At 33.4% G+C, this 57,403-nt stretch carries 57 protein-coding genes and 3 tRNA genes (2 of these 60 cut by a window edge); 35 read left to right on the top strand and 25 right to left on the bottom strand.

All coding sequences use genetic code 11. The features are described from left to right. Window positions 1–927: the 5' portion of a SusD/RagB family nutrient-binding outer membrane lipoprotein gene (locus BUE10_RS12520; protein ID WP_073486119.1), read on the bottom strand. It extends 600 nt beyond the left edge of the window; only the first 927 of its 1,527 coding nucleotides appear in the window; its start codon is at window positions 925–927; its stop codon lies off the left edge, out of view. 34 nt (window positions 928–961) lie between these two features. Then, window positions 962–4,117 (bottom strand): SusC/RagA family TonB-linked outer membrane protein, encoded by a 3,156-nt coding sequence (locus tag BUE10_RS12515; protein WP_073485545.1) that lies wholly within the window; start codon window positions 4,115–4,117, stop codon window positions 962–964. Window positions 4,118–4,354: 237 nt separating this feature from the next. Here BUE10_RS12515 and BUE10_RS12505 point away from each other — a divergent pair, with 237 nt between their 5' ends. Then, the gene (locus tag BUE10_RS12505) at window positions 4,355–5,122 is read left to right on the top strand and encodes an amidohydrolase (protein ID WP_073485542.1); all 768 of its coding nucleotides are present in this window, start codon (window positions 4,355–4,357) and stop codon (window positions 5,120–5,122) included. Here BUE10_RS12505 and BUE10_RS12500 read toward each other — a convergent pair. Continuing rightward, window positions 5,119–6,807: an Ig-like domain-containing domain gene (locus BUE10_RS12500; RefSeq protein WP_073485540.1), complete on the bottom strand. Its 1,689-nt coding sequence runs from the start codon at window positions 6,805–6,807 to the stop codon at window positions 5,119–5,121. The genes BUE10_RS12505 and BUE10_RS12500 overlap by 4 nt on opposite strands. Window positions 6,808–6,978: 171 nt before the next feature. On the opposite strand from BUE10_RS12500, the gene BUE10_RS12495 reads away from it, so the two are divergent. The 6 genes from BUE10_RS12495 to BUE10_RS12465 all read left to right on the top strand — a co-directional run bounded on the left by BUE10_RS12495 (window position 6,979) and on the right by BUE10_RS12465 (window position 12,777). Next, a complete protein-coding gene (locus tag BUE10_RS12495) occupies window positions 6,979–7,983 on the top strand; it encodes a hypothetical protein (RefSeq protein ID WP_083598072.1) in 1,005 nt (334 codons plus the stop codon). After that, window positions 7,943–10,300 carry a hypothetical protein gene (locus BUE10_RS12490; protein ID WP_073485539.1) on the top strand — a complete coding sequence of 786 codons (2,358 nt, stop codon included), beginning with the start codon at window positions 7,943–7,945 and terminating at the stop codon, window positions 10,298–10,300. The genes BUE10_RS12495 and BUE10_RS12490 overlap by 41 nt, the downstream gene beginning before the upstream one ends. 9 nt (window positions 10,301–10,309) lie before the next feature. Continuing rightward, window positions 10,310–10,714, top strand: coding sequence for a methylmalonyl-CoA epimerase (gene mce, locus BUE10_RS12485; protein ID WP_073485537.1), 405 nt, complete (start codon window positions 10,310–10,312; stop codon window positions 10,712–10,714). Between the two features lie 146 nt (window positions 10,715–10,860). Next, window positions 10,861–10,934, top strand: a tRNA-Ile gene (locus BUE10_RS12480). Between the two features lie 447 nt (window positions 10,935–11,381). Beyond that, a complete protein-coding gene (locus BUE10_RS12470) occupies window positions 11,382–12,131 on the top strand; it encodes a hypothetical protein (protein ID WP_073485533.1) in 750 nt (249 codons plus the stop codon). A gap of 205 nt (window positions 12,132–12,336) precedes the next feature. Beyond that, window positions 12,337–12,777: a very short patch repair endonuclease gene (locus BUE10_RS12465; RefSeq protein ID WP_073485531.1), complete on the top strand. Its 441-nt coding sequence runs from the start codon at window positions 12,337–12,339 to the stop codon at window positions 12,775–12,777. Window positions 12,778–12,781: 4 nt separating this feature from the next. Here the strand turns inward: BUE10_RS12465 and dcm are convergent, their stop codons facing one another. Continuing rightward, entirely contained in the window at window positions 12,782–13,771 is a 990-nt protein-coding gene (dcm, locus tag BUE10_RS12460; RefSeq protein WP_073485530.1) for a DNA (cytosine-5-)-methyltransferase, read from the bottom strand. A gap of 559 nt (window positions 13,772–14,330) precedes the next feature. On the opposite strand from dcm, the gene BUE10_RS12455 reads away from it, so the two are divergent. Next, window positions 14,331–14,579, top strand: a complete 249-nt coding sequence (locus BUE10_RS12455) for a hypothetical protein (protein ID WP_073485528.1) — start codon at window positions 14,331–14,333, stop codon at window positions 14,577–14,579. 33 nt (window positions 14,580–14,612) lie between these two features. Here BUE10_RS12455 and BUE10_RS12450 read toward each other — a convergent pair whose 3' ends face one another. Next, a complete protein-coding gene (locus tag BUE10_RS12450; protein ID WP_073485526.1) occupies window positions 14,613–15,203 on the bottom strand; it encodes a riboflavin synthase in 591 nt (196 codons plus the stop codon). Window positions 15,204–15,260: 57 nt separating this feature from the next. On the opposite strand from BUE10_RS12450, the gene pdxA reads away from it, so the two are divergent. The 12 genes from pdxA to BUE10_RS12390 all read left to right on the top strand — a co-directional run bounded on the left by pdxA (window position 15,261) and on the right by BUE10_RS12390 (window position 23,949). After that, the gene (gene pdxA / locus BUE10_RS12445; protein WP_073485524.1) at window positions 15,261–16,310 is read left to right on the top strand and encodes a 4-hydroxythreonine-4-phosphate dehydrogenase PdxA; all 1,050 of its coding nucleotides are present in this window, start codon (window positions 15,261–15,263) and stop codon (window positions 16,308–16,310) included. A 105-nt stretch (window positions 16,311–16,415) separates the two neighbouring features. Next, entirely contained in the window at window positions 16,416–16,958 is a 543-nt protein-coding gene (locus BUE10_RS12440) for a YceD family protein (protein WP_073485522.1), read from the top strand. Between the two features lie 9 nt (window positions 16,959–16,967). After that, on the top strand, window positions 16,968–17,162 hold the full coding sequence (gene rpmF / locus BUE10_RS12435; RefSeq protein WP_008465217.1) for a 50S ribosomal protein L32: 195 nt from the start codon (window positions 16,968–16,970) through the stop codon (window positions 17,160–17,162). 172 nt (window positions 17,163–17,334) lie between these two features. Further along, complete coding sequence (locus BUE10_RS12430) at window positions 17,335–18,333, top strand: beta-ketoacyl-ACP synthase III (RefSeq protein WP_073485520.1); 999 nt, start codon at window positions 17,335–17,337, stop codon at window positions 18,331–18,333. 23 nt (window positions 18,334–18,356) lie between these two features. Continuing rightward, on the top strand, window positions 18,357–18,845 hold the full coding sequence (gene accB / locus BUE10_RS12425) for an acetyl-CoA carboxylase biotin carboxyl carrier protein (RefSeq protein ID WP_056208577.1): 489 nt from the start codon (window positions 18,357–18,359) through the stop codon (window positions 18,843–18,845). Between the two features lie 109 nt (window positions 18,846–18,954). After that, window positions 18,955–20,304: an acetyl-CoA carboxylase biotin carboxylase subunit gene (gene accC, locus BUE10_RS12420; RefSeq protein ID WP_073485519.1), complete on the top strand. Its 1,350-nt coding sequence runs from the start codon at window positions 18,955–18,957 to the stop codon at window positions 20,302–20,304. A gap of 561 nt (window positions 20,305–20,865) precedes the next feature. Next, the gene (locus BUE10_RS12415; protein ID WP_073485517.1) at window positions 20,866–21,162 is read left to right on the top strand and encodes a hypothetical protein; all 297 of its coding nucleotides are present in this window, start codon (window positions 20,866–20,868) and stop codon (window positions 21,160–21,162) included. Window positions 21,163–21,231: 69 nt separating this feature from the next. Beyond that, entirely contained in the window at window positions 21,232–21,528 is a 297-nt protein-coding gene (locus BUE10_RS12410) for a hypothetical protein (protein WP_073485515.1), read from the top strand. A gap of 24 nt (window positions 21,529–21,552) precedes the next feature. Next, the gene (locus tag BUE10_RS12405) at window positions 21,553–21,843 is read left to right on the top strand and encodes a hypothetical protein (RefSeq protein WP_073485513.1); all 291 of its coding nucleotides are present in this window, start codon (window positions 21,553–21,555) and stop codon (window positions 21,841–21,843) included. A 19-nt stretch (window positions 21,844–21,862) separates the two neighbouring features. Next, a complete protein-coding gene (locus tag BUE10_RS12400) occupies window positions 21,863–22,159 on the top strand; it encodes a hypothetical protein (protein ID WP_073486115.1) in 297 nt (98 codons plus the stop codon). A gap of 14 nt (window positions 22,160–22,173) precedes the next feature. Further along, window positions 22,174–22,470: a PepSY-like domain-containing protein gene (locus tag BUE10_RS12395; RefSeq protein WP_073485511.1), complete on the top strand. Its 297-nt coding sequence runs from the start codon at window positions 22,174–22,176 to the stop codon at window positions 22,468–22,470. 129 nt (window positions 22,471–22,599) lie between these two features. Next, on the top strand, window positions 22,600–23,949 hold the full coding sequence (locus BUE10_RS12390) for a sigma-54-dependent transcriptional regulator (protein ID WP_073485510.1): 1,350 nt from the start codon (window positions 22,600–22,602) through the stop codon (window positions 23,947–23,949). Here the strand turns inward: BUE10_RS12390 and BUE10_RS12385 are convergent. Beyond that, window positions 23,946–26,387: a sensor histidine kinase gene (locus BUE10_RS12385; RefSeq protein ID WP_073485508.1), complete on the bottom strand. Its 2,442-nt coding sequence runs from the start codon at window positions 26,385–26,387 to the stop codon at window positions 23,946–23,948. The genes BUE10_RS12390 and BUE10_RS12385 overlap by 4 nt on opposite strands. Window positions 26,388–26,566: 179 nt before the next feature. Further along, window positions 26,567–28,468: a S9 family peptidase gene (locus tag BUE10_RS12380; RefSeq protein WP_073485506.1), complete on the bottom strand. Its 1,902-nt coding sequence runs from the start codon at window positions 28,466–28,468 to the stop codon at window positions 26,567–26,569. A gap of 295 nt (window positions 28,469–28,763) precedes the next feature. Here BUE10_RS12380 and BUE10_RS12375 point away from each other — a divergent pair, with 295 nt between their 5' ends. The 4 genes from BUE10_RS12375 (at window position 28,764) to BUE10_RS12360 (ending at window position 32,912) form a co-directional block, all read left to right on the top strand. Continuing rightward, window positions 28,764–29,876 carry an NAD(P)/FAD-dependent oxidoreductase gene (locus BUE10_RS12375; RefSeq protein WP_073486113.1) on the top strand — a complete coding sequence of 371 codons (1,113 nt, stop codon included), beginning with the start codon at window positions 28,764–28,766 and terminating at the stop codon, window positions 29,874–29,876. Next, on the top strand, window positions 29,876–30,661 hold the full coding sequence (gene mtgA / locus BUE10_RS12370; protein ID WP_073485504.1) for a monofunctional biosynthetic peptidoglycan transglycosylase: 786 nt from the start codon (window positions 29,876–29,878) through the stop codon (window positions 30,659–30,661). Before BUE10_RS12375 ends, mtgA begins: the two co-directional genes overlap by 1 nt. After that, window positions 30,651–31,607, top strand: a complete 957-nt coding sequence (locus tag BUE10_RS12365) for a lipid A deacylase LpxR family protein (protein WP_073485502.1) — start codon at window positions 30,651–30,653, stop codon at window positions 31,605–31,607. Before mtgA ends, BUE10_RS12365 begins: the two co-directional genes overlap by 11 nt. Window positions 31,608–31,895: 288 nt before the next feature. After that, window positions 31,896–32,912 carry a type I restriction enzyme HsdR N-terminal domain-containing protein gene (locus BUE10_RS12360; RefSeq protein WP_073485500.1) on the top strand — a complete coding sequence of 339 codons (1,017 nt, stop codon included), beginning with the start codon at window positions 31,896–31,898 and terminating at the stop codon, window positions 32,910–32,912. Between the two features lie 254 nt (window positions 32,913–33,166). Here BUE10_RS12360 and BUE10_RS12355 read toward each other — a convergent pair whose 3' ends face one another. Both BUE10_RS12355 and BUE10_RS12350 read right to left on the bottom strand, forming a co-directional pair. Continuing rightward, a complete protein-coding gene (locus BUE10_RS12355) occupies window positions 33,167–33,736 on the bottom strand; it encodes a hypothetical protein (protein WP_073485498.1) in 570 nt (189 codons plus the stop codon). Window positions 33,737–33,775: 39 nt separating this feature from the next. Then, window positions 33,776–34,804 (bottom strand): oxidoreductase, encoded by a 1,029-nt coding sequence (locus tag BUE10_RS12350; RefSeq protein ID WP_073485496.1) that lies wholly within the window; start codon window positions 34,802–34,804, stop codon window positions 33,776–33,778. Window positions 34,805–35,031: 227 nt separating this feature from the next. Here BUE10_RS12350 and BUE10_RS24125 point away from each other — a divergent pair, with 227 nt between their 5' ends. Then, window positions 35,032–35,208 carry a hypothetical protein gene (locus tag BUE10_RS24125; RefSeq protein WP_177178060.1) on the top strand — a complete coding sequence of 59 codons (177 nt, stop codon included), beginning with the start codon at window positions 35,032–35,034 and terminating at the stop codon, window positions 35,206–35,208. Between the two features lie 205 nt (window positions 35,209–35,413). On the opposite strand, the gene BUE10_RS24020 is transcribed toward BUE10_RS24125, so the two are convergent. The 3 genes from BUE10_RS24020 to BUE10_RS12340 all read right to left on the bottom strand — a co-directional run bounded on the left by BUE10_RS24020 (window position 35,414) and on the right by BUE10_RS12340 (window position 35,858). Then, window positions 35,414–35,490, bottom strand: a tRNA-OTHER gene (locus BUE10_RS24020). After that, on the bottom strand, window positions 35,464–35,712 hold the full coding sequence (locus tag BUE10_RS12345; RefSeq protein ID WP_073485495.1) for a GIY-YIG nuclease family protein: 249 nt from the start codon (window positions 35,710–35,712) through the stop codon (window positions 35,464–35,466). The genes BUE10_RS24020 and BUE10_RS12345 overlap by 27 nt, the downstream gene beginning before the upstream one ends. Before the next feature lie 72 nt (window positions 35,713–35,784). Beyond that, a tRNA-Ala gene (locus BUE10_RS12340) sits at window positions 35,785–35,858 on the bottom strand. A 188-nt stretch (window positions 35,859–36,046) separates the two neighbouring features. Between BUE10_RS12340 and BUE10_RS12330 the strand changes: the two genes are divergently transcribed. The 4 genes from BUE10_RS12330 to BUE10_RS12320 all read left to right on the top strand — a co-directional run bounded on the left by BUE10_RS12330 (window position 36,047) and on the right by BUE10_RS12320 (window position 38,405). Continuing rightward, complete coding sequence (locus BUE10_RS12330; protein WP_073485493.1) at window positions 36,047–36,811, top strand: enoyl-CoA hydratase/isomerase family protein; 765 nt, start codon at window positions 36,047–36,049, stop codon at window positions 36,809–36,811. A 90-nt stretch (window positions 36,812–36,901) separates the two neighbouring features. Next, entirely contained in the window at window positions 36,902–37,078 is a 177-nt protein-coding gene (locus BUE10_RS24120) for a hypothetical protein (RefSeq protein WP_165590700.1), read from the top strand. A gap of 32 nt (window positions 37,079–37,110) precedes the next feature. After that, complete coding sequence (locus BUE10_RS12325) at window positions 37,111–37,563, top strand: 6-pyruvoyl trahydropterin synthase family protein (RefSeq protein ID WP_053473283.1); 453 nt, start codon at window positions 37,111–37,113, stop codon at window positions 37,561–37,563. A gap of 98 nt (window positions 37,564–37,661) precedes the next feature. Further along, complete coding sequence (locus tag BUE10_RS12320; protein WP_073485491.1) at window positions 37,662–38,405, top strand: UDP-2,3-diacylglucosamine diphosphatase; 744 nt, start codon at window positions 37,662–37,664, stop codon at window positions 38,403–38,405. On the opposite strand, the gene BUE10_RS12315 is transcribed toward BUE10_RS12320, so the two are convergent. From BUE10_RS12315 to BUE10_RS12275, 9 genes are all read right to left on the bottom strand, one after another. Further along, window positions 38,406–39,617, bottom strand: a complete 1,212-nt coding sequence (locus tag BUE10_RS12315; protein ID WP_073485489.1) for a cytochrome c3 family protein — start codon at window positions 39,615–39,617, stop codon at window positions 38,406–38,408. Window positions 39,618–39,699: 82 nt separating this feature from the next. Continuing rightward, window positions 39,700–40,056 carry a hypothetical protein gene (locus tag BUE10_RS12310; protein ID WP_073485488.1) on the bottom strand — a complete coding sequence of 119 codons (357 nt, stop codon included), beginning with the start codon at window positions 40,054–40,056 and terminating at the stop codon, window positions 39,700–39,702. 166 nt (window positions 40,057–40,222) lie between these two features. Continuing rightward, window positions 40,223–41,137, bottom strand: coding sequence for an alpha/beta fold hydrolase (locus BUE10_RS12305; protein ID WP_083598070.1), 915 nt, complete (start codon window positions 41,135–41,137; stop codon window positions 40,223–40,225). Then, window positions 41,137–42,417, bottom strand: a complete 1,281-nt coding sequence (locus BUE10_RS12300; RefSeq protein WP_073485485.1) for an MFS transporter — start codon at window positions 42,415–42,417, stop codon at window positions 41,137–41,139. The genes BUE10_RS12305 and BUE10_RS12300 overlap by 1 nt, the downstream gene beginning before the upstream one ends. After that, entirely contained in the window at window positions 42,407–44,107 is a 1,701-nt protein-coding gene (recJ, locus tag BUE10_RS12295; RefSeq protein WP_073485483.1) for a single-stranded-DNA-specific exonuclease RecJ, read from the bottom strand. The genes BUE10_RS12300 and recJ overlap by 11 nt, the downstream gene beginning before the upstream one ends. Window positions 44,108–44,124: 17 nt before the next feature. After that, window positions 44,125–44,619, bottom strand: a complete 495-nt coding sequence (locus tag BUE10_RS12290) for a hypothetical protein (protein ID WP_073485481.1) — start codon at window positions 44,617–44,619, stop codon at window positions 44,125–44,127. A gap of 19 nt (window positions 44,620–44,638) precedes the next feature. Next, window positions 44,639–44,983, bottom strand: coding sequence for a HopJ type III effector protein (locus tag BUE10_RS12285; protein WP_073485480.1), 345 nt, complete (start codon window positions 44,981–44,983; stop codon window positions 44,639–44,641). A 165-nt stretch (window positions 44,984–45,148) separates the two neighbouring features. Next, complete coding sequence (gene rsmI, locus BUE10_RS12280; protein ID WP_073485478.1) at window positions 45,149–45,868, bottom strand: 16S rRNA (cytidine(1402)-2'-O)-methyltransferase; 720 nt, start codon at window positions 45,866–45,868, stop codon at window positions 45,149–45,151. 110 nt (window positions 45,869–45,978) lie between these two features. Beyond that, window positions 45,979–47,022 (bottom strand): hypothetical protein, encoded by a 1,044-nt coding sequence (locus BUE10_RS12275; RefSeq protein WP_073485476.1) that lies wholly within the window; start codon window positions 47,020–47,022, stop codon window positions 45,979–45,981. Window positions 47,023–47,257: 235 nt separating this feature from the next. On the opposite strand from BUE10_RS12275, the gene BUE10_RS12270 reads away from it, so the two are divergent. Together BUE10_RS12270 and BUE10_RS12265 are read left to right on the top strand one after the other, a co-directional pair. Beyond that, window positions 47,258–47,848 (top strand): thymidine kinase, encoded by a 591-nt coding sequence (locus tag BUE10_RS12270; protein WP_056208967.1) that lies wholly within the window; start codon window positions 47,258–47,260, stop codon window positions 47,846–47,848. A 46-nt stretch (window positions 47,849–47,894) separates the two neighbouring features. Then, window positions 47,895–48,314 (top strand): hypothetical protein, encoded by a 420-nt coding sequence (locus BUE10_RS12265; protein ID WP_073485474.1) that lies wholly within the window; start codon window positions 47,895–47,897, stop codon window positions 48,312–48,314. 477 nt (window positions 48,315–48,791) lie between these two features. Here BUE10_RS12265 and rpoN read toward each other — a convergent pair whose 3' ends face one another. From rpoN to BUE10_RS12245, 4 genes are all read right to left on the bottom strand, one after another. Then, entirely contained in the window at window positions 48,792–50,252 is a 1,461-nt protein-coding gene (gene rpoN, locus BUE10_RS12260; RefSeq protein ID WP_073485473.1) for an RNA polymerase factor sigma-54, read from the bottom strand. Between the two features lie 120 nt (window positions 50,253–50,372). Then, entirely contained in the window at window positions 50,373–50,768 is a 396-nt protein-coding gene (locus BUE10_RS12255) for a GxxExxY protein (RefSeq protein WP_073485471.1), read from the bottom strand. A gap of 194 nt (window positions 50,769–50,962) precedes the next feature. Beyond that, on the bottom strand, window positions 50,963–52,408 hold the full coding sequence (gene asnS / locus BUE10_RS12250) for an asparagine--tRNA ligase (RefSeq protein ID WP_073485470.1): 1,446 nt from the start codon (window positions 52,406–52,408) through the stop codon (window positions 50,963–50,965). A gap of 364 nt (window positions 52,409–52,772) precedes the next feature. Next, window positions 52,773–55,139 carry an efflux RND transporter permease subunit gene (locus BUE10_RS12245; RefSeq protein ID WP_073485468.1) on the bottom strand — a complete coding sequence of 789 codons (2,367 nt, stop codon included), beginning with the start codon at window positions 55,137–55,139 and terminating at the stop codon, window positions 52,773–52,775. A gap of 181 nt (window positions 55,140–55,320) precedes the next feature. Between BUE10_RS12245 and BUE10_RS12240 the strand changes: the two genes are divergently transcribed. The 4 genes from BUE10_RS12240 to BUE10_RS12225 all read left to right on the top strand — a co-directional run. Beyond that, complete coding sequence (locus tag BUE10_RS12240) at window positions 55,321–55,650, top strand: DMT family transporter (protein ID WP_073485466.1); 330 nt, start codon at window positions 55,321–55,323, stop codon at window positions 55,648–55,650. A gap of 92 nt (window positions 55,651–55,742) precedes the next feature. Then, window positions 55,743–56,189: a hypothetical protein gene (locus BUE10_RS12235; RefSeq protein ID WP_073485464.1), complete on the top strand. Its 447-nt coding sequence runs from the start codon at window positions 55,743–55,745 to the stop codon at window positions 56,187–56,189. Between the two features lie 5 nt (window positions 56,190–56,194). After that, the gene (locus BUE10_RS12230) at window positions 56,195–56,956 is read left to right on the top strand and encodes a sensor histidine kinase (protein ID WP_073485462.1); all 762 of its coding nucleotides are present in this window, start codon (window positions 56,195–56,197) and stop codon (window positions 56,954–56,956) included. Continuing rightward, window positions 56,919–57,403: the 5' portion of a LytR/AlgR family response regulator transcription factor gene (locus BUE10_RS12225; RefSeq protein ID WP_073485460.1), read on the top strand. It continues 235 nt past the right edge of the window; 485 of the gene's 720 nt are visible here — the first part of the coding sequence; it begins with the start codon at window positions 56,919–56,921; its stop codon lies off the right edge, out of view. Before BUE10_RS12230 ends, BUE10_RS12225 begins: the two co-directional genes overlap by 38 nt.

The raw sequence follows: 57,403 nt of genomic DNA, 5'->3' as shown, positions 1-57,403 counted from the left end.
CCAAACACCGGCATAAACACTAATTCTAGGATCGGCAGTTGATTGTAATAAATCGATAAATGTTTTAGCTAATTTTCCGCCCTCCACATTTTTTGTACCGTAAGAACCCGCTGTAAAATCTTGTTTTCTCGAATCGAAACCAACCGGATTTCTATTAAAATCATTTGGTCCGTCTGTATATTTCATGATGGCGTTATCTGTTCCGTTTAAAATTACACCGCCGGCAATTGCTTTTGTTACCCAGGTTTGTGCCAATGCAGCATCAACTTTTGTTAATCGTAATCCTAAACGAAGCATTAACGAGTAAGAGAACTTTTTCCATTTGGCAACATCTCCGTCATAAATAAAATCAGATTTTCCAAAACTTGGTTTTGCAGGATCTAACGCAGCAGCAGCTTCATCCAATTCTTTTAATAAATCTTTATAGATAAATTCCTGAGTATCGTATTTTGGAAGGAAAATCTGTGTCGTATTTGCTTTTGCAGCTTCAGAGTACGGAATATCTCCATATAAATCGGTCAATTTATGATATAAATACACTTTCCAAATTCTCGCAATATTCAATTTGTTGCTATCGTTTGGATTGTTTTTTACCTCATTTATTACAATTTCAGTTTCGTTTAAAGCCAATGGATAGGCCTGATTGAAATAAGCAGAAAAATAAACTTCGTTGCTTAAATATTTATCTCCCACACCAGAAGCTTCTTTGTATGTTGCGTAATGCTGCAGTAATCCGCCGCATTCCAGAATATTGGTGAAGAAATAATTATTGTTTAATCCGTCAAGCTGTGCTTTACTGAAAACAAAATTCGGATTTGGTTTATCAACTGAATTTGGGTTGGTATTGATTTCATCAAAATCATCGTTACAAGCTGTCATGCTTCCTAAAAGCAAGCCTGCGATATATAATAGGGTTATCTTTTTCATGTCTTTTAATTTAATTATTAGAAATAAAGCAAGCTTAAAATTTGACATTTAAGTTTAAACCGAAACTTCTTGTTTTTGGTACTCCAAATTGTTCTACACCCTGAGCATTTCCGGCACTAAATACAGATTCAGGATCTACGTTTGGCGTTTTCTTGTAAAGGATAAATAAGTTTCTCGCCACAAATGAGACAGAAGCGCCCTGAAGTTTTGATAATCCTTTTATTTTTTCAATAGGTAAATCGTAACCCAGAATTACTTGTCTTAATTTGATGAAACTGGCATCATAAACAAATTCAGAAGAAATATTTCTTAAACCGTCATAATACGTTCTTAGGTTTTCCGGAGCAATTACCATATCAACCGGATTCCCGTTAACATCAACGCCTTTAATTGGCAACCCGCTTTCACGACCTTCAAGCGTCAGTTTTGTCAATCCCATACGAGTTCCGTATAAGTTTGTTCCAGAATATAAACTTCCGCCAAACTTCCCGTCGATTAAAAAGCTCAATGAAATGTTTTTGTATTTGAATTCGTTGGTAAGTCCCGCAGCCCAAGGATGAACTCCCTGACCTAATTCTTCAAGTGGGCCTTGTGCAATAGTTGCAGATCCGCCGCTTACATTATAAACCGTATTTCCGTTAGCATCTTTACGAGGTCTGTACCCTTTTATAATACTGTACGGACGCCCAACGTCACTTGTAATCGTTACATATCCGTTTACAGAAGTTGCCATTGTAATTGAGTTTAACTGATCTGTAAGTGCTTCAACTTTGTTTTCATTGTAAGATCCGTTGAAACTTGCGTCCCAGGAGAACTTATCAGAATTGATAATTTTACCGCTTACTAAAAACTCAACCCCTCTGTTTCTCATTTTTCCTAAATTCAATAAAGCTGTATTAGCTCCGGAAGCTGTAGAAATTGTAGTTTCGACAATATCATTTGTAGTAGCACGGTTGTACCAAGCAAAATCAAGATTTAAACGATTGTTGAAAAATCCTAAATCTGTTCCAATTTCAAATGTTGTAGAAGTCAACGGACTTAAAGTCGCGTTTGGAACTCTTGAACTTGTTGGCCCCTGAACCTGCTGACCGTTGTGTCCGCCCTGAATCATTGAGTACGATTGGTTCAATGCATAAGGATCTGGCGTTGCGCCTCCCACTTCTGCCCATGAACTTCTTAGTTTAGCAAACGAAACAAATTCCGGCAGTGTTATAATATCCGAAACAATTATACTTGTTCCAACAGAAGAATAAAATACGGTATTGTTTTCTTTTGAAAGGGTAGAAAACCAATCTTGACGGCCTGTTACATTTAAAAACACAATGTTTTTATAATCAAAATCGGCAGCGCCGTAAACCGAGTTGGTTTTAGTTTTTCCGTAAGGATAGCTATAAGCCAAAGTTGATAAATTACTTAAAGCGTAAAAATCATCTAATACAAAATTTGAACCTTCAACTCTGGTTTCGTCTCTCAATGTAGTACGAGAGTTAACTCCAACTAAAGCATTTAAAGAGAAATCATTATAAAAATTCTTTTTGGTGTAATTAAGAATTGCTTCAGAATTTATATTAGATAATTTCATTTTAGAACCTTGCGCATATCCAACCGGATTGTTTAAAGTTGTTTTTGGAATGTATCCGAAGAAATCATAATCGGTATAATCTTGTCCAATTCTACCTTGAAGGAATAATTCAGGAGTAAAATTTACTTTTACATTCAACATCCCAATGAAACGATTTTTAGTGTCTTTGTTTTTAATTTTATTGACAACAAAATAAGGGTTTGTTGCAACAGCAACAGGATTCCATGCTTCTTCAACTCCATTTTCATCATAACCTGGGGCAAGATTTCGAATGTCAACAGTATTACCAATCATGTAAGTCCCCCAGTTTGGATTTGCCTCCGCATCAGAAACCGTTACTCTGTTGTTGGATTTTTCTAAATTATATTGTGCTACAACATCAAATTTTAGCCAGTTTGTTAAGTTTACATTACTCGCAATGTTGATGCTTTTTCGGTTAAAATCAGAATTTGGAACCACACTTTGGTTATCCATATTCGAGAACGAAAGACGGCCTGTAGCTTTTTCATTTCCTCCAGATAAAGCAAGGGAGTTAATGAATGTCGTTCCTGTTTCGTAGAAATTTTTAATGTTATTTTTTTGTGCAACATAAGGTCTTGAAACACCATCAAACTGAATTACGTTGCTTCCGTCAATTTTAGCTCCCCAAGACCAGCGTCCGGCTGCAACAGCTTCTGCCTGCGTGGTTGGTTTTTTTCCATTTGCTCCAGAACCATATTCATACTGCCAGTCAGGAATAATCGAAGGTGTTTCGAATGTAAATGAAGAATTATATTCAACACCAATTCCTTTTTGAGCAGAACCTCTTTTCGTTTGAATCAAAATTACACCGTTTGCAGCATTTGCACCATAAAGCGCGGCAGCCGTTCCACCTTTTAAAACCGTAATCGTTTTAATATCATCGGCATTGATAACAGAAGTTCCGTCACCACGGTCCACATTTATTCTCGTTGAACCGGCACCGTTTCCAATTCCCGGTAAATTAAGCTGTGTATTATCAATTGGTAAATCGTTAACTACATACATCGGCTGGTTATTTCCGTTCAAAGATCCGTTTCCACGAATTACAACTCTCGTTGATCCATTTGCTCCGGTTGAGGTACTGCTCACGTTTACTCCGGCAATTTTTCCAACCAATGCATTCGAAATATTAGTTTCTTTCGCTTTTGTAAATTCTGTTCCTTTTAATTCAGTAACAGCGTAGGCAACAGATTTACTGCTTTTTTTAACTCCCAATGCGGTAACTAAAACTTGTTCCAGAACATTTTCGGCAGGTTTTAATCGAATCGTTAAATCTGACGTTTTGAGTAAGGCAAATGATAAAGTTTCATAGCCCATGTAACTTATAATAATATGAACTTCGTTTTCTGGAACTTTTAATTTGAATTTTCCGTTTTCATCAGATATTGCTGCTATTTTATTATTGCTCTCGGCATAAATTGTAGCTCCGGCAATTGGCATTCCATCATCCTGACCTAAAATCTGGCCTGAAATTTCAACTTGATTGCTTTGTTGTTCAAAAAGATGCTTTTTTATTGCAACCTCTTTGGCGTTTGTGGAGAAGATGATTCCTCCAATAAACACTAATGAAATAAGCTTTGTTTTCATAATAGTTTGGTTTTCATGTTTTTCTTTTGGTTTTTTATTGGCAAATCAAATATATAGATTAATTTCAAATATTTGCGTTTTTTTTGCAATAACTGCATTTTTTTTGCAATAAAATTTATTCAAGTATTTTTTTAATCTTAAAAACATTTGATTTTTAAAGGTGTTCTGAGAAAATTTTGCAAAATGAGCTTTTTCATTAAAAAAATAATTTTGGCTGAAAATTCGTATTTTTGAAAAATGAAAATCGCACTTATTCAATCAGAACTGGTTTGGGAAGAAGCTTCTGCAAACAGAAAAAACTTTGAATCGAAAATAAAACAGATCGATCAGCAGGTCAATTTGATTGTTTTGCCAGAAATGTTTTCGACAGGATTTACTATGAATCCTTCGGCAGTTGCCGAAACGATGGAAGGGGAAACTGTTTTGTGGATGAAATTTATTGCGAAAGAAAAAAATAGCGCCGTGACGGGAAGTGTGGTCATTACCAAAAATGGTAATTATTATAATAGAATGTTATTTGTTTTTCCGTCGGGAGACATTCAATATTATGACAAGCGTCATTTATTTACGCTAGCCGGAGAAGATAAATTTTATACTGCAGGAATTCACAAAGCAATTGTTGATTATTTAGGATGGAAAATCTGCCTGCAGGTTTGTTATGACTTACGTTTTCCGGTTTTTGTGCGAAATGTCGAAAACTACGATTTACTTTTATACGTTGCCAACTGGCCAAAAGTGCGCACCAACGCTTGGGACGCCTTACTTAAAGCGCGTGCGATTGAAAACCTAAGTTATGTTGTGGGTGTAAACCGAATTGGGCTTGACTCCAATAACTACGAACATATCGGACATTCGCAGGTTGTTGACTTTTTAGGAAATTACATTTTAGAACCACAAGAAACAGAAGGTGTTTTTGTGGTTGATTTAGATAAAAATGAAATGCTGGAAACCCGAAAAAAACTCGACTTTTTAAGCGACAAAGATATTTTTGAGATTAAAACTTAGAAAGCTTTTCGCTGCTTTTCCTCTTTTTTCTTCTTTTTTGCGTCTTCTTTTTTCTCTATTTCAGGACTAAACGGAATATTTAAGTCGATGCTTTGATCGACATCCCAATTGCTGCGGACATCGACTTCTTGCTGATAATAAAAAACTTCTTCGGCATATCGTTTATCAAGGAAACTTCCGGCATCGTACATTTTGTTTTTATTATCGTCATAAATAATCCTGACCGTAAATTGAGTTGGTACTAATAAATTGAATTCAATTTTAGTACTTCCTTCAGAATATTCGCTGGCCAAAACTTCATCGCCTTTTTTGTTTGTTATTTCAACAATGATAGGGAAACGTTTTATATTTTTCAAATTTAAAACTAAGTTTCCGTAATCGGCAGCCTCTTTTGTGGTTAGTTTATACAATAAAGTATCATTTGTTTTTTCATAGAAATCAGTCAGCGCACCCGGGAAAAACGTAAAATTGTATTTTTCCAGAGGTTCTTTCTTGAAATCAACATACAGCTTCTGATTAAATTCATCGTATTCTGTAGTAAAATCAACAGCTGTCGAATCTTTGTTAACTAATTTAATTTTTGATTTATCGAACTTCACTAAAGGCGTTTCAGTTTCTAAAGTAAATCTTTCTCTAAAATTAATAATTCCGTTTTGAACCGCTTTAATATTTAAAGTATCCTTTTTCTGGTCTTTTACCCTAAAAGTAAACCTCTTTTTATATGTATCACGACTAACTTCTAACGATAAAGAATCAGCTTTTAAAGGTTTATACCAAACCTGAAGCGAATCTTTTTTAGGAAACTGCGTTACAATAGTTTCAAGAATCTGGTCATTGTTTTTAAGGACAATGGTTGGTTTGTTGATCTTGAAATTTTGTTTTCCTTCATAAGGTAAAAGCAATCTGTTTCCTGATGCCTGAATTGGTTTTACAGCCTTTAGCGGAAGTGTTTCCTTGAATAATTCCAAATCAAAAACAGTATCATTTGGTACCGTAATAAAATGTTTGATAAACCCAATTTTATCATCTTTTGGGTTGTATTTATTATTGCTTGATTTATCTTTTAAAGCAACCAAAAGATATTTTCCGGCTTTTAAATTTTCAAATTCAAAAGTTCTTAAACTGTCTAAAGTATTGGTAACGTAACGCGGAAAATCTTTGTAAATAACAGAATCTTTGTATTTGTCATTTGCTTCATACAACATTACAGAAACAAAATTATCTACCTTTTTTTCATAAGAATCCTTAATGCTTCCTCTAAGTTTTAGGGAATCAATATAAGGTCCCGTCGAAAAAACATATTTAAACTGGTTTATCGCATTTCCTTCGTTATTATCAGTAATACTTTGTCCAAAATTAAAGCTATACGTTGTGTTGGGTTGTAAAGTATCTTTAATTTTTATGTTTAAAAATTTACTGACGCCAGTTGGATAAATCAACGGCTCATTTTTCATTGGAGGTGAAATAACAAGCTGTTTGTTGAGGTTTTTCAACTTTACATATTCATCAAAAACCAATGTAATTTCGTTTCCTTTAAAATCAGTACTGAAATTTTTAGGAACACTCGAAACCAAAACAGGAGCCAAAGTATCTTTTAATCCGCCAGTTATACTGCCTCTTTTGGCGCAGCTCATCATTAATAATACCAATAAAAATGAAATGTATTTGAGTTTGCTTTTAAACATAGCGGTTTTTAAATTTGATTGCACAAAATAACAATTATATTTGCTTTAATTGAAATTTTTTGGCCATTTATTAGGATTTACAGCTTTTAGATTTACTTCTTTTTTTGAATATGAAATAAACAATAGCCTATAATTTCTTACTTTTGAGTTCAAATATAATTTCCTCCGGTTTTGATAAAAAGATTTTTTTTGGTTGTAATGGTTGTTTTGTTTTCTGCCTGCAGTAAAAATGATAAACCTATAATTGCTTTTTATTATTGGAAAACCAATTTGAAGTTTTCTTCAACAGAAAAGGAAGTTTTAAAAGATAATGACGTTCACAAGCTGTATGTTCGTTATTTTGACATTGGGCTTCATCCTGAAACGCAGTTTCCAATTCCCATAAGTCCTATTCATTTTCAGGAAAATATCCAAAATTTTGAAATTGTTCCCGTGGTTTTTATTCAAAATAAAGTAATGCTGCAAACCAATCTTGATATTGAAGATCTGGCTAAAAAGACGATTCATTTAATTGAAGAAATCAATAAAAAGAATAAAATTAATTATGCTGAAATTCAAATTGACTGCGACTGGACCTTAAACAGTAAAGACAATTATTTGAAGTTTATTGAACAGATTAAAAAGCTTTCGCAGAAAAAACTTTCGGCAACAATAAGGCTTCATCAGGTTAAATATTTCAAAAAAACTAAAATCCCGAATGTAGATCATGGCGTTTTGATGTTTTACAATATGGGAACTATTGCGCCAGATTCGTTAAACTCTATTTACAGCAAAAAAATCTCAGACAATTATTTAAAGAGTTTAAAGAAATATCCGCTTGATTTGGATTACGCATTGCCCATATATTCGTGGGCAGTTCACATTAGGAATCAAAAAGTGGTTGGACTTCGTTCGAAACTGAATTTCAGTGAACTCAAAAAGGATAAAAACTTCGTTCAGATCAATTCCATTTTTTTTAAAGCCAGACAATCAAATTATAAAAATGGTGTTTATTATGAAGAAAATGATCTCCTGAAAATAGAATCCATTTCAGCCGAAGATTTAAAAGAAATGGCCGAAGATTTAAGCGAAAACTCAGCGAAAGCCCCAAAAGAAATTATATTTTACGATTTAGACGAATTCAATTTAAAAAGTTATGAAAAGAATATTTTTGAGCAAGTTGTTTCTTGTTTCTAGTGTCACGATACTTTCGGTTTACGGAATACTATATGCCTGCGGCGGCGGTGACGATTGGGATTTTTTTGGTTACAATTCTAATTTCACGCCCGAAACTTTTGCAGATAAATCGTATTCACCATTGTTTTTGGCCGGAGATATTTTTTACGGAGTTGGTTTTGATACCAAACACAATTCGCGTTTCAACGAAAACATAAAATCAGATTGGGCAACTTATCTAAAAGGTGTTGTTGATACTACGACGGTAAATTATTTTTTAATTGGAGATGATAAGCCAAGATATTATTCTGATGAAAAAAATACGATTAAAAATAAAGAAGAAATTACAGATTTGCATGTTTTTTATAAAAACAAAAAGCAAAATCCTTCCTCAATAAAATGGGGTAAAAAAATGGCCTTGAAAGACGCAAAAGTAAAAAGCTTTGTGGAGTTTTTGTATTTGGCACAAAAAATAGAAACGGTTTCAATTGGTGAAGATTATTGGAGTTACGATCCTGTTGTGGCTAAAACTTTTAATGATTCGCAAATGATTCAGTCGATCGAAAATGTTTACAATACAACTGCCGATCCGTTTTTGAAAAACAGATATTGGTTTCTAACAATGAAAGCCCGTTTTTACAGCAACAGCAAACAAAAAGCAATTGACTTTTTTAATAAAAGCGAAAGTTCTGTTCCTAAAAACGTATTGTATTATCGCGCACTTTCGTACGTTGCCGGAATTAATTATCAGCAGAAAAAATATGCAGTTTCCAATTATTTGTACGCACAGGTTTTTGACAAATGCCCGGAATTGAGAATTGTAACGGCGTATAGTTTTCATCCAAAAAATGAAGCGGACTGGACAAAATCGCTGGCAATGGCAAAAAACAATAAAGAGAAAGCGACGCTCTGGGCGATTCACGGATTTTATAAAGATGAAAAACAAGCCATTGAAAAGATTTATGAATTAGATCCAAAAAGTGAACATTTAAATTATCTGGCGACACGATTGGTAAACAAACAAGAACAGGCGCTTAATAATTCATTTCAGCAAAAGGCAGAAGAAAATCAGCCGGTGAAAAACCAAACAGTTGCGGAGAATAAAACCGAAAACCAATCTAAAATAGATAAAAGTGCTTTTGATTTAATTGCCAAAATTTCGGCAGCAGATAATACGGCAAGACCGTATTTATGGGATTTATCTTTAGGTTATCTGCAGACTTTAAAAGGCGATTATGCAAATGCTGATAAAAGTTTTGATAAAGCGGTAAAAACACTCCCAAAAACAGAATTGGCGGGAATGCAGCTTCGTTTGTTACGCTTTGTAAATAACTTGAATAAAATTGACAAACTGACGGATAAAAACGAGAAAACAATTCTAGCCGATTTAAACTGGCTGTATTATGAACTTCCTAAAACGTATAAGGAAGGAGAGTTTCGTTATCAAAATGCTTCTTCGTGGAGCAGAAGTTATCTTTCGGCACTTTATAAAGGAAAATCAGATCCGGTAATGTCGGAGATTTTTGGTGAATCTCGCTATAGTTATTGGAATGATGGAAATGCTTTTTATGACAATGAAAAAAATCTTCTGGATATAAAAACATTTTTAGCAAAGCCAAATAAAACTGAAATCGAGAAAATTGGGGCAGGAATTTATAGTTTGAAATTGAAAGATATTAGCAATTTCCAAGCAGTTCAGGCGACTTTTAAAAATAAAATTCCCGAAGCGATTGCTTTTATGAAGGAAACAGATTCTGTTCAATATTATAAATTTTTAGGGAATCCGTTTAACGGAAGTATTAAAGATTGTCACGATTGTGATCATGCGGCGTATCAAAAAAGAAAATATACTTTTATTGATTTTCTAAATACGGTAAAAGAAATGCAGGATAAGCTGGCTCAAAAAGAAGATGTTTACACAAATAGTTTATTGCTTGGAAATGCCTTTTACAATATTTCGCATTTTGGAAACGGAAGAACTTTTTATGAAATTAGTATTGTAGGTTACGGTTCAAGTCCGTATTCGTTTAGAGATTCGATGAAAAAAATGATTACCAATTGTGATGTTTCTAAAACGTATTATCAAAAAGCATTGCTGGCTGCAACAACAAAAGAGCAAAAAGCAAAATGTATTTATTTGATTTCGAAATGTGAGCGAAACGAATATTACAATAACAAATACAATAATGTTACAAACTGGTGGAGTATTGAAGATGATAAGATTAATTTTATTGCCTGGAACGGTTTTAAAACTTTAAAAAAGGATTATTCAGATACTCAATACTATAAAGATGTAATTGCTGAATGCGGTTATTTTAATACTTACATTAATCAATAATAGAAAGTCATGGTTAATAAAATAGAACATATCGGGATCGCGGTAAAAAATATGGATGATGCAAATGTATTGTTCGAAAAAATGCTTGGCGTTCCATCTTATAAAATGGAAGCGGTAGAAAGCGAAGGTGTTTTGACTTCGTTTTTTCAAACCGGGAATAACAAGATTGAGCTTTTAGTGGCGACAAACCCAGAAAGTCCAATTGCAAAATTTCTGGAAAAGAAAGGAGAAGGAATTCATCACATCGCTTTTGATGTTGAAGATATTCATGCCGAAATTTCCCGATTAAAAAACGAAGGTTTTGTGCTGATAAATGACGTTCCGAAGAAAGGCGCCGACAATAAATTGGTAGTTTTCCTGCATCCCAAGAACACAAATGGCGTTTTGGTAGAGCTTTGTCAGGAAATTAAATAAAAAATATTACTTTTTGTTTTTAAATAAGGTCTTGAAAATCAATCTTGTTTTTAAAACTGGGACTTTGAATTGAAATTAAATGCAAATCATGTCTTAAAATATTTGGAGTGAACGAAAAATAGTAGTAATATTGCATCCTCTAAACCGGTCCTATAGCTCAGCTGGTTAGAGCACCTGACTCATAATCAGGTGGTCCCTGGTTCGAGCCCAGGTGGGACCACTTCTTTAGAAATAGAAAGCCTTTACAGAAATGTAGAGGCTTTTTTTATGCCTAAGTCTTGGCTCAATAGGAATTGGTGAATTGCAGTTGTTTTGTTTTTAAGTAAAATTACTTCTCTTTTTATTTCAATTTTGTAATTAATGAAGCATACAATTAGGATTTCAGCTTTAAGGTTTTGGGTTTCATGTTGAATCATTTCCAGATAACACATAATAATCACGCAAGATTATAAATGTTTGTTTTATAGTTATTTGCGTCAAATTTTAAAGGATTTTGTAGTGTTAAAATTTATTGAAAATTAGGAATAAGTTTAAAAAAAAGAATAAATTTGGAAGAATCAGAAGGGCTATTTTATATTTGAAAATTAGTCGTTGTAAAAATTCGAAAACATTTTAATTAGTTTTTTTATTTGTGATAAAAACAAGTATTAATTTAAATTCATAAATTATGAGAATAAGGATATTACTGTTTTTACTGTTTTTTTTTAACTTTCTTAATGCTCAGATAGGAATAGGAACAATAACACCAAATGGGGTTTTAGACATAGATTCAAGTACACAAGGTATTTTAATGCCCAGAGTTGCATTAACCGCATCTAATAGTGCGTCTCCGGTAACAAATCCTGCAGGTGGTTCTCTGGTTAGTGGAACAATTGTTTATAATACAGCCACAAATAGCAGTGGCGCAACGGCAGTTACACCAGGGTTTTATTATTGGGATGGCACAAATTGGCTGCGTATAATGAAGGATGTATATAACACACCAGTTTATGGCTTGTTTGCAGGGGCATCTCAAACAATAACTAATTCAACAGGTGCTAAAGTTTCTTTTGGAACTACTATAACTTCATCGGGAATATCATTAGCCTATAATTCTACTAATCGAACTTTTACGCTTCCGGCAGGAAAAACTTATCGAATAGATTTTGCTGTAGGATGGATAGATATCGTAAATGGTTCATTTATTCGATTCGCTTTGTTTAATGATACTGCCAATACAAAAATATCTCCTGCGGCACATTGTGAGTCAGTTGCAAACACCGGACATCAAGCCGGATCAACTACTTTTTTTCATATAGTAACTGTAGGTGCAACCCCATTAGTAGTCAGTGTTAGAACTACTGGCGGAAATACTATAAACACTACTTTAGGGGATGCCGATGCGGGGCCAACAATTTTAATTCAGTCTATTGATTAATTTTCAAATATTATGACACTCGCTGTTTTTATTGTATAGATTTATAAGATCTAAAAACATTCTTTGTTTTAAATTTCAACTTTTGCTAAAGATGTTTTTTTTATAAATAACGTATGATTTCTTTTGATTCATTTATCTAATAGGTCTTCAAAAGAAAAATAAAGTAATTTTATATTTCAAAGACAATTTTAATCTTGACAAAACGATGGATAATTTAACTCCCGAACAAAGGAGAAAAAATATGCAGGCTATAAAAAGCACGGCAACTACGCAAGAAGTCAGGCTTGCCAAAGCTTTGTGGGAATTAGGTTATCGCTATCGAAAAAACAATAAAAAAGTATTCGGTAAACCAGATTTGACTTTTGCAAAATATAAAATCGCCATTTTTATAGACAGTGAATTTTTTCACGGCAAAGATTGGGAAACCCAGCAATTGCGAATTAAATCAAATCGTGACTATTGGATTCCGAAAATCGAACGGAATATGAACCGGGATGTTGAGGTCAACGCTTTTTTGATTTCAAAAAAATGGAAAGTAATTCGGTTTTGGAGTAAAGAAGTTCAAAAAGAATTGGATAGTTGTGTAGCAAAAATCCGTGAAGAAATAGAATCTTCAAAAATAAAAAAAGAAGAAAAAAAGAGTTGAAATTTTATACTTTTTCTTTCTTCTTTTCTTTTGCTTCGACTTTTTCAATAACCTTAAAAATTTCTTCAGCCAGTCTTTGAATAACCGGCATGCTAACCGAATTTCCCGCTTGTTTGTATAAGCTTGAATTGGAAATTGCAGGCAGTTTATAATCATCAGGAAAGCCCTGAAGTCTAAAACATTCTCTTGGAGTCAGTTTTCTAAAGCCAAAATCGGTTGTAATGATCGGAACGTTGTGTCCACCTGTTCCCATATTGGCTGTTAGAGTAGGACATAAGCCCGATTTATTTTCTCTAACATATTGTCTTCTAAATTGATAGATGTGGTTTTTATTTACAACCGCTTCCTTCAATTTATTGTACATGTACTTCTCTTCGCCATAATAAAATTTATCAGAAACTTTTTCTGTAATAATTAAATCTTTAATAGACTTTGTTAATTGTTCCTTTTCGGGGAATTTAAACTTGAAACTTTTGTTGTTTAAGAAGTCTTTGTCAAAAGCAATCATGAAAAGTCGCTCTCTGTTATGCGGCGTATTTCCAAAATCTTTGGTGTTTAAAATAGAACTGTCAAAAGTATAATTGCGTTTTTTTATTTCACTCTTTATCACTTTTAATGTGTTTCCTTTATCGTGTCCTTTTAGGTTTTTGACATTTTCAAGAAAAACCACTTTGGGTCTAATTTCGTCAATGAAATCCAGAATTTTAAAAAAATGATTTCCTCTTCGGTCGTCAAAACCTTTTCGGTGACCAGCCAGTGAAAAAGGCTGACAAGGAAAACCGCCTGTTAAAACATCTACTTTATCAAGAGTTGTCACGTCAAGATCCATCACATCACCTTCAATAAGATTGTGTTTGAAATTGTTTCTATACGTAACGCAGGCTTTTTTGTCAAATTCGTTAGCCCATTTCAAATCAAAACCAGCTTTTTCAAAACCTAAACATATACCGCCTACACCTGCATACAAACTTCCAACTGTATATTTATTTTTCATTTATTAATGGCTGTTTTTGACTCAAAAAAAGTCTTAAGATCTTTTGTTATGGATTTATTGAATGCAAATATATTAATTCAGAAATATTTGATCGTTCTTCGAATTTGAAAAAGAAAGAATTTGATATTTTTTCAGCGTTTCAAACTACAGTTCTTTCTGACTTATTGAAATTTACCCCATTTTTTTTGAAAAAAATATCTTGCTGTGTTTTTTAAGAAATTTAAAAGTCTGGATTAAAACTGAATTTGAATTTAATATTTAAGTTTTGTGCAATAAATATCTGAAATACAGAGTTTAATATATGTTGTGCTAGTGAAGAAAATGAAGAAAATAAATAGAAATTTTGATGTTTTTTATCTGAATTTTGTTATTTTTAGATCTGAATCTCTTTCTATTACGTATATTATTTTTACATCACTTAATTGATTTTAAAGTTGTTTTTTTGTAAAAATCGTATACTTTTGCGAAAGAATTTCCGTGTAGATAACATTTTTGTGATGTGTCTCTATAAAAATATTTGCCCCTAGTATTATTTATTGAATCTCAGCACGTTTAACCTATGAAGATAATAAGAATTATTTTATTAGCATTTTTTTTAATTGTATCGAATGTGTCGGTACTTTTAGCTAACACGCCGCCGCCGCCATCTGCAACGGCTAAATCTGCGTCAACGACAGCAGAAGAAGATGATGAAATACCGCCTCCGGGGCTGCCAATTAATGATCATATACCATACCTGTTAGCAGGAGGATTTATTTTAGGAATGACAATTATATACCGAAACAAAATAAAAAAAGCTTCAGTTTAAACTGAAGCTTTTTTATGCAGTAACTTTTTTGGATTATTTGTTTATTGCGTAAAGTCTTGAAATGTATTTTCCAACAACATCAAACTCTAAATTTATTTTAGTACCTACTTTAAAGTCTTTGAAATTGGTGTTTTCAAAAGTATAAGGGATTATTGAAACGCTAAACACGTTTGTTTTAGAGTTTACAACTGTTAAGCTGACTCCGTTTACGGTAATCGATCCTTTTTCAATTGTAATATTGTTTAGGGTTTGGTCATATTCAAAAGTGTAATTCCAGCTTCCGTTTGCTTCTTCAATTTTTGTACATGTTCCGGTTTGGTCTACATGACCCTGAACAATATGTCCGTCAAGGCGGTCGCCAAGTTTCATTCCTCTTTCCAGATTTACGATATCATTAGCTTTCCAGTCGCCAATATTGGTTTTTAAAATCGTTTCTTCAATAGCAGTAACGGTATAGTGTGAATCTTTTATAGCAACAACCGTAAGGCATATTCCGTTATGCGAAACGCTTTGGTCGATTTTTAATTCGTTAGTGATCGATGACTCAACCGTAACATGAAGATTGTTTTTGTCTTTTTGTATTTCGTGGATTCTTCCAAGGGTTTCAATAATTCCTGTAAACATTGTAGTTTTATTTTACTAAATTTGCACATCAAAATTAGTAATAAATAAGCTGAGCTCATGAATAAAAAAGCAGAAAATATAATTGTTGGAATTTCAGTTGGAGATTTAAACGGTATTGGAAGCGAAGTTATACTAAAAACATTCGAAGATTCCCGAATGTTAGAATTGTGTACACCTGTTATTTTTGCAAATGCTAAAATCCTTTCTTTCGTTAAAAAAAGTTTTACTTCAACTGTACAGTTTCACGGTGTTGATAAATTAGAACAGGTAATTCCGGGGAAAGTAAATGTTTTAAATCTTTGGAGAGAAGGAGTAGATATTAATTTAGGTACTAATAATGAAAAAATTGGTGAGTATGCAATAAAATCTTTTGTAGCAGCGACTAAGGCTTTAAAAGAAGGTTCTATTGATGTTTTAGTTACGGCACCAATTAATAAATATAATATTCAGTCAGAAGATTTTAAATTTCCGGGACATACCGATTATCTGGATCAGGAATTAGAAGGAAATGCACTGATGATGATGGTTCAGGATAGTTTAAGAGTTGGTTTGTTAACAGATCATGTGCCGTTAAATGAAGTTTCATCTCATTTAACAGAAGAATTAATTACCAGAAAAATCGAAACAATCAGAAAATCTCTTATTCAGGATTTTAGTATAGTAAAACCAAAAATTGCAGTTTTAGGATTAAATCCTCATAGCGGCGACGGCGGAGTTATTGGAAAAGAAGAAGATTTGATCTTAAAGCCCGTTTTGAAGAAAATATTTGACAGTGGTACGATGGTTTTTGGGCCATTTTCTGCCGATGGATTTTTTGGAAGCGGTCAATATGAGAAATATGATGCTATTGTAGCAACATATCACGATCAGGGATTAATTCCGTTTAAAACGCTTTCATTTGGAAAAGGAGTTAATTATACAGCTGGATTAAATAAAGTTAGAACCTCGCCAGATCACGGCACAGCATATGATATTGCTGGAAAAGACATGGCAGATTTTAATTCGTTTAAAGAAGCAGTTTACCTTGCGCTTGATATTTTTCGCTCGCGTAATCAGTATGAGGAGATTAGCGAAAAACCTCTTAAAATAAAAGAAAAACAGTTATAAACAAAAAAAGGTGAATAAGATTATTAGATTTATAATAATTTTATATCTTTGCACCCCAATTCAGATATGTAGTTTTGTATTTGAATTAAACAAATTGATGTTGAAATGAGCAAATCAAAAGAATTTTTAATTCCTTTTATAGGGTTAAAGCTGGGAAAACACCATTTTGAGTATCAAATAAGTAACACGTTCTTTAAGGACTTTGACTATGAAGAGTTTCAAAGTTCAGATATTAAAGTGAGTTTGGTTTTCGATAAGAAAAGCAACATGTTAGAGTTAGAATTCAAACACAAAGGGACTGTAAATGTACCTTGTGATTTAACCGGCGAAGATTTTGATTTACCTATTAAGGGGAAAATGAAGTTAATTGTTCGTTTTGGAGATGAGTTCAATAATGATAATGAAGAATTGTTGATTTTGCCGCATGGAGAACATGAATTAGATGTGTCACAATACATTTATGAAATGATTGCACTTTCGGTGCCCCAAAAAAGAATTCATCCTGGCGTTAAAGACGGAACATTACAAACCGAAGCTTTAACAAAATTGAATGAATTAAGTGTAAAAGAACAGAAGGAAGAGAGTAATAAAGAAGAAGATATTGACCCGCGTTGGGAAAAATTAAAGAAACTATTAACGGATAAATAATATAGTAAAATGGCACATCCTAAGAGAAAAACCTCGAAAACAAGAAGAGATAAGAGAAGAACACATTATAAAGCTACTGTAGCTCAAATCGCTACATGTCCTATTACTGGTGAGGCACATTTATACCACAGAGCTTACTGGCATGAAGGTAAAATGTACTACAGAGGGCAAGTTGTTATCGATAAATCTGAAGCGGTTGCTTAATACGTTTTTGTAAATTATACTGGAACTCTCACATAGTGAGAGTTTTTTTTGTTGGTTATAATTTTCGTTTTTTAAGAAAATACAGGCAAATTCGCTTCGTTTTTTTTTGTAATTTTCAAGTCTTTTAAAAATTTTTCAAATAATAATATTTGAAAGGAAATAATAGAATATAATGAATACAATCACAGCCGCAATTACCGCTGTTGGAGGCTACGTTCCAGACTTTGTACTTTCAAACAAAGTATTGGAAACAATGGTAGATACCAATGACGAATGGATTACCACTCGTACAGGAATTAAAGAAAGAAGAATTCTTAAAGATGCTGACAAAGGAACGTCGTACCTTGCCATACAAGCAGCAAAGGATTTAATAGCAAAAGCTAATATTGATCCTTTAGAAATTGACATGGTTATTATGGCAACAGCAACACCAGATATGATGGTAGCTTCTACGGGAGTTTATGTTGCAACAGAAATTGGAGCTACAAATGCATTCGCATACGATTTGCAGGCAGCTTGTTCAAGTTTCTTATACGGAATGTCTACTGCTGCGGCTTATGTACAATCTGGAAGATATAAAAAAGTATTATTAATTGGTGCAGATAAAATGTCATCAATTGTAGATTATACAGATAGAGCAACTTGTATTATTTTTGGTGATGGAGCTGGAGCAGTATTGTTTGAGCCAAATTACGAAGGTTTAGGTTTACAGGATGAATATTTAAGAAGTGATGGTGTAGGACGCGATTTTCTTAAAATTCCTGCAGGAGGTTCTTTGATCCCGCCTAGTGAAGAAACTGTAAAAAACAGACAGCACAATATTATGCAAGACGGGAAAACCGTTTTCAAATATGCTGTTACTAATATGGCCGATGCAAGCGAATTGATTTTGCAAAGAAATAATTTAACAAATCAGGATGTTGATTGGTTAGTGCCGCATCAGGCTAATAAGCGTATTATTGATGCTACGGCCGGAAGATTGGAATTAGAAGATTCTAAAGTACTGGTTAATATCGAAAGATATGGAAACACTACTTCTGGAACTTTACCATTAGTATTAGCTGATTTTGAAGATAAGCTTAAAAAAGGAGATAATGTTATTTTTGCTGCATTTGGTGGTGGATTCACTTGGGGATCTATTTACTTAAAATGGGCTTACGATAAAAAATAAATCAAAACTAAAAACGAATCATTATGGATTTAAAAGAAATTCAAAACCTAATCAAATTTGTAGCAAATTCGGGAGTTGCAGAAGTTAAGTTAGAAATGGATGATGTAAAAATCACGATTAGAACAACTTTAGAAGGAAATGTTACTGAGACTACTTATGTACAGCAATTACCAGCTCAGGCTGCATTGCCGCAAGCTGCACCGCAAGTTACAGCTCCAATAGTTGTAAATACTGCTGCTGAAACTCAGGCGCCAGCTGCTGCAGATTCTAAATATGTTACTATAAAATCTCCAATCATTGGAACATTCTATAGAAAACCATCTCCAGATAAGCCAGTTTTCACTGAAGTAGGAAGCACTATCGCAAAAGGTGATGTTCTTTGTGTAATTGAAGCAATGAAATTATTCAACGAAATAGAATCAGAAATTTCAGGTAAAATTGTAAAAATTCTTGTTGACGATATGTCTCCAGTTGAATTTGATCAACCTTTATTCTTAGTAGATCCATCATAAATAAATTTAGATTTTAGATTTTAGATTTTAGAAGGATTCGAAAGAAAATTTTGTTAACCATCTAAAATTATCTAATTATCAAATTGTCTAATTATCTAATTAAAATAAGATGTTTAAAAAAATATTAATTGCGAATAGAGGAGAAATTGCACTTCGTGTAATTCGTACATGTAAAGAAATGGGAATCAAAACTGTAGCAGTTTATTCTACAGCCGATGCAGAAAGTCTACATGTTAAATTTGCTGACGAAGCGGTTTGTATTGGACCTCCTCCAAGTAACTTATCGTATTTAAAAATGTCAAATATTATTGCTGCTGCAGAAATTACAAATGCAGACGCAATACACCCAGGATATGGTTTCCTTTCTGAGAATGCTAAATTCTCAAAAATTTGTCAAGAGCACGGAATCAAATTTATTGGTGCGGCTCCTGAAATGATCGACAGAATGGGAGATAAAGCTTCTGCAAAAGCTACAATGAAAGCTGCAGGAGTACCTTGTGTGCCAGGTTCAGACGGATTACTTGATTCTTATGAGCATGCACAAAAAACAGCAGCTGAAATTGGTTACCCAGTAATGATGAAAGCTACTGCTGGTGGTGGTGGAAAAGGAATGCGTGCAATCTGGAAAGAAGAAGAGCTTTTAAAAGCTTGGGAAAGCGCACGTCAGGAAGCTGCTGCCGCTTTTGGAAATGACGGAATGTACATGGAGAAACTTATTGAAGAACCACGTCATATCGAAATTCAGGTTGTTGGAGATTCTTACGGAAAAGCGTGTCACCTTTCTGAAAGAGATTGCTCTGTGCAGCGTCGTCACCAAAAACTTACCGAAGAAACACCTTCGCCTTTCATGACAGATGACTTACGTACAAGAATGGGAGAAGCTGCTGTAAAAGCTGCTGAATTCATTAAATACGAAGGAGCTGGAACGGTAGAATTTCTTGTGGACAAACACAGAAACTTTTATTTCATGGAAATGAATACTCGTATTCAGGTTGAGCACCCAATTACGGAACAAGTAATTGATTACGATTTAATTCGTGAGCAAATTATGGTTGCTGCCGGAATTCCAATCTCTGGAAAAAACTATCTTCCAGAATTACACGCTATCGAATGTCGTATTAATGCTGAAGATCCTTATAACGATTTTCGCCCTTCACCAGGAAAAATTACTACGCTTCATATGCCAGGAGGACACGGAGTTCGTTTAGATACTCACGTTTACTCAGGATACAGCATTCCACCAAATTACGATTCTATGATTGCTAAGTTAATTACAACAGCGCAGTCTCGTGAAGAAGCGATCAGCAAAATGCGTAGAGCTCTTGACGAATTTGTAATTGAAGGTGTGAAAACTACAATCCCTTTCCACAGACAATTAATGGATGATCCAAAATATATTGCAGGAGATTATACAACTGCATTTATGGATACTTTCAAAATGAAACCTATTGAGGAATAATAAATAACTAAAGCTGTCGGTTTTTCGACAGCTTTTTTTTATAATCAAATTTAAACCCGACAACTTTCTAAAAGTTATCGGGTTTTGTTTTTTATATCTATCCATTAAACCGGATTAAAATCCGGTCCTACAATATAATTAGAGCCGAAGGCTCTTCAGACAAAGTTCCGAAGGAACATATTATATTGTAGAGCTGGACTTCAGTTTTTTTATATCTATACATTAAACTGGACTGAAGTCCAGCCCTACCATATAGTTCGAGCCGAAGGCTCTTCAAAGTTCCAAAGGAACATATTATATTGTAGAGCTGGACTTCAGTCCAGTTTAAACAAAAGAATATTATTTGTTTAAAATAGCGAAGTATACACAATAAGTGTATACTTTTTACACACTTCTACCTCAAAGTATACACTTTTATACTATTCAATTTTTGGCACATTTTAAGTAATTCCTTTATTTATAGGCTTTAAAGAGGTTTTAAGGTTGCTATTTGGTTTTCGGCACAATAGTTTCTTTATCTAAAGTGTAAACAAACTATTAACTATTTAAAATATACACATTATGAAAAATTTATTTTTATCAGCCGCGATCGTTTTAGGAGGTTTAACATCATTTGCTTCAACTTCTCCAATAACGAATTCTATTGTAAAAGTAATTTCTGTTGCAGACGAATACGTTGAAATTAAATTAGAAGAATTACCAGCTCCAATTACTGAAGCTTTGAAAAAAGCTTACCCTGACGCAGTAATTACTAAAGCTTACAAAAATGAAAAGTCAGAATATAAATTGGATGTTACTGTAGGTGAAAAGGTAGGAAATCTTTTTGCTAATGCTGACGGAACCTGGATTAAAAAATAATCTTATGTGCCGTGAAAATCCAAATTAAGAATACGAAGATTAAATTAAGAATACTAAAAAATAATTATCATGAAAAATTTATTTTTATCAGCCGCAATCGTTTTGGGAGGTTTAACATCATTTGCTTCTACTTCGCCAATTACAAATACTATCGTAAAAGCAGTATCATTTCAAGATGATTACACTGAAATTAATGTGACAGAAGTGCCGGCAGCGGTAACAGATGCACTTAAAAAAGCTTATCCGGACGCAGTTCTTACTAAAGCATACAAAAACAGTGCTTCTCAATACAAACTAGAAGTAACAGTTGGAGACAAAGTAGGTTCTCTTTATGCTAACGCCGATGGATCTTGGGTAAAAAAATAAAAAGCTAACCCTAAAACTATTATTATGAAAAAGCTAATATTATCGGCAGCAATCCTTTTAGGAGGACTGTCAATACAAGCAGAAAATACTGTTTTAACCACCACAACAGTAAATACAATAAACGATCAGGACGATTATAAAGAAGTCGATGCTGTTCCAGCTGCGATTAAAAAATCACTTGATGAAGCTTATCCAGGTGTAAAACTGGAGAAAGCATATGTGAATTCAAAAAAAGAATATAAAATTGAGGTTACAGTAAGAGGCGAAAAATCAATCGTTTATACTGATGCCGCAGGAACTATTCTTAAAAAATAACTCTAAATCTTTAAGCATTATGAAAAAGTTAATCTTATCAGCAGCAATTATTTTAGGAGGTTTGTCAATTCAGGCAGCAACTCCATTACAATCAAATTCAGTAGTAAAATCAGTAAATGTTCAGGATGAATATACTGAAGTTGCTCCAGATGCCGTACCGGCAGCTGTAAAATCTACAATTGAAAAATCGTTTGTAGGTTCTAAATTGGAAAAAGCATGGAAAAATGCTAAGGACGAGTACAAACTTGAAATTTCAAAAGAAGGTAAGAAATATACTTTTTTTACTGATGCTTCAGGAAATATCATTAAAAAATAATTAAACAGAGCAATATGAAAAAGTTAGCCATCTCAGCAGCTATTCTTTTAGGATGCTTATCAATTCCTGCAATAGCAGAGATAACTCCAAATAAAGTAAAAACGGCAGTTTCTGTTCAAACAGAATATACTGAAATTAGCACAGATGTTGTTCCGGCAGCTGTAAAGACTGCTCTGCAAACCGCTTATCCAAATGCAAAACTGGAAAAAGCGTATGTTAATGATAAAAAAGAATACAAATTAGAAATATCGGTTGGTGACCAAAAGGCTACTGTGTATTCAGATGTCAATGGCAACTGGTTGAAGATATAATTAGGTGAAATTAGATTTATGTTTTTGGTGAAAAAGAGATTGCATTGTGCAATCTCTTTTTTTTTCGCATAATTTTAAGAAATTATAACTTTAATAGTATTATTTTAGCAAAAAAGTCCCTCCAATCACATGTCAAAGATATTAGTAATAGAAGATGATATTTCGTTTTGCAAATTATTAGAGAAATTTCTAGTAAAAAACCAATACGAAGTAAGTATCGCATTTTCTGCGTCAGAAGCCAGATCGGCAATCAAAAACGAATCTTTCGATTTGATTTTGACAGATCTTCGCTTGCCTGATTCTGACGGAATTGTACTGATGTCTGAAATTAAGAATTCACACCCTGAAATTCCGGTAATCTTAATGACTGGATATTCTGACGTTAATACGGCTGTAAAAGCAATTAAAAACGGTGCGGCCGATTATATTTCGAAGCCTTTTAATCCAGATGAGGTTTTATTGGTCATTACAAATGCATTGAAAACTTCAGGAATTGAAGAAGACGAAGCTCCGGTTAAACAAAAAAAAGCGGTAAAAAAAAACATTTCTGCTGAAAATGAATTTGTACGCGGAATTTCTGTCGCTTCAAAAAAACTTTTAGATCATATTCAATTGGTAAGTCCAACAGATATGTCAGTTTTAATCATTGGGGAAAGTGGAACGGGAAAAGAAATTATTGCCAAAAGCATTCACCAGCAAAGTCATAGAAAAAACAATAATTTTATTGCAGTCGACTGCGGAGCTATTCCAAAAGAACTGGCAGCAAGCGAATTTTTCGGACATTTAAAAGGATCTTTCACCGGAGCAATCAGCGACAAAATGGGATATTTTGAAGCAGCAAACGGTGGAACTCTTTTTCTGGACGAAATAGGAAACCTTTCATACGAAAACCAAATTCAGTTATTGCGTGCACTTCAGGAAAGAAAAATTAAACCTGTTGGAAGCAATAAAGAAATAAACGTCGATATCCGCATTATTACCGCTACAAACGAAGATTTACGTGAGGCAGTAAAAAACGGCGATTTTAGAGAAGATTTATACCATAGAATCAACGAATTCTCCATTCAGTCTCCATCTTTAAAAGACCGCGACGAAGATTTAATGGTTTTTGCCGATTATTTTCTTGAAAAAGCCAATCAGCAATTAAATAAAGAGGTAATAGGATTTTCTCCAGAAGTAGTTTCTATTTTCCAAAATTACAACTGGCCGGGAAATTTACGGGAACTACAAAACTGTGTAAAACGTGCAACACTTTTAACGCAAGGCGATTTTATTGAAAGCGATGTTTTGCCAATTGAATTTTTCCAATCTCAGAAACAACCGGGTTTTAGCGGCAGTTTTTCTTTATCAGATAATGAAAAAGAAGCCATAATTCAAGCGTTAAACAGAACACAGAACAATAAATCGGAAGCGGCTAAACTGCTTAAAATTACCAGAAAAACGCTTTACAATAAATTAAAGCATTATAATATAGATTAAACAATTTCTTCTTCTAAAAGAGCAAAAAGTTTGTTTGTTTTTGCTTTAAGAGCTTCAAAAATATCTCTCGAATCTGCAGCTTCAAGATTATTTTGTTCCAGCGTTTTTAATAGAATGCCAATATCGCGCGCTTCTATTTGTCTAAACATGGGCGCAATACGATGCGCTATAGAATTTATTTCAGGAACATTTTTTTCATTAATAGCATTTTCAAGCAATTCTAAATTTTCGTTACTGCTTATTATAAAAGCTTTTAATACATCGTGTAAAGCATCTTTGTCATTGCCCAAAAATTCTTTTAAAGTATCTAAAGTATACAATTTAGAAGAAGCGGTTTCTTCAACTTCATTTATTGCTGCTTTTGGAAGTGTGTCATTATCCAAAATATGCTGAATTGTTTCTAATAATATTTTAGGCGAATACGGTTTATTTACAACGGTTGTAAAACCAGCTTCGGTATAAACGGCAGCATCTAAATCTGTTCTTCCGGTTAAGGCAATTACAGGCTGATTTTTATAAATACCTTTTTCAGAATTTTGAAGACTTTTCAAAAACATAAAACCGTCCATTTCCGGCATTTGAATATCAGTAATCACAAAATCAAAATTAGTATTCTGGATCGCTTCTAATGCTTTTACAGCATTGCTAAAAGATAAAACCTGATGTCCTTCTTGTCTTAAAACACCGCTGGTTAAATTCAGCAGATTAATATCATCGTCAATTACAACGAAAGTCTGTTTTTTCGTATTTCGTGCAATGTTTCTTTTTATTTCTTCAATCGTAATTTCGCTTTGATCAAAAATTAAAGGAATTTTAATTTCAAATGTACTTCCTTTCCCAAAAGTACTTTCGAGACTTATTCTTCCGCCCATAAACGAAATTATCTTTTGACAGATGGATAGACCTAAACCAGTTCCGCCATATTTTTTTTCGATATTTTCATTTGCCTGTGCAAACTCTTCAAATACTAATTTTTGATTTCCTTTTTCAATTCCAATTCCCGTATCTTCGATTGTAATAATAAAGAAATTTTCATTTTCGGTAACATACGAACTGATTTTGATATGACCTTCTTCCGTAAATTTATAAGCGTTCCCAATAATATTGGTCAAAATTTGTTTCAGTCGAAACGGATCGCCAACAATTCTGGTTTTCAGTTTTTCGTCCACATTAATTATTAAATCAATGTTTTTTTCTTTGTAAACCGTTTGAATATTTCTTGCCGTATCTTCAATAAGTTCAGGAAGATAAAACGGAACTTTTTCTATCGTAACTTTTCCAGCTTCAATTCTCGAAAAATCTAATAAATCCTGAACCAACTGCGTGATATATTCAGATGAATTTTTGATGTTTTTAATGAAATAAGACTGTTTTGTATTAACATCAGAATTGCCTAAAAGTTCAGAATAACCCACAATGGTACTCAAAGGCGTTTTTAAATCGTGGCTTACTGTCGAAATTAACTGTTCGCGACTTTTTAATAAATTCTTGGTTTTAAAATTCGCAATTTCAAGCTGTTTTTTATAAACCTGAGATTTTGAATAATCGCTTACAATTAAAACAGAAAAAAACAAAGTCAAAATTAAACCCGCAATCGCCGAAGCCGTTACAATCTCGTTGACTTTTTTAAGTGATTTTTCTTTTAAAGAATTGTTTTTTATCGAATTGATGATAATTTCCCTTTCGATGATTCGAAGTACTTTTCGAAGCTGTTCAGAAATAGCAATTTCGTTTTTCAGTAATTTGTTTTCCTCAAAATTCAGCGTTTCTTTTTTCTTTTCTGCCTTCAATTTTACGTTACTGAGCAGTTTTTTAGAATTAGCCAAAATAGAATCCGAAGCTTTTTTACTCAACGTATTCGTGCTGTCGTCAGGAATATTCTGGTTTAAATAATCCACATATTTCTGCAGTACATTTCGCTGATAACTTCCTAGTTCATTTGGGTTTTTGGTAAAATCCTGAAGTTCCAGTTTTCGAAGATTAAACTCCATTTTGGTAATTTCGTCAATCGCGTTATTGACCGAAACTTCGTCTTCGGCTTTATTTTTTATCGTTTTTAATTGTCGGATATTTTCTGTTTTTTCAGATAACAAATACGTAACACTATCCAATAAAACTTTTTGATATTCTGTAGTAACAATTTGTTTTAAAGTATCGATTCTTGCTTTTAAAGAATCGGTTTCGATAAGGTAACTTTTAAAATCCGTTTCAGAATTGGTTTGAATCGTTTTCCTCGCTAAACTCTCTGTTTTATAAACATTCGAAAACAATTTGCTTACACGGAGAATTTTGGTTTTTTCCTGAGCAATTTTATCTTCCAGTTTATTATAAACCACATTTTCAGAATATAGAAACCACCCCACAGTAACCACCAAAGCAAGTAATGCAACATAACTGAATAAAACCTTAAGTGCTGTATAACTTTTTTTGCTTTCCATAGTGTTTATTTGGCGTTTACGAAGTTTACTAAAATTACAATTCCCTGCAATTTATTTAAAATTTCCATTTAAGAAAAGTAAATGCAAATCAAATATTTACATAATTCAAAGGTTTTAAAAATAAAATAACCGCAGATTATATAAATAATACTGCGGTTAAGTTTATTTTAATTTTATGCTTATAGCGTTTCGTTCAGCCATTTAAAAAATTCTCCCTGCCAAACCTGAGCATTTTGTGGTTTTAAAACCCAGTGATTTTCATCTGGGAAATAAACAAATCTACTCTTGATTCCTCTTAACTGAGCAGCCTGAAAAGCTTCTTGTCCTTGTCCAATTGGTACACGGAAATCTTTTCCTCCCTGAAAAATCAAAATTGGTTTATTCCAGTTTTGAACCAAAGCTGCAGGATTAAAAGTAGTGTACGCTTTTTGAGCTACAGCATTATCTTTCTCCCAATAAGCCCCGCCAAAATCCCAGTTGTTAAAGAAAACTTCTTCAGTTGTTCCTAACATACTAACCGTGTTGAAAACACCATCGTGAGCAATGAAAGTTTTAAAACGGTTTTTGTGAATTCCTGCTAAATAAAACACAGAATATCCACCGTAACTTGCACCAACACATCCTAAACGGCTTTTATCAACATAGCTTTCTTTAGCAACATCATCAATTGCAGAAAGGTAATCGTCCATAACTTGTCCGCCCCAGTCTTTACTAATTTGTTCGTTCCATTCAACACCATGTCCCGGCATACCGCGACGGTTTGGTGCCACAACTACATAACCTTTTGCCGCCATTAAAGAGAAGTTCCAACGGAAAGAATACGATTGTGTCAACGCACTTTGTGGTCCGCCTTGACAGAACAATAAAGTTGGATATTTTTTAGAAGCATCAAAGTTTGGAGGTAAAATAACCCAAACCAACATTTTTTTACCGTCGGTTGTTGTAACGTAACGTTTTTCTGTTTTGCTTAATGCTAAAGTTTTATACGTTTCAGTATTGATGTTTGAAAGTTGTTTCCAAGTGTTTTTCTTTAAATTAAAAGAAAAAATCTCACCAGCATGATTCATGTCTGTTCTCGTAACGATGATATCATCTCCAGCAAAACCAACTAAATCATTTACGTCAAAATCACCGTTTGTTAACTGACGAACTTGAATCGCGATTTTAGTTAAACCCGGAAAATTAACAGAGAAAAGTTGTTTTGTTCCGTCAATTGGAGCAACAAAAAATACCGTTTTTCCGTCTTTACTCCAGATAAAATTATCTACAGTTCCGTCCCAATTTGCCGTTAAGTTCGTTTTGATTCCTTTAAACTCAACAATAATATCATTTTTGTCCGACTCGTAACCGTCACGTTTCATTTGTAACCAAGATAAATTTCCTGTTGGAGAAAATTGCGGTGCTGTATCGTAACCTAAATTATCTTCGGTTTTATTGGTTGTTTTTTGAGTCTCTAAATTGTACTCATAAATATTCGTGTTTGTAGAAACTGCATAAGCCGTTCCTGCTTTTTTCTTGCACACATAAAAAATACTTTTGCTGTCTGGCGACCAGATATAATCTTCGTCACCGCCAAAAGGTTTTTGCGGAGAATCAAAAGTTTCACCTTTTAAAATGTCAATTCCTTTTGCACCGTCTTTGTTTTCTTTATAAAAAACGTGATTAAATTTTCCTTCGTTCCAAGTATCCCAATGACGATAATCTAAACCATCATAAATTTGAGCATCAGACTTATCTAATTTCGGATAAAAATCTTTACCTAAAACATTGTCGATTTTTACTTCTTCATTATAAACTAAATATTTTCCGTCTGGCGAAACATTTTTATCTGCTAAAACGTCTTTCGTGTCTTTAATTTCAACTGCATTTCCTCCATTTACAGGAATAGTGTAAAATTTAGAATGTGATTTGTTTTCTTCTACAGAAGGCGTTGAAACCTTAAAAACTACATTTTTTGCATCTTTAGAAATTCCAAGCGGAGTAACCCTGCCTAATTTCCATAACAATTCCGGAGACATAACATTCTGCCCGATAGCGTTTAAACTCATCATTATTAAGGTTGTTAATAATACTTTTTTCATAATAAAAATTCTATTTTTTTGTGCGCTAAAAATACAACATTTAAATCCCAATTAGTTAAATCCCAAATTCCAATTTATTGTTAAAATTCCAATCTTTTAAATTACAAATTCCAAAAGCCTTGTCTTTAAAATTTTATTCGCCACGAATTCACGAATTATTTTTTGATAATCTTTGAGAATAAAAATACGCAGCTATTAAAAAATCAACAACAAAGTTTGGAATTTGGAATTTAAAAATTTGTAATTTAACCCAAGATTGGAATTTGGAATTTAAATATTGGAATTTAATAAAGATATGGAACTAAGTTATTGGGAACTAAAAAACTGGTTCACAGATATTGATTATACAATTGTGGGCAGCGGCATTGTTGGCCTGCATACCGCTTTACGCTTACGCGAAAGATTTCCTGCTGCAAAAATTTTGGTTCTCGAAAGAGGAATGCTGCCGCAGGGTGCGAGTACAAAAAATGCCGGTTTTGCCTGTTTCGGAAGTCTTTCTGAAATTTTAGATGATTTAAAAACACACTCAGAAGAAGATGTTATCGCACTTATCGAAAAACGCTGGAAAGGTTTGCAGTTACTCCGAAAAAGATTAGGAGATCAGGCAATTGATTTTAAACCTCACGGCGGATATGAATTGTTTTTGAAAGAAGATGAATTTGGGTTTAGTGAATGTATTTCAAAACTGTCTTTTATAAACGAAATTTTAAAACCGCTTTTTAAAGCCGATGTTTTTTCTAAAGAAACCGACCGTTTCGGATTTGGGAATATTCAGGATTATTTAATTTTTAATCCATTTGAAGCCCAAATCGATACCGGAAATATGATGCAGGAATTATTGAAGCAAGCCGTTTCGGCAGATATTTTAATCCTAAATCAGCAAACCGTAACTTCTTATGCTGATGCCGGAAATCATGTTGAAGTTGTGTTGAACGATTTTAGTTTTAAAACCAATAAATTACTTTTTGCCACAAATGGTTTTGCAAATACGTTGACAAACGGAGCAGTAAAACCGGCGCGTGCACAAGTTTTAATTACAGAACCCATTAAAAATTTGGATATAAAAGGGACTTTTCATTTAGACCGAGGTTATTATTATTTCAGAAATATAGGTGACCGAATTTTATTTGGCGGAGGCCGAAACTTAGATTTTGAAACAGAAACAACAACCGAATTTGGTCAGACAGAAATTGTTCAAAATAAATTGGAAGAGTTGCTGAAAAATGTAATTTTACCAAATCAGGATTTCCAGATTGCGCACCGTTGGAGCGGCATTATGGGAATTGGAAATAGTAAGAATCCTGTTGTTTCTCAATTGTCTGAAAACGTGTTTTGTGGAGTACGTTTAGGTGGAATGGGAGTGGCGATAGGCAGTTTAGTAGGAACAGAATTAGCAGATTTAATATAATGGCAGCAGCGAAGAAACCAGCACCAAAAAAAACAACAACCGCAAGTAAACCAAAACCAAAAACGTCTGGAAAGAAATCAAACCGTTCTTTTGGAGAAAAGGTAAAATGGTTTTTGATTAAAACTGTATTGTGGTTTTTCGGAATTTCGATAGGATCGGTTATCTTTTTTAAATACGTTCCAGTACCATTTACACCTTTAATGCTTATTCGTGCCATCGAAAATAAAATGGACGGAAAAGAAGTTTATTTTGATCACGATTGGGAACCAATTGATAAAATCTCGATGAATTTACAAAAAGCCGTAATCGCCAGTGAAGATGGGACTTTTTTAACGCATAATGGTTTTGATTTTAAAGCGCTGCAAAAAGCCTATAAAAGCAACGAACGCGGACGCCGAATTCGCGGTGGAAGTACAATTTCGCAGCAAACGGCAAAAAATGTATTTTTATGGCAGGGAAAAAGTTATTTCCGTAAAGGTCTGGAAGCTTATTTTACCGTTTTAATTGAAATTATTTGGGGTAAAGAACGTATTATGGAAGTTTACCTAAACAGCATAGAAATGGGCGATGGTGTTTATGGTGCGTATGCTGCGACTGAACATTGGTATCGTCGAGATGCTTCGAGTTTAACGCCAATGCAGGCTGCGGGAATTGCGGCGATTTTACCAAATCCGAGAAAATTTAAAGCTACAGGTTCGTCAAGTTATATTAACAGAAGAAAAGAAAGAATTGTTCGCGAGATGCGTTACGTAGGGAAAATCAATTATAGCGGGGATGGGAAATAAAAAAGCATTTTTTGCTTTTCTGATTTTGACTTCAACGTTAACTTTTGGACAAGGAAAAACTAAAGAAATAGGTTTTATAAGCGACAATGATTTGTACACTTCGTCTAAAAACGATATGTATTATACCAACGGTTTGGAGATTTTTTATCGCTTTTTATCTAAGAATGAAAACGAAAAAGTCAATAAAAAAATAACCGAATTCAGGATTGGGCAATATATTTATAATCCGAGATTTATTAATAAAGAAGCCATTGATGTAAACGACCGCCCTTTTACGGGTTATCTTTTTGCAGAAGCCGGACGAAGCTTTTTCTATCAAAGCGAATCGGTTTTAAAGACGGATTTTCAGTTGGGATATATGGGACCGAATGCTTTTGGAGAAGAAACGCAGGAAGGTTTTCATAAACTTATTGGATATAAAACAGTTTACGGCTGGGACAATCAGCTCCATAATGCTTTGGCGGTTCAGGCACATATTATGTATTCGAAGAAATTATTTCCATCGAAACATAACGATTTTATAGATCTTCATTTTCAGTCTGAAGCAAATTTGGGAACTATTTTTACAGGAGTTTCAACAGGGTTTTTAACCCGAATTGGTTTTAAGAGACTGACTCCAATTTATGATTCCAATCTTCATGATGCTTCGGTAAGCGCAAATGAACAGCCCAATATTAGAGAATTTTATTTCTACGCCATGCCAAGCGTTAATTATCAGTTTTATGATGCCACAATCGAAGGCAGTATGTTTAACGATACAAGTCCGATTACTTTCGATTTGGTTCCGCTTCGTTTCAATGCCGAGTTTGGTTTGAAATACAGGCACAATAACTTCAATATGTCGTATTCTTTTATTTATCGCGGAAAGGAATTAGAAGGCGATGTTAATGATACGAATACGGGATACTTTTTTGGGTCGATTCGAATGGGGTTTTTGTTGAGGTAGGTTTTTGCCACAAAGTCGCGAAGTCGCAAAGTTTTTTTAAGATTAAATGAAAAGCTAAATCAGGTATTAATACCTAACACGTTGTGATAGTAATATGGTACTTTTGGACGATAGCGACATTAATTTTAATAAATACGGTTTTCCGTAAATGTTTGCTTAATTAATTCAAGATATTTGTTTTGATAAATAATGTTTTTAAAATATTGATTTTTAAAACATTATTATTTTATCTATTTCATTTGCCTAGTTTTGATTCTTGAACTTTGTCTAACTAACCACCACCAAAAAATGACTACAAGTATTCCCAAACAGTCTATCAATCAGTTAAAAAAAACTCTTGAGAATTTCAAAATTAATGACGCAATTGAATTGTGCACAAACGAAGCTCAAACTCGTAAGTTTTTAATTGAACCTTTTTTTCATCTTTTAAATTATATCTCGAATGATTTAATACCAGAATTTAATGCTGATTTTGGAGAACGAGTAAGTCAAAAAATTGATTATGCTATTTTACTCAATAAAAAAGAAACAATTTTAATTGAAGCAAAAAAGTACAATAGTAAACTTAGTGACAAAGAAGCGGGACAACTTAATGGATATTTTAATAATACGAAAAGTTCCAGAATTGCAATATTAACTAACGGAATTGAATATAGATTTTATTCAGATATATTGCTCCCCAACGTTATTGATACGAAACCTTTTTTTGTGTTTAATTGGAATAATTATTCTGATAAAGATTTAGAGACTTTAATCAAATTTGACAAGAGATATGTGGTTATAAATGAAATTATAAAAACAGCACAAGATTGTGTTTTTGCCGAAGATTTTGAAGCAAGTTTGTTAAAAGAATTTATTGTGCCTTCAAAAGATTTGCTGAAAATTATTCATCGGAACATGAATTTCAAAACAAAATTCACTGAAGAAACGCAAGGTAAAATGATCAATATGATTAATTCGGCTTTGTTAAAATCTTTATATGATAAAAAAGTGCTTTCAGAATCTACCTCAAACACAGGAGGAATTATAACAACCGAAACAGAAATTCAGGCTTATCATACCATTAGGACTTTATTAATACAAAATAAAAAGATTCCGAGTCAGAGAATTTTCTTTAAAGATTTTAAAAGCTTTTTTAATATTAGTGTAGATGATAATTTAAAAAAGGTGATTTGTAAATTGGTTTTTACTGATGCAAAATTGAAGATTGTAATCGAAAATAATGAGTATTTATTAAGTAGTGTGGATGACGTTTTGAAATATAAAAATGAATTGACAAATAGAACGCTTTTGTTGTTGGAATAAAAACTTTTGAATCTAATTATCTAGATCTATAAAGTCCCTACGGGACAAATGTCTGTATGTGTAATGTTTTTTCTACCGATATGTAACTCCTACCGGAGTATTTCGTAGAAATTAAATATCGGTAGAAAAATATTTGTTGAATTTTGTGTATGATATTTGTTTATTAAAATCTAATTAAAAAAAACTCCGTTAGGAGTTACATATCGGTAGATTATATAAAAAACCCACCAAAAAAATATCCCGTAGGGATTATATTAATCCAAATTATCTAAATCCATTTCTTTCGCCAGCTGATCCCATTTTTTGTTGAGAAAATCTTTTGTCTGTTCAATAAATTTCGGGTCTACATCTTTTAAAGTCTGCGCTTTCGGGTTCAATATTGCTTTTCCATTTTCAAAATGAATATAAGCATGAACAGCATTATCTCCCCAAAAGAAAGGAAAAACAATCGCTTGGTTTTCTGTGCTTTCAATCACGTATTTTTCCAAGCTGATGATATAGGCAAACATGGGTATCATTTCTGTAAAATTCTGACTGAAAAACATCATTCCCCAATGCCATTCTTCGGCAGCTTCATCATAATCTGAAAAAGCCATTGCTTCTGGATAATCAATCCAGCCGTCAATAACTTCTTCATTAGTATCGTCGTTATAAGTACGCAGTAATTCTGGAGTCAATTCCATTTTTGAATACATTTTGCGACTGTTCCACCAATCGAGCCAGTTTTTATTTAATTCCGGTTCTTCAAGCGGACTGTTTAAAAACTTTTCAAGCTGCGGTTTTGTGATTTTTACTTTACAATATAAAGAGCTTAATTCAGACATGATTTAAGGTTTTGAGTTGTACAATATTTGTTCGGTTTCTTAATGACGATTATCACATTGCAGATAAATTTCTTCGTTTGATTTATCAATAATTGAAATTCCCGGACACCCAAATGATTCATACAAAAAGCCGAAAACAACTTGCGGTTTGTCTTTAAAAAGTTTTCCTGTCCATTGGTTTGCATCGGGTCCATCTTCATAATTAAGCGGAGCAGGAGAGGTGCCTTCGCTTTGGCTGTAAAGTTTTTCGATAATAATATCGTTGGTTTTAGAATCGGCAACTAAAAGACGTCTGGCATAAATTATTTTGTGATCATCAAGATAGTCTTGTAAAAAATAATTATAACTATCTGTTTTAAATAAATAGGTATTACCTGATACTGTGTTCTTTAATAAAGTGCGGTCTTCATTTTTCAATGTTTTAGAAGGATAGTCTTTTTTAGCAATTTTTTTCCATGCAATTGGTTTTAAACGCTCTTTTGAAAACGGATTTTCTTTGCCAACATACACTATAGCATCTCTATAATATTCGCTGAAACCGTTCAAGTATTTTTTATTGATTTCGAAGCCAATCATGTAATCATAGTTGTGATAAGGCCAATCTTCACCAGAAGAATAACCGTTTAGCAACGCAGCCGTTTTTAGATTTTTTACGGCAAAAGAAGCCAGTTTGTTTTTGGCATAATCTAATACGAAAACAGAATCGTTTTCGGAGATATTGGTTTTGGATAAAAATCTTTTTCTGTAGATTTTATCAAACGTGAAATATTCAGCATTGTTTTTTCCTATTTTTTCAAGATTGGGTAAAGCAAGCGTATCTTTTTCATCACCAATTGGGTATATATCCGAAAGCGAGATAAAAGCAATATCGCTGCTGTCTTTTGGCATAATCGTAAATAAATTAATGCTTTCTTTTCTGGGAGCTGATTCTTCTTCTATTGTATCATTTTCTACCGTTGCAGTTTTGTCAACTGCGGGTATTTCTTTGTCTTCTATGGTTTTTTTATCGTTACAAGAAAAAAATAATAAAGCTGTCGCGGCGAGTAATGCTGGTAATTTAATATTCATAAACGGGGTATTTAAATGTACTTTTTAAGTTTATAATTGATAGTGATTAACGATTATAAATGTAAAAAAAGTTTTCACAAAACAAAAAGCTTTCTAATCTCACTTCAATGAAAAAGATGCCTTTCTTAAGCCTCCACGTTTAAAATAAAGCTCAAAAAATAATGCTTAACATTTTGATAATATGGAGTGTAGTTTTAAATTTTTAATTTTAATTAAAAATTAAGATTATGGAAATTAATTGGATTGTAATAGGGGGTGTAGCAGTTTTGGTTATTATTTTAGTTGTGTTAACAATTAGAAAAAATCAAAAGGAAAAAAAGAAGCTTACTGATTTGCTGAATAATGATTTCAAAAAAGCAAAAAAAGACAGAGTTGATGCTGAGGATTCGGCGAATGAAAAATAAATTATCTTGAGATATTAGATGCAGTTTGTCATTTTTGACGAAAGGAGAAATCGCACTCGTAACTCTATGCATTAAGTCGCCAATCTTTGTCGATTCTCTAGTGCGATTTCTCCTTTCGTCGAAAATGACAAGAATGTGTAGAAATGTTGGAGTTGGATAAAAAAAGAAACCCTTGTAAAACTAAATTTACAAGGGTTTTGTTTTGTGGAGAATACCGGATTCGAACCGGTCACCCTCCCGATGCATCGGGATACTCTAGCCTTTTGTTTCTATTAAGCTTTCAATGTATTTACGGCTCTTCATTTTTTTTATTTGCAACTCTCTTTTCATCGCATCGCTTCGGGTTTCAAAACTTTCGTAATGTTTCAATTCCCAATCTTTTATAACCTTAGTAAATTTACTTCGACTATTTAAATGATCTTGCAGACGTTTCTGAATATCTTGACAAGAACCAATATAATATTTGTTAAGAGTAGCTGAATAAAGAATATAAGTATAAAACATAATGGCTATAAATGAAAATACCCGAACGTTTTTGTTCGGGTATTTTTGTTGTGATAAAATTGTAAAAAATTGTGGAGAATATCGGATTCGAACCGATCACCTCTTGCCTGCCAGGCAAGCGCTCTAGCCAAATGAGCTAATCCCCCTTGTTTTGTGGAAAATATCCGATTCGAACTATCACCATCCCGATTTTCCATCGGGACGCTCTAGCCAAATGAGCTAATCCCCCAAAAGCGTTAACAAATAAAGTCAAATATTTATCAAAAAACAAATTTCAGAACCTATCAGACAAAATATTTTTCAAAACCGTAACTTTACGTTTAAAAATATTTTTATGAGTTTAGAAAATACAAAAGGATCTTTAGAAACTTCTTTTCAAGATACAATTGCCACAGTGCAGTTTGGGCATCCTGCCAGTAATTCTTTTCCGCGTGAATTATTAAATCAATTGACAACAGAAATTAATGAATTGAGCCGAAACGAGAATGTTTCGGTTATCATTTTAAAAAGTCAGGGTGCAAAAGCTTTTTGCTCTGGAGCTTCATTTGATGAACTTTTACAAGTTGAAAACGAAGAACAAGGAGCAGAATTTTTCTCTGGTTTTGCTCATTTGCTAAATGCAATGCGTAATTGCAATAAATTGATTATTGGCCGCGTTCAGGGAAAAGCAGTTGGTGGAGGCGTAGGGATTATTGCGGCTTGCGATTATACTTTTGCAACATTATTAAGTGATGTGAAATTGTCGGAACTCGCTATCGGAATTGGACCTTTTGTGATCGAACCGGCTGTTTCTAGAAAAATTGGTAAAACAGCGATGGCCGAAATGACATTAGCGGCCGAGCAATGGAAAACAGCAGAATGGGCTTTTCAAAAAGGACTTTATTCTGTTTTATGTGATGCTTCTAATCTAGATAATGATGTTCAGAATTTTGCTAAAAAATTAAGTTCATACAATCCGGAAGCACTTCAGGAAATGAAAAAGATTATTTGGGAAGGTACAGAACAATGGGAATCGTTGCTAATTGAACGCGCTTCAATAACAGGGAAATTGGTTTTGTCTGATTTTAGCAGAAATGCCTTGAGACAATTTAAAAAGTAATTTTTTCTACAGATTAAACGCTTTTTAATAATCCGATTAATCCTTTTTAATCTGTGGCTAAATAAAAAATAACAATAAATATAAGTTCAAATGAAACTCATTTCATTATTTCAAAAAGTCGATGTTGCGGAGAAAATTAAAAACGCTCCAGACAGCGGTTATCAAATTGGAGTTTTGATTGGATCTTTTATTCCGTTCCTGTTTTTGATAGGAATTGCTTACTGGATGTATATCAGAGCCAAAAAAAGAGACAAAAACGGTTATTAATTTGTAAATTTGCAACCTTAAATTAAAAATCGATGAGTAATATCAGAATTACAAAACAATTTAGTTTCGAAACCGGGCATGCATTGTACGGTTACGACGGAAAATGCAAGAACGTTCACGGGCACAGTTATAAATTGTCGGTAACCGTTATTGGCTCGCCAATCACTGACAGGTCTAATGTGAAATTCGGAATGGTGATTGACTTTTCTGATCTAAAGAAAATTGTAAAAGAAGAAATCGTCGATCAGTTCGATCATGCAACTGTTTTTAACCAAACAACGCCGCATGTCGAATTAGCAAACGAATTAAAAAACCGCGGACATCATGTGATTTTGGTGGATTATCAGCCAACAAGTGAAAACATGGTGGTAGATTTTGCAGAAAGAATCATCGCAAGACTTCCGTCTGGAATTTCTCTTTTCTCACTTAAACTTCAGGAAACTGAATCTTCATTTGCAGAATGGTACGCAAGTGATAATTTGTAAATATTCAATTTTTTAAATTCCAAATTCCAAACTCTTCGACTTCGCTCAGAGAGACAAAAGTCTAAAAATCTAAGAAGTCTAACAATCTAATAATCTAAATGAAAAAAATATATTTTGCTTCAGATCAACATTTTGGTGCGCCAACTCCTGAGTTGAGCCTGCCGCGTGAGCAAAAATTTGTGGCTTGGCTTGATAAGGTTAAAGAAGATGCCGAAGCTATTTTTTTATTAGGTGATTTATTTGATTTTTGGTTCGAATACAAAACAGTTGTTCCAAAAGGTTTTGTTCGTGTTTTAGGAAAACTGGCTGAAATTCGCGACAGCGGCATTCCGATTTATTTTTTCGTTGGAAATCATGATTTATGGATGAATGATTATTTTCAAACCGAATTAAATATCCCGGTTTACCACGACAATAAAGAATTTACTTTTAACGGAAAAACCTTTTTAATTGGTCACGGCGACGGAAAAGGTCCTGGTGATAAAGGTTATAAACGAATGAAAAAGGTATTTACAAATCCGTTTTCAAAATGGCTGTTTCGCTGGCTTCATCCAGATGTTGGCGTAAGTTTAGCACAATATTTATCAGTTAAAAACAAGCTAATTTCCGGCGACGAAGATGTAAAGTTTTTAGGTGAAGAAAACGAATGGCTGGTTTTGTACGCCAAACGTAAATTAGAAACCAAACATTACAATTATTTCATTTTCGGACATCGTCATTTACCTATGATTATTCCGGTAGGACAAGATTCAAACTATGTAAATCTGGGCGATTGGATTGGATATTTTACTTACGGTGTTTTTGACGGCGAAACTTTCGAACTTCAAAAATTTGAATCGTAACTACTTTTTATTCGCTGGATAAATTCCAATTTTGTGCGTTCTCAGAATATATTCTGAAAGTTGTTTACTGTTCGAAAGCTGAAATTTAATTGCTCCTGATGCTTTTTTAGGCATATGACATTCTACACAATTATCTGCCAATAATTTCTCAGGCATTGTTTTCAGTGTTTGTTCATTGTGTTTTAAACCTTGATGACATGTCATACAAATTTTAGAATACGAAGCCATATTCTTAGAAGCATTTTCATGCGGATTATGACATGTAATACAATCCATTTTGTCGCTGTTTATAAAACACTTGCTTTGTGCCATTAAACGAAACTGATTTCCGTGAACATCAAAATTAGCTGTATCGTTAATACTTCTGGTTTCACGAAAAAACTCAGATAAATTATCTCCCGGTTTAAATTCAAAACGCGATTTCATTTTCATACCGTCATTTCCGGCGTGGCAAAGTGCGCAGGCATCCAGTTTTTGCTGTCGGTTTAATGTTTTAAAACTCGTAATGCTGTTTGCAACTTTTACATTTGGGTTTTTTAAATGAAAATCGACGTGTTTTTTTGCAGGGCCGTGACAGCGCTCGCAATCAATTCCATAAACAATGGTTCTTTGGTCGATAACATCTTCAACATCCATCGATAGAAAATTTTTCTCCTCAGAATTTTGATTTACGCTCCTACTGCTGGCATTTGATGCATGGCACGAATAACAATCTTTAACCACCATTCGGTCAAAATAAGGTTTATCAGCTGGAAATCCCGGACTTGTAGCCCAGTTATGTATAGAATTGTAATAGGAAACAGGCAATTCGTATGTATTATTATTACGCCAGTAAACAGAGGTCTGTGCGTGTTTAGCACCAAAAACAATTTCAAATCGATGTGCTTCGACTTCTTTTCCGTTTTTATACAAAACCTGATAAAGACTATCGTTGCGTTTTTCCATGACTAATTTGGTGTTTTTGTCATAAATAAAAGTATGATCGCCTTTGTCAAAATCGCCTAAAACATTTTCTGAAATTGCGGGAGCAGTTGCTTTAAAGTGAGAACTCTGTAAAGCCATGTTGTATTGAACCTGATGACATTGAATACAGCTTTCAGAACCGGCATAGTCAGTTCCGCGCGGATCAATATATTCATCAGATTTGTTGCTGCAGTTAGTAAAGAAAACTGATAAAACAACAAGGGTAAAAAGAATGCCAATTTTTTTCATTGTTGTAAATATACTTTATTTTGAATACAATCAAAATATATTTCAATAATGAAAAAATGTTGTTAAAATATTTAGAATGTTTCTAGTTTAGACCGACTCCGTAAACATATTCGTCTAATTCAATTTTAAATAAAGAGCCTTCAACTAAATCTTTAATTGATTTTAATTCTGTCATAGAAACAGCAAGATCTATTGAATTGCAAGGCGTTTTCAATAGAAATTTATGGCAGGAATATTTCATTTCGCAAGCTTCGCAGCAAGTATTTTCCATCATACTGTCTTCGATTAAATCACAAAACTGATTCAATTCTGATAGACTAAAATAAAAGCCTGTTTCTTTAAAAATCAATTGTACTTTGTCCAGAATGGTTTGATTATTTTGTTTCCAGTAAAAGGCTATTCCAAAATTGTTATGATATATCTTCTCTATTTCTCTCATCGTAAATCCTTTTATTTCAACAAATATAAATATTATTTATATTAATTCTAAATAAAAAAATCATAAAAATGAAAAAATATTGAACCATATAAGTGATATAAGTTCATTTAACAAGTATTAAACGTAAAGCTTAAATTACCTTATATCATTTATATGGTTTAAAAAACTATTTAAGCCATTTTTTTATGTTAGAAAGAAATTCAATTTGTTGATCAACAAAAAGATAATGTGAGCAATTGTCTAACAATGCGAAGTGATCTTTGCCCGCCAGTTTTTTAATTGAAGTAATTTGCGCCGAAGAGAAAATACCGTCTTGTTTTCCGTAAATAGCGAAAATTGGAACTCCTTTGGCTTTAATTTTCTTTAAAAAAGGCCTGCTGTCGATGTTATTTTGCTTTTCGTTTTGATAAAAAAGCAAAGGCGCATTTTTGTTCCGAATGTTGGTTTTAAAAAATTCTCCGGCTTCATAATCGGCATATAATTTTATAGATGCTGTAGTTGGATTTGGCATTTTAAAAAAGCCGTTTTCACTTGCAAGGTCAAAACAGCCTTTTCGATATTCGGCTGAATTCTTGTTTAAATTCTCTACATCATTTATTTTTTTTAATTGTTCAGAATCATTGCTGTATTTTTTCTTCAACGTATTTAAAATATGATCGTAAGTTTCCTGCTGAGAAAATAAAGCCCCGGCCAAAACCAAAGCGCTTACATTCTGCGGATATTTATTGGTATAAAGTGTCGCAACCAAACCGCCAAAACTATGGCTAAGTAAAACCGCTTTCTTTAAATGGTATTTTTTATAGATTGAATTTAAATCCTGAAAAGCTTCTTCATAAGTAAACTTCGCATCAGGATCTGCAGATCTTCCTTCACCTCTTCGATCGTATGCAATAACATAAAAACCTTGATCAGCCAGATTTTGAGCTGTTGTTCCTTCAAATAAAGTTGCGTTGCCGCTTGGACCTCCATGTATGAAGATTAAAGGTTTATTCTTTTCGTTTCCGTATGTTTTGATATAAAGGTTTTGTCCATTTGCGAAAAAGGACATTGTTAAAACGAAACTAAGAAGAAGCACTCTCATTATTCTTGATTATGATGATCTTCCATGTCTTTATTAAGATCTAAATTCCTAAAGGTAGGAGATATAAAACCAAAGCCTAAAACAGTCAAAAGTGTGATGCTTCCCCCAAAAACAACCGATGTAACAGTTCCCATCAATTTCGCAGTTGCACCACTTTCAAAAGCACCTAATTCATTAGAAGATCCAACAAAAATTGAATTTACAGCACCAACACGTCCACGCATATGATCGGGCGTTTTAAGCTGTAAAATTGTCTGGCGAATTACTACAGAAATTCCATCAGCAAGTCCGCTCAAAAATAAAGCAAAAACCGAAAGCCAGAATGACGTAGAAAGACCAAATAAGATGATCGATAATCCGAAAACAAATATGGCAACTAAGAGTTTCTTTCCTGCATTTTTATATAAAGGGACATAAGCAGAAACGAGCATTGTAATAAAAGATCCAACTGCAGGAGCAGCTCTTAATATTCCAAAACCTTCAGAACCGACTTTTAAAATATCTTGAGCAAAAACAGGCAGTAATGCAACTGCGCCTCCAAAAAGTACAGCAATCATATCGAGCGATAAGGCACCTAAAACAATTTGGTTTTTAAAAACAAATGTTAAACCTTCTGTAAGACTGTCTTTTATCGATTCTCCAATCTTTGGATTTATGATTGGTTTTGTACTGATTTGCGATAAAGCGACTAATGAAAGAAGAGAGAACCCAAAAACCAGACACATTGACCAGTGAACGCCAATCCAGTTGATGGAGAATCCAGCCAGCGCCGGACCCATCACGGCTCCGATCTGCCAAACCGAACTGCTCCATGTAGCAGCATTTGGATATGCTTTTTTAGGAATAATCAGCGATAAAAGAGAGAAAATAGTTGGACCAAGAAAAGCTCTAACTAATCCGCCCAAAAAGACTAAAGCATAAATGGAATATAAAATAACAGTTGGAGACCAATCGCCAACAACTTTTGGCCAGGTCAGTAAAAACAATCCAAAACTAATTATCGAAAACCCCAGAATACATTTTACCAGTAATCCCTTCTTTTCTTTTTGGTCCACAATATGTCCGGCAAATAAAGCCATACCAACGGCTGGAATAACTTCCATTAAGCCAATAATTCCCAGCGAAAGCGGGTTTTTAGTTAAACTGTAAACTTCCCATTCAATCACGATAAACTGCATCGCCCAGGCAAAAACCATGCAGAAACGAAGTAATAAAAATACGTTGAATTCTCTGTAACGAAGTGCCTGATACGGATCTCGTTTGTTTGATTTAGTTGTCATTTGTTCTAATGTCTTTCAGCATGAGTTGTGTTGAAATAGTTCCGTTCCATTCGTTTTCGGCAATTGTATAGGCCAATTGAAACAGATTTTGATTTTGTGCTATATTGAGTTTTTTTCCGAGTCCGAAGCCAATAGCGGCAATTCCATCGGAGTTAGATTGTTTAACGAAAAGTCTTAAATGTTCTTCTTCAGCACCCAGCGTTTTGGCATAACCTGTATCTTTTATATCCGAAGTCATAAAAACCGGTGTCATATTCTGCGGGCCAAAAGGCTCAAATTGTTTTAAAATCCGAATGAGTTTTGGTGTAATATCAGAGAAATTTATTTCGGCATCAATTTCAATTTCAGGAGTTCGCAATTCCGGTAAAATTGTTGCTGAAACCTGTTTTTCAAAAGCTTCTTTAAAAGTTTGATAATTCTCTGCTTTCAAAGTCATTCCAGCGGCATACATATGTCCTCCAAATTGTTCCAAATGTTGGGAACACGCATCGAGTGCATTATAAACATCAAACCCTTTTACAGATCGGGCAGAGGCGGCATATTTATCTCCGCTTTTAGTGAAAACTAAAGTCGGGCGATAATAGGTTTCAATTAATCTCGAAGCTACAATCCCAATTACGCCTTTGTGCCAGTCTTCCTGAAAAACAACTGTAGAAAAACGTTCTTCTTCTTTATTTTCCAAAATTTGCTGAAATGCTTCTTTGGTAATTTTTTTATCTAAATCTTTTCGGTCTGCATTGTATTGTTCGATTTCTGAGGCAAATTGCTGTGCTTGTTCAAAATCAAATTCGGTTAATAATTCAACCGCATGATTTCCATGTTTGATTCTCCCGGCAGCATTAATTCGGGGAGAAATGATAAAAACAACATCGGTAATATCTAAAACTTTCTTTTTTACCTGATGCACCAAAGCTTTAATTCCCGGTCTTGGTTCGCTATTAATTACTTTCAAACCGAAATATGCCAAAACACGATTTTCTCCTGTTATCGGAACAATGTCTGCAGCAATTGCCGTAGCCACCAAATCCAGATAGGGAACCAAATCTTCGATAGTTTCATTTCGATTTTGACCTAAAGCCTGAATCAATTTAAAACCAACACCGCAACCGCATAATTCGTCATAAGGATACGAACAGTCTTCTCTTTTTGGATCTAAAATTGCAACCGCATCCGGAAGAAATTCTCCAGGTCTGTGGTGATCGCAAATAATGAAATCTATGTTTTTTGCTTTCGCATAAGCGATATGATCGATTGATTTTATTCCGCAGTCGAGCGCGATGATTAAAGAAATTCCGTTATCATCTGCATAGTCAATTCCTTTATAGGAAATGCCATATCCTTCGTCATAGCGATCTGGAATGTAAGTGGCAATATGGGAATAATGTGATTTTAAATAGGAAGAAACCAGAGAAACTGCTGTTGTTCCGTCAACATCATAATCACCAAAAACTAATATGTTTTCCTGATTTTCAATTGCCTTTTCTATTCGGGCAACAGCTTTGTCCATATCTTTCATTAAATATGGATCGTGAAGATGTTCTAATGACGGACGAAAGAAATTCTTGGCATCTTCAAATGTATCAATGCCACGCTGAATCAAAAGTGTTGCTACAAAATCTTCTACATTTAGGGCTTGCGCCAAATGTTTGATTTTATCTTCAGAAGGTTTTGGTTTTATGGTCCAACGCATTTTTTTAATTGTAGATTTTAGACTTTAGATTTTAGATTCTCAAAACTGGCGTTTATTAAAACTATTAAATCTTCAGGATTTTTATTTTGACTTTTGAAATTGTAAAATTCATTGTTCATTGATATGTCTAACGCTTTTCCATTGCTAATTTTAATTATATATGGAAATCCTTTTCGTTTAGAAACGTTTAGTAACATATGTGAAAGATATTCTCGGTTATCTTCATTTCTAATTCGTTTACCTTCAAGAAAAACTGGTTCAATGTCATTTGTGAGATTTGGAATAATATTTTTTTCGATATAATGATGATTGTTTTTTCGGTTGCTGTAACAGAAGAATTTTTTTCCTTCGATCGATACTAAATAATTGCTATATCTTTTTTTGAATCCTTTTTTTTGAAAAAATTCAAATATCAAATAAACCAGAATTATAGGAAAGAATAATATACACAAAGGAATGCCAATTATAAGCAGAAATATTATAATTGAGATTTCTTTTAGTCTTTCCTTCATTTTAAAAAGGTATTAGTATTTATTTCAGATTCAAAGCATTGCCTTCAAACTGGATTCCATCCCAGCCTAAGTTGATAAAATTTCTAATGTTTTGGTGGTTTGTTCCGTTTGGATCTCCTAAAACTTCTTCAAAATAAAAAGCTCCAAAACACGCTAAAGTTTCTTCCTTATTTAGATTTTGCAATTTTGCGAATGAAAATAATTTACAAGAACCTGAATTTTCTCCGGCAGCATTATGCTGAGTTCCGTTTTGAAAAGCAGTTGGTGTAAAGTTGTAATTTTCTTCGATTACTGCAATAGTTTCAGGAAATGTTATTTGAGTTGGAGTTTGTTTTACTTTTTCTAAAAAGGCTTGTATGCTCATGATTTAATTTATTTTTTTTGCCACAGATTAAAGGATTAAAAATGATTTTTTTTGCCACGAATTGCACGAATTTCCACTAATTTAATTCGTGATAATTGGTGTAATTCGTGGCAAGCTTAAATATAATCTAAGTTAATCAATGAAATCTGTGGCCAATATTGTTTTTTATTCTTCTTCGTCTTTAGAAAATTTACTTTTCTTGGCTTCTTTTATTATTGTTTTTCCGGCAACGACAACTACGATTTCGCCGCGCGGAGCTGTTTTTTCAAAATGCACTAAAACTTCTTTCGCCGTTCCGCGTACATTTTCTTCGTGTAATTTTGATAATTCCCTTGAAACGCAGACTTGTCGGTCTTCTCCAAAATACTGAATAAATTCAGCTAATGTTTTAACAAGTTTATGCGGAGAAACATATAAAATCATAGTTCGGGTTTCTTCGGCTAAAGCCAAAAAACGAGTCTGACGTCCTTTTTTATCAGGTAGGAAACCTTCAAAAATAAATTTATCATTTGGAAGCCCGCTGTTTACAAGTGCCGGAACAAAAGCCGTTGCGCCCGGAAGACATTCTACTTCAATTTTATTTTCGACACAAGCGCGGGTTAACAAAAATCCCGGATCTGAAATTGCCGGAGTTCCTGCGTCAGAAATTAAAGCGATGGTTTCGCCGGCTTTCAAACGTGCAATTAAATTTTCGGTTGTTTTATGCTCATTGTGCATGTGATGGCTGTGCATGTGCGTGCCAATTTCAAAATGCTTCAGGAGTTTTCCGCTTGTTCGAGTATCCTCAGCCAAAATCAAATCGACTTCTTTCAAAACCCGAATGGCTCTAAAAGTCATGTCTTCAAGATTGCCAATTGGCGTTGGAACGATATATAATTTTGACATATTTTTTATATTATAACACGAATTTCACGAATTAACACAGATTATAAGTGCTTTTAAAAAATTTCACAAAGAAAAAATTCGTGCTAATTCGTGTAATTTGTGTTTTATTTCTAAGCAAATTTTTTCTCAATAATTCCAAGAAAACGTTCTGCGTAATCGTCTTTTCCTTCCCAATTATTATAATCCGGTTTCACCATGTTTTCGATAAAATCTTTAGCTTCTGCATAAGAATCAAAAGTTAATAATTGGTTTAAAACACGACTGTAATCTTCAGTACTATTTCCGAAAAGATTTTTTGTAAAAGCAATTCGGTCATTTAAATCAATATGGAAACCTTTTGCTAATTTTTCGTTTAAAGAAACTGATTTTGGTTCTTTCGGAGTTTCTAAAACCGGGATTTCAAAATTCTTTTTCTCTTTTAAATCATTGTTTGAAGAAGAAACAGGTTCGAAACTGTCCACTTTTACAAATTGTGCATCGGCATAATTAATTCCGAAATCCTCAAATGCAATCGGAATTGGAGTTCCTTTTGATTCTGTTTTAGGTTCTTCTTTAATTTCCTCTTTTATTTCTTCTGTATCTAACTCAAAAGCAGGTTTGAAATCCGGAATTGGTTTTAAATTATTTACAGTTGTGAACGAAAGTTCTTCAATATTATTTTTTGAATCTTCTGCCTTTTCAATTTCTTCTGCAACTTCTGGCTGAGGAATTTCTGCAGCAATTGGTTCTTCTGTTTTTTCTTCAACAGGTATTTCAGATATTTCTTGAACAGCTTCGGGAGTTGTTTCTTCAGGAATTTCTGCTGTTATTTCTTCGATAATCGCAGGTTCAGGAGTTTCTTCTTCCTTAACTTCTTCAACAACTGGAACTTCATGAGTTTCTTCAGCTTCAACTTCTTCAACAATAGCTGGAGCAGCAGCAGTTTCTGTCTGAACTTCTTCTTTTTCAAAAATAATTTCAATTTCAGAACTGATTTCGCTGTGGCTGATTGTTGGTTTTACCTCGTCAAAATTTTCATCGACAAATTTTAAAATCGCTAATTTCTCGTATAATTTCTGAGTTTCAAGATATAATTGATTGATATCGGATTTATTTTTAAGTTTTAAAATTCGATGTGCAATGCTGATTAAATCGGCTTCCAATTTTTTTTTCATAACTGTTGAAATTATAGTGAATAAGGTATTTTAGTGTATTTGATGTCTGAATGTCTTTATTCTTAAGGAAATCTGATAGATATTTTTTTATTTCTGTTAATAAGCGTCTGCCAATCCCTGATTTGATAAAAATTTTCTACTTTTGAAAAAATGTAAAACAGCACATTTTTACGTCGATTTATTACCAGTACAAAGTAATAAAAACTATTCATTTTTAAAGGCAGAAAAATACAAAATGTTTCTCGAAAATACAGTAAATCACAAAGAACAATTTGGTTGGATTGAAGTTATTTGTGGATCAATGTTTTCGGGTAAAACCGAGGAATTAATCCGCAGATTAAAACGCGCCCAGTTTGCCAAACAAAGAGTCGAAATTTTTAAACCCGCTATTGATACTCGTTATCATGACGAAATGGTTGTATCGCACGATGCCAACGAAATTCGTTCTACGCCAGTTCCAGCTGCGGCCAATATTGCTATTTTAGCACAAGGCTGTGACGTTATTGGTATTGACGAAGCTCAGTTTTTTGATGATGAAATTGTTACTATTTGTAATGATCTTGCCAATCAGGGAATTCGCGTGATAGTTGCAGGTCTTGATATGGATTTTAAGGGAAATCCTTTTGGGCCAATGCCGGCACTTATGGCAACTGCCGAATATGTAACGAAAGTTCATGCCGTTTGCACCAGAACCGGAAATCTTGCGAATTACAGCTTCCGTAAAACGGATAATGACAAATTGGTAATGCTTGGTGAAACTGAAGAATACGAGCCATTGAGCCGCGCTGCCTATTTTAAAGCAATGAAAAAAAATCAGGAAAAATAAATTAAATTCTATTTAACTTTAATAACCAATTCAAGAAAAGCAAAGTATGAGAAAACAAAATATCTTACTATTAGTTGTGATTGGAATTGCGGTGGCTTTAGCTGTTTTTTTTCAATTTTTTCTTTCTGAAAAAGCAGATGAGGTAAATACTGAAATAACAGAATTAGTTGAAAAATATAATAAAAGCTGTCCGTTAAAAATTCAGGAAGGCATTCGTTTAGACAGTGTTAGTTTGCATAAAGAAAGGGTTGTTCAGTATAATTTGACATTGCTAAATGTAGAAAAAGACGTTGCTGAGGTTAATGTTATACAGGACGAAATTGAGAAAAGTCTTTTAAGTACAGCAAAAGCAAATCCAGGACTTCAGGTTTTTAGAGACAATGATTATACTTTGATTTATAGTTATAGCGATAAAAAGAAGGGATTCTTGTTTACGGTGAAAATATTACCGGATCAGTATAAATAATTTAAACTTTTACTAGTTGGCAAACCCGACAGGTTTTTAAAAACCTGTCGGGTTTGTTGTTTTTAAAAGAAGTTATTCATTCCGTGGGAATGTTTCATTGGTAGAAAAATATTTGGTTTGTGAGGTATACGTTCCGTAGGAACGTTTGATTAATCGAATAATACATTTCGTGTTTAATTGCGTAATAACAAGGGCCCTTACAGGACACAATTCAAACACGTTAATATTTTTTTTCTACCGATCAAATATTCCTACGGAATATCAATTGATGTAAACTGGACTGAAGTCCAGCTCTACAAAATAATTCGTTCCTTTGGAACTACAAAAGAGCCTTCGGCTCGAGCTATATTGTAGGGCCGGATTTTAATCCGGTTTGACATTATGTGGAAATAACAATAAACCCCGATAGATTTAAAATCTATCGGGGTTTATATTTTAAATGAACTTATATTTCTTATATGGTTTAAAAAGAAAAACCTAAATTTTCTTTCTCATTCTCGCAACCGGAATATCAAGCTGTTCACGGTATTTAGCAATTGTTCTTCTTGCAATTGGATACCCTTTTTCTTTTAATATTTCGGCCAATTGATCGTCTGGAAGCGGTTTTCTTTTGTCTTCTTCTTCAATGGTATTCTTCAGGATCTTTTTGATTTCTAAAGTCGAAACATCTTCACCCTGATCATTTTTCATCGCTTCAGAGAAAAATTCTTTGATAAGCTTTGTTCCGTATGGCGTTTCAACATATTTACTGTTAGCAACACGCGAAATCGTCGAAATATCCAAACCAACCATATCGGCAATGTCTTTTAAGATCATTGGTTTTAGTTTCGTTTCGTCACCATCTAAGAAAAATTCTTCCTGATAATGCATAATCGCATTCATCGTTACAAAAAGCGTTTCCTGACGTTGTCTAATCGCGTCAATAAACCATTTAGCCGAATCCAGTTTTTGTTTGATAAACTGAACAGCATCTTTTTGCGCCGACGATTTATCACGAGAATCTTTATAAGTCTGCATCATTTCCTGATAATCTTTAGAAACGTGCAAAGAAGGAGCATTTCGTCCGTTTAAAGTCAGTTCTAATTCTCCATCTACAATTCTGATAGCAAAATCCGGAACTATATTTTCTGTAACTTTATTATTGCCTGTAAAAGAACCGCCCGGTTTTGGGTTCAGTCTTTCAATTTCGTGAATCGCTTTTTTAAGCTGTTCGTTCGAAACACTGTATTTCTGTAATAATTTGTCGTAATGTTTCTTCGTAAAAGCATCAAACTGATTTTCGATAATATCGATCGCTAAATCAACATATTCGGTTGGTGTTTTGTGCTTTAATTGTAATAATAAACATTCCTGTAAATCACGTGCTCCAACTCCCGAAGGTTCAAGTTCGTGAATGACATGAAGCATTTTTTCGACCATTGCTTCATCAGTGTAAATTCCCTGAGTAAAAGCCATATCATCTACAATATCCGGAACGCTTCTGCGGATATAACCCATATCGTCAATACTTCCCACAAGAAACTCCGCGATTTCGCGTTCTTCATCGTTCAAAATAAAAGTATTCAGCTGATTGATTAAATCCTGATGAAAACTAATTGGCGAAGCAAAAGGCGTTTCGCGTTCTTCATCATCACTATAATTGTTAACCTGAGTTTTGTAATCTGGAGTATCGTCGTCGCTTAAGTATTCGTCAATGTTAATGTCGTCTGCTTCGATTCTGTCAGATTCTGCATCATCATAATCGTCGTAGTCTTCATTTGCGAATTCATCCGCTTCGTATTCTTCTTCTTTTCCAGCTTCAAGAGCCGGATTTTCGTTCATTTCTTCTAATAAACGCTGTTCAAAAGCTTGCGTAGGCAATTGAATTAACTTCATCAGCTGAATTTGCTGTGGAGATAATTTTTGGGATAATTTTAAATTTAAAAATTGCTTTAGCATGATAAGGCACTACTTTTTTAGCCACTAAGACGCGAAGGCGCAAAGTTTTTTTGTTTTAGCCACGAAGTCACAAAGACACAATGGTTTTATTTTTGCCATTAAGGCGCTAACTTAAAATGTTTAATACTCTCGTTTTGTATTTATAAATCTTCTGATACCGCTTTTAATTAGTGATACATTGAAATTAATTAAAAAGCCTAAATCTTTATTCAGCAATTTTAATTGACTTATAATTTGTGCTTCCCAAACCGGATTTATTTGTTCAACCGCTTTTATTTCTATAATTATAGAATCTTCAATTAGTAAATCTAATCTTAATCCTTCGCTAAATTCAATTCCATCATAAAAAATGGGAATATCAATTTGGCGTTTTACATTAAGACCAGCTTTTGTAATTTCATGGGCTAAACAAACTTCATAAACTCTTTCTAATAATCCAGGTCCAAGTTGTTTATGAACCTTAAATGCCGAGTTTACAATTATTTTTCCAATTTCTTCCGTTCTTTCAGAGAGCATATTTTTTTGGGTTTTGCCACGAAGACGCAAAGGCGCAAAGGTTTTTTTAAAGTTTTTAAATCTTAACTAAATAATAAAACAATACTTTGAGATTTTGTGTCTTCGTGGTATTATTTTAATTTATTTGTGTCTTTAATCAGTTATTTAAAAATAAACTTAGCGTCTTTGTGCCTTTGTGGCAAAAACTTTATTTCTTAGAACTCTGCACTTCCAGGAGTTCTTGGGAAAGGAATTACGTCTCTAATGTTTGTCATTCCAGTTACAAACAATACCAAACGCTCAAATCCTAAACCGAAACCTGCGTGAGTTGCAGAACCAAATCTTCTGGTGTCTAAATACCAGTATAATTCTTCTTCGTCGATTTCTAAAGCTTTCATTTTTTCAACCAAAACATCGTAACGCTCTTCTCTTTCAGAACCACCAACGATTTCTCCAATTCCAGGGAAAAGGATGTCCATTGCGCGAACTGTTTCTCTTCCTGGCTCCGTGTTGTCGTTCAAACGCATGTAAAACGCTTTAATGTTTGCTGGGTAATCAAATAAAATTACCGGACATTTAAAGTGTTTTTCAACTAAGTAACGCTCGTGTTCTGACTGTAAATCAGCTCCCCATTCGTTGATGATATATTGGAATTTCTTCTTTTTATTTGGAGTTGAATCTCTTAAAATATCAATTGCTTCCGTATAAGAAACACGTTTGAAGTTGTTCTCTAAAACGAAGTTCAATTTTTCTAACAAAGCCATTTCGCTTCTGTCTGCCTGTGGTTTTGATTTTTCTTCTTCAAGAAGTCTTCCTTCTAAGAAAGCCAAATCGTCTTTACAGTTGTCTAAAGCATATTTAATTACATACTGAATAAAATCTTCAGCCAAATCCATGTTGTCATCAAGATCGTTGAAAGCAACTTCCGGCTCGATCATCCAAAACTCTGCCAAGTGACGAGAAGTGTTTGAATTTTCAGCTCTAAAAGTTGGTCCAAAAGTATAAATCTGACCCAAAGCCATAGCAAAAGTTTCACCTTCTAATTGTCCCGAAACTGTTAAGTTCGTATGTTTTCCAAAGAAATCTTTTTTGAAATCAATGTTTCCTTCTTCATTTTTTGGAAGATTATCTAATGGTAAAGATGTTACCTGAAACATTTCTCCAGCACCTTCAGCATCAGCTCCGGTAATAATTGGCGTATTTACGTAAACAAAACCTTTGTCTTGAAAATATTTGTGAACTGCATAAGACAATACCGAACGCACACGCATAATTGCTCCAAAAGCATTTGTACGTACACGTAAATGTGCTTTTTCTCTTAAAAATTCTAAAGTATGTTTTTTAGGCTGCATTGGGAATTTTTCAGGATCAGAATCTCCAAGAATTTCCAATTTTGTAACCTGAATTTCGTATTTCTGACCCGCACCTTTACTTTCAACCAAAGTTCCAAATACAGAAACCGCAGCTCCAGTTGTGATTCTTTTTAAAGTCTCTTCCGGTGTATTTTCAAAATCAACAACACATTGTATATTATTAATGGTAGAACCGTCATTAAGCGCGATGAACTGATTATTTCTAAAAGTTCTCACCCATCCTTTTGCATTCACTTCCTGTAGCGTCGTCGTACTGTTTAATAAGTCTTTAACCTTTGTGTGTTTCATTTTAATTTTAGATTTTAGATTTCTGATTTTAGTTTAAAATAAAATCAGTGTTTTTTATATCGAATTGCAAATATAAACGATAATAATTAATTTTTGAAGCTGTTTCCTGCTATCCGCTATATCTTTTTCTTGCTAAAGGAGCAAGAAAAAGGATGCCGCTTCTATCAGGGCTAGGGCACTCAGTTGCATGAGACCTTTTTTATTTCTTAATTTTTGTCATTATGAAGAACGAAGCAGCCTCACTACGATAAAATATAAGACTTGATCTGGCAAATGAGATTGCTTCGTTCCTCGCAAAGACTTAACGTTGCGTATAAAAGAATTCGTGCCAATTCGTGAAATTCGTGGCGAAAAAGAAAAAACCTTATTTATCCAAATTCTCTAATTCCTCTTTCTTAGTTTTCTTCTTCTCAAAAGTCAAAACCAGCGAAGGCAGTACAACTAAATTCGCAAACATTGCAAAAGCCAAAGTACAAGAAATTAATCCTCCAAGTGCAATGGTTCCGCTAAAGCTTGATAATGTAAAAGTCGCAAAACCTAAAATCAAAACTACAGAAGTATAAAAAGTACTAATTCCAGTTTCTCTTAAAGCACTGAAAACAGATTTTTTAACTTTTCCGCCGCTTTGAAGCAAGTCATGTCTATACTTCGCCATAAACTGAATCGCATTATCAACCGAAATTCCGAAGGCGATACTAAATACCAAAATTGTCGAAGGTTTTAACGGAATCCCAAAATAGCCCATTAATCCTGATGTAATACAAAGCGGTAAAATATTTGTAATTACCGAAGCCATTACCATTTTGAATGAACGGAATAAATATAAAATCAGAATTGCAATCGTTAAAATCGCGAAGATTAATGACTCGATTAAGTTTTCAACCAAATACGAAGTTCCTTTTTGGAAAACCAATGCTTTTCCGGTAACGGTAACTTCAAAACGATCTTTTGGGAAAATTTCATCAATTTTGCTGTGCAGTTTTTTCTCCACTTTTGCCATTTCATCCGTTCCAATATCTTTCATGAAAGTCGTGATTCGGGCATATTGTCCAGTCGAATCAACGTAAGCTTTCATTAAATTTTCTTTGCTGTTTTTGGTCGCATTTTTAGCGTAACTCAAAATAAAAGTCTGTTCCTGTGAAGTTGGTAATTGATAATATTCAGGGTTTCCGTTATAGAAAGCCTGTTTAGAATATTTAACCAAATTGACAATTGAAACCGGTTTTGCCAATTCTGGAATTTCAGAAATTGTATTTTGCAGTTCATCCATTTTACGAATAGTCGAAGCCTTCATAACACCTTTTTTCTTTTTGGTGTCAATCATGATTTCAAGCGGCATAACTCCGTTAAATTCTTTTTCGTAAAATAAAATATCTTTAAAGAAAGAAGCACTTTTTGGCATTTCACCAATCAAACTTCCTGAAACTTTCATTTGTGAAACTCCAATTACGCTGAAAACCAAAAATAAGCCGTAAACAATATAAACGTATCTGCGTTTTGTTTTAACTACATCTTCAACCACATTTAATAAAGTTGAAATATAAGTTTTAGTTAAATGATATAAATGTTTTTCTTTTGGCAATGCCATAAAACTGTATACAATTGGCACAATAAAAAGTGTCAATAAATAAACAGAAATTACGTTGATTGAAGTTACCAGACCAAATTCAAAAAGCAGATCATTTCCGGTAATCATAAACGTAGCAAAACCAATCGCAGTAGTTAAATTCGTCATTAAAGTCGAAACCCCAATTTTTGAAATCACACGCTGCAGCGCCTTAGCCTGATTATTATGTAATTTGATTTCCTGCTGGTATTTATTGATTAGGAAAATACAGTTTGTAATTCCGATAACGATAATCAGCGGTGGAATAATTGCTGTTAAAATTGTGATTTTATAACCAAATAATCCAAGTGTTCCAAACGACCAGATTACCCCTACAATTAAAATACAAATTGAAATAAAGGTTGCTCTGAATGAACGGAAAAAGAAAAAGAAAATCAATGAAACAGTCAATAAAGCCGCACCGATAAAAAGACCAATTTCGCCTTTCATATCAGCTGCATTGATCGTTCTGATGTATGGCATTCCCGAAACTTTAAGATCGATTCCGGTTGTTTTTTCGAATTTATCGATTTTCGGAACCAGGTTTTCAAGTATAAAAGTTTTTCTTTCAGCGGTATTTACCAGTTTTTTGTTGATGTAAATTGCAGAGCGAACACTTCCGCTTTCTTTATTGAATAATAATCCTTCGTAAAAAGGCAAATTATGGAATAAATCGTGCTGAACGCTTTTTAAATAGGCTGGATCTAAAACTTTACTTTGATCGATAAATGGCGTTAAAACGAATTTTTCGTTAACGGTATCTTTCTCCAGTTTTTTTAAATCGTTTAGTGAAACAACTAAATCAACTTCTTTAGATTTTTTTAAACCCGTCATTAACTCATTCCAGGCGGCATAATTCTTTGGAGTAAAAAAGTTTTTATCCTGAAAACCAATTACAACCAGGTTTCCTTCTTCACCAAACTTGTCTAAGAATTTTTGATATTCTTTGTTTGCGATGTGATCTTTTGGAAGCAGGTTTGCTTCAGTATAAGTCATGGCAAGGTTTTTCCATTGGTAACCAAGGAAAATAGTTAAAGCAGAAAGGATAACCAGAATTGTGATTCTGTTTTTAAGTATGATTCGGGCTAATTTCTCCCAGAACCCAACTTTAATAGCGTTTTTCATAAAATCTTTAAAAATGGTTGCAAATGTAGTGAAAACTGCTCAAAATCATAAACAATCGATTGTATTTTACTTAATGTTAACACAAATCGGCACCTTAATATTTTGTGATAAATTTCCTGCTTTTTGCTATTTAGTCGTTAGGTTTTCTCATATTTGCAGTTAATTTAAAAATGAAAAGAAAATGAATTGGGTTTTATTGATTATTGCCGGACTTTTTGAAGTGGGATTTGCATCATGTCTAGGAAAAGCAAAAGAAACAACAGGAATTACATCAACTTATTGGATGGCTGGATTTTTTGTATGTCTTTCAATCAGTATGATTTTATTATATAAAGCAACACAAACGTTACCAATTGGAACCGCATATGCTGTTTGGACAGGAATTGGAGCAGTTGGAACTGTTTTGGTTGGGATTTTTATTTTTAAAGAACCGGCAGCCTTTTGGAGAATATTTTTCCTTACAACATTAATTGCTTCAATTATTGGGTTGAAATTCGTTTCAAGTCATTAAAAAATATGGCCCGCTGATTAAGCGGATTAAACTGGTTTACACAGGTTGTTTTGTTTTAATTCTGTGTCTATAATGAAAACGTATTATAAATAATGGATTCAAAACAAATTAAATTTATAACTATCGGATTGTGTATATTGATTTTTGGTATTTCATTAACTCAAAATGCTCTGATTGTAAATTACAATGATAAAATAAGAATATCTTCGTCTTTAGAATATCTTTTTATGGGATCTACTGCTTTTTTGGGAGGAGGGTTATTAGAACAAATTATTTGGCTCGCAAACCCACTGTCATTTTTTGCAATTAGATTTTTTATTAAAAATGATAAAAGAGCAATTTTATTAAGTTTAATAGCATCTTGTTTAGCGATATTTTTTTCATTTTGGACTGAAATTTTGGGAGCAGAGAGTGGTGCTATGGCAAAAATAGTTTCTTTTGAATTAGGTTATTATCTTTGGCTTGCCAGTATTTTAATTTTGACAATTGGGATTTTAATTAATTATAAAGTTTCATTAAAAACAATTATAGAATCTTAAAAACAATGCAGGAAAACAATACCACAACTTTTATATTTCTAGCAATTCTTTTACTGTTGATTGTCATAATTTGTTTTATGATATATCAATTAACGCAGGCAAAAAAGGCAAAAGATGATGCTGAGAAAAGTTTTTATACGCTCGAAGCAAAAGTAAACGACTTGCAGTTAGAAAACTTAGAGTCAAAACTAAATCCGCATTTATTTAAGAATATTTTGAATTCAATTCAGTCGCATGCTTATCAAACTTATTTTGCATTAGATAAACTGGCCAATGTTCTGGATTATATTTTATACGAAAGCAAAAAGAAATTCGTAACCGCAAAAGAAGAAATAAACTTTGCACTGAATTTAATCGAAATCAATAAAATCAAAATCAGTCCGCTTTTTGAGCTGAAGATTAAAACCAATATCAACGAAGACGATAAATTGTACGATCAGCCTTTGCTGGCGCCTTTGATTTCGATTGATTTAATAGAAAATGCTTTTAAACATGCCGATCTTCAAAGTGCGGATGCTTTTATTTCGGTAGTTTTTGAATTTCGTGATAACGCTTTTTCTATGACGGTTTCGAATAAAATTTCAGATAAAAAAGTATTGAAAAAGGAGCGAAGCGGTTTTGGCCACGCCACTTTAGAACATCGTCTGCGCATTATTTACAAGAATAATTTTAAACTTGATAAATTTGTAGAGAACGATGTTTATATTGCTCATCTAAAAATAGATTTACTTGAATACAAAACTGAAATGCTTGCTTCTGGACGATGAGATTCCGGGATTAACGTACTTAAAAATGCTTTGCGAACAAATTCCTGAACTGGAAATCGTAAAAACGTTTAATAATCCGCAGAAACTTTTGTCTGATATTCCCGAACTCGAATTTGATTTGCTAATTTCAGATATCGAAATGCCGGGAATGGACGGACTTCATCTGGCTGAATTGGTTGGCGATAAATTAGTGATTTTTTGTACCGCCTATAAAGAATATGCCGCCGATGCTTTTAATATTGATGCGGTAGATTATATCACAAAACCTGTAAAACTGGAACGTTTGCAAAAAGCAGTTTCAAAAGCTTTAGAACGTTTTGAAAAACCAGATACAGCTAAAAAATTTATTCAGTTAAATACCGATAAAGGAAAAACACTGCTTTATTTTAACCAGATTCAATACATCAAAACAGCGGTAAGTGACAGCCGCGATAAAACCGTTTTACT

The sequence above is a fragment of the Flavobacterium sp. CF108 genome (genome assembly GCF_900129795.1).
In the GTDB taxonomy this organism is placed as follows: Bacteria; Bacteroidota; Bacteroidia; order Flavobacteriales; family Flavobacteriaceae; genus Flavobacterium.
Note: the sequence above shows the minus strand (reverse complement) of the source record. Positions and strands in the feature narration are given on the sequence as shown.

What these genes read in the sequence shown, in the direction of transcription:
- BUE10_RS24120 (WP_165590700.1), top strand. Translation starts at nt 36,902, where the DNA reads ATGAAACTCATTTCATTATTTCAAAAAGTCGATGTTGCGGAGAAAATT.
- BUE10_RS12355 (WP_073485498.1), bottom strand. Translation starts at nt 33,736, where the DNA reads ATGTCTGAATTAAGCTCTTTATATTGTAAAGTAAAAATCACAAAACCG.
- rpmF (WP_008465217.1), top strand. Translation starts at nt 16,968, where the DNA reads ATGGCACATCCTAAGAGAAAAACCTCGAAAACAAGAAGAGATAAGAGA.
- BUE10_RS12245 (WP_073485468.1), bottom strand. Translation starts at nt 55,139, where the DNA reads ATGAAAAACGCTATTAAAGTTGGGTTCTGGGAGAAATTAGCCCGAATC.
- BUE10_RS12290 (WP_073485481.1), bottom strand. Translation starts at nt 44,619, where the DNA reads ATGAAGGAAAGACTAAAAGAAATCTCAATTATAATATTTCTGCTTATA.
- BUE10_RS12360 (WP_073485500.1), top strand. Translation starts at nt 31,896, where the DNA reads ATGACTACAAGTATTCCCAAACAGTCTATCAATCAGTTAAAAAAAACT.
- BUE10_RS12395 (WP_073485511.1), top strand. Translation starts at nt 22,174, where the DNA reads ATGAAAAAGTTAGCCATCTCAGCAGCTATTCTTTTAGGATGCTTATCA.
- BUE10_RS12410 (WP_073485515.1), top strand. Translation starts at nt 21,232, where the DNA reads ATGAAAAATTTATTTTTATCAGCCGCAATCGTTTTGGGAGGTTTAACA.
- BUE10_RS12315 (WP_073485489.1), bottom strand. Translation starts at nt 39,617, where the DNA reads ATGAAAAAAATTGGCATTCTTTTTACCCTTGTTGTTTTATCAGTTTTC.
- BUE10_RS12380 (WP_073485506.1), bottom strand. Translation starts at nt 28,468, where the DNA reads ATGAAAAAAGTATTATTAACAACCTTAATAATGATGAGTTTAAACGCT.
- BUE10_RS12270 (WP_056208967.1), top strand. Translation starts at nt 47,258, where the DNA reads ATGTTTCTCGAAAATACAGTAAATCACAAAGAACAATTTGGTTGGATT.
- accC (WP_073485519.1), top strand. Translation starts at nt 18,955, where the DNA reads ATGTTTAAAAAAATATTAATTGCGAATAGAGGAGAAATTGCACTTCGT.
- BUE10_RS12500 (WP_073485540.1), bottom strand. Translation starts at nt 6,807, where the DNA reads ATGTTTAAAAGCAAACTCAAATACATTTCATTTTTATTGGTATTATTA.
- BUE10_RS12285 (WP_073485480.1), bottom strand. Translation starts at nt 44,983, where the DNA reads ATGAGCATACAAGCCTTTTTAGAAAAAGTAAAACAAACTCCAACTCAA.
- BUE10_RS12440 (WP_073485522.1), top strand. Translation starts at nt 16,416, where the DNA reads ATGAGCAAATCAAAAGAATTTTTAATTCCTTTTATAGGGTTAAAGCTG.
- BUE10_RS12515 (WP_073485545.1), bottom strand. Translation starts at nt 4,117, where the DNA reads ATGAAAACAAAGCTTATTTCATTAGTGTTTATTGGAGGAATCATCTTC.
- mce (WP_073485537.1), top strand. Translation starts at nt 10,310, where the DNA reads ATGGTTAATAAAATAGAACATATCGGGATCGCGGTAAAAAATATGGAT.
- dcm (WP_073485530.1), bottom strand. Translation starts at nt 13,771, where the DNA reads ATGAAAAATAAATATACAGTTGGAAGTTTGTATGCAGGTGTAGGCGGT.
- BUE10_RS12240 (WP_073485466.1), top strand. Translation starts at nt 55,321, where the DNA reads ATGAATTGGGTTTTATTGATTATTGCCGGACTTTTTGAAGTGGGATTT.
- BUE10_RS12465 (WP_073485531.1), top strand. Translation starts at nt 12,337, where the DNA reads ATGGATAATTTAACTCCCGAACAAAGGAGAAAAAATATGCAGGCTATA.
- BUE10_RS12415 (WP_073485517.1), top strand. Translation starts at nt 20,866, where the DNA reads ATGAAAAATTTATTTTTATCAGCCGCGATCGTTTTAGGAGGTTTAACA.
- BUE10_RS12265 (WP_073485474.1), top strand. Translation starts at nt 47,895, where the DNA reads ATGAGAAAACAAAATATCTTACTATTAGTTGTGATTGGAATTGCGGTG.
- BUE10_RS24125 (WP_177178060.1), top strand. Translation starts at nt 35,032, where the DNA reads ATGGAAATTAATTGGATTGTAATAGGGGGTGTAGCAGTTTTGGTTATT.
- BUE10_RS12235 (WP_073485464.1), top strand. Translation starts at nt 55,743, where the DNA reads ATGGATTCAAAACAAATTAAATTTATAACTATCGGATTGTGTATATTG.
- BUE10_RS12310 (WP_073485488.1), bottom strand. Translation starts at nt 40,056, where the DNA reads ATGAGAGAAATAGAGAAGATATATCATAACAATTTTGGAATAGCCTTT.
- BUE10_RS12450 (WP_073485526.1), bottom strand. Translation starts at nt 15,203, where the DNA reads ATGTTTACAGGAATTATTGAAACCCTTGGAAGAATCCACGAAATACAA.
- BUE10_RS12385 (WP_073485508.1), bottom strand. Translation starts at nt 26,387, where the DNA reads ATGGAAAGCAAAAAAAGTTATACAGCACTTAAGGTTTTATTCAGTTAT.
- BUE10_RS12455 (WP_073485528.1), top strand. Translation starts at nt 14,331, where the DNA reads ATGAAGATAATAAGAATTATTTTATTAGCATTTTTTTTAATTGTATCG.
- BUE10_RS12490 (WP_073485539.1), top strand. Translation starts at nt 7,943, where the DNA reads ATGAAAAGAATATTTTTGAGCAAGTTGTTTCTTGTTTCTAGTGTCACG.
- BUE10_RS12350 (WP_073485496.1), bottom strand. Translation starts at nt 34,804, where the DNA reads ATGAATATTAAATTACCAGCATTACTCGCCGCGACAGCTTTATTATTT.
- BUE10_RS12405 (WP_073485513.1), top strand. Translation starts at nt 21,553, where the DNA reads ATGAAAAAGCTAATATTATCGGCAGCAATCCTTTTAGGAGGACTGTCA.
- BUE10_RS12275 (WP_073485476.1), bottom strand. Translation starts at nt 47,022, where the DNA reads ATGAAAAAAAAATTGGAAGCCGATTTAATCAGCATTGCACATCGAATT.
- BUE10_RS12230 (WP_073485462.1), top strand. Translation starts at nt 56,195, where the DNA reads ATGCAGGAAAACAATACCACAACTTTTATATTTCTAGCAATTCTTTTA.
- BUE10_RS12325 (WP_053473283.1), top strand. Translation starts at nt 37,111, where the DNA reads ATGAGTAATATCAGAATTACAAAACAATTTAGTTTCGAAACCGGGCAT.
- pdxA (WP_073485524.1), top strand. Translation starts at nt 15,261, where the DNA reads ATGAATAAAAAAGCAGAAAATATAATTGTTGGAATTTCAGTTGGAGAT.
- recJ (WP_073485483.1), bottom strand. Translation starts at nt 44,107, where the DNA reads ATGCGTTGGACCATAAAACCAAAACCTTCTGAAGATAAAATCAAACAT.
- BUE10_RS12255 (WP_073485471.1), bottom strand. Translation starts at nt 50,768, where the DNA reads ATGCTCTCTGAAAGAACGGAAGAAATTGGAAAAATAATTGTAAACTCG.
- BUE10_RS12400 (WP_073486115.1), top strand. Translation starts at nt 21,863, where the DNA reads ATGAAAAAGTTAATCTTATCAGCAGCAATTATTTTAGGAGGTTTGTCA.
- mtgA (WP_073485504.1), top strand. Translation starts at nt 29,876, where the DNA reads ATGGCAGCAGCGAAGAAACCAGCACCAAAAAAAACAACAACCGCAAGT.
- BUE10_RS12330 (WP_073485493.1), top strand. Translation starts at nt 36,047, where the DNA reads ATGAGTTTAGAAAATACAAAAGGATCTTTAGAAACTTCTTTTCAAGAT.
- BUE10_RS12300 (WP_073485485.1), bottom strand. Translation starts at nt 42,417, where the DNA reads ATGACAACTAAATCAAACAAACGAGATCCGTATCAGGCACTTCGTTAC.
- BUE10_RS12505 (WP_073485542.1), top strand. Translation starts at nt 4,355, where the DNA reads ATGAAAATCGCACTTATTCAATCAGAACTGGTTTGGGAAGAAGCTTCT.
- rpoN (WP_073485473.1), bottom strand. Translation starts at nt 50,252, where the DNA reads ATGCTAAAGCAATTTTTAAATTTAAAATTATCCCAAAAATTATCTCCA.
- BUE10_RS12365 (WP_073485502.1), top strand. Translation starts at nt 30,651, where the DNA reads ATGGGAAATAAAAAAGCATTTTTTGCTTTTCTGATTTTGACTTCAACG.
- BUE10_RS12390 (WP_073485510.1), top strand. Translation starts at nt 22,600, where the DNA reads ATGTCAAAGATATTAGTAATAGAAGATGATATTTCGTTTTGCAAATTA.
- accB (WP_056208577.1), top strand. Translation starts at nt 18,357, where the DNA reads ATGGATTTAAAAGAAATTCAAAACCTAATCAAATTTGTAGCAAATTCG.
- rsmI (WP_073485478.1), bottom strand. Translation starts at nt 45,868, where the DNA reads ATGTCAAAATTATATATCGTTCCAACGCCAATTGGCAATCTTGAAGAC.
- asnS (WP_073485470.1), bottom strand. Translation starts at nt 52,408, where the DNA reads ATGAAACACACAAAGGTTAAAGACTTATTAAACAGTACGACGACGCTA.
- BUE10_RS12470 (WP_073485533.1), top strand. Translation starts at nt 11,382, where the DNA reads ATGAGAATAAGGATATTACTGTTTTTACTGTTTTTTTTTAACTTTCTT.
- BUE10_RS12430 (WP_073485520.1), top strand. Translation starts at nt 17,335, where the DNA reads ATGAATACAATCACAGCCGCAATTACCGCTGTTGGAGGCTACGTTCCA.
- BUE10_RS12320 (WP_073485491.1), top strand. Translation starts at nt 37,662, where the DNA reads ATGAAAAAAATATATTTTGCTTCAGATCAACATTTTGGTGCGCCAACT.
- BUE10_RS12345 (WP_073485495.1), bottom strand. Translation starts at nt 35,712, where the DNA reads ATGTTTTATACTTATATTCTTTATTCAGCTACTCTTAACAAATATTAT.
- BUE10_RS12375 (WP_073486113.1), top strand. Translation starts at nt 28,764, where the DNA reads ATGGAACTAAGTTATTGGGAACTAAAAAACTGGTTCACAGATATTGAT.
- BUE10_RS12305 (WP_083598070.1), bottom strand. Translation starts at nt 41,137, where the DNA reads ATGAGAGTGCTTCTTCTTAGTTTCGTTTTAACAATGTCCTTTTTCGCA.